The sequence below is a fragment of the Wujia sp. genome, assembly GCF_056872695.1.
In genome coordinates, this window is the sequence record NZ_DBMFCD010000001.1 from 340,547 (window position 1) to 398,217 (window position 57,671).

44 protein-coding genes (2 of these 44 running past the window's edge) are annotated in these 57,671 nt (G+C 44.4%); 37 read left to right on the forward strand and 7 right to left on the reverse strand.

Going from position 1 to position 57,671, the window contains the following annotated elements:
• The 4 genes from rny to xerD form a co-directional block, all read left to right on the forward strand.
• Nucleotides 1-226, forward strand: the end of a protein-coding gene (gene rny / locus ACZQK9_RS01555; protein ID WP_021986050.1) for a ribonuclease Y. 1,337 nt of this gene lie to the left of the window's left edge; 226 of the gene's 1,563 nt are visible here — the last part of the coding sequence; the start codon falls outside the window, past its left edge; the stop codon is at nt 224-226.
• 129 nt (nt 227-355) lie between these two features.
• A complete protein-coding gene (locus tag ACZQK9_RS01560) occupies nt 356-910 on the forward strand; it encodes an NUDIX hydrolase (RefSeq protein ID WP_178016670.1) in 555 nt (184 codons plus the stop codon).
• A 67-nt stretch (nt 911-977) separates the two neighbouring features.
• Nucleotides 978-1,526: a hypothetical protein gene (locus tag ACZQK9_RS01565; protein WP_483269397.1), complete on the forward strand. Its 549-nt coding sequence runs from the start codon at nt 978-980 to the stop codon at nt 1,524-1,526.
• A gap of 172 nt (nt 1,527-1,698) precedes the next feature.
• Nucleotides 1,699-2,586, forward strand: coding sequence for a site-specific tyrosine recombinase XerD (xerD, locus tag ACZQK9_RS01570; RefSeq protein WP_178016672.1), 888 nt, complete (start codon nt 1,699-1,701; stop codon nt 2,584-2,586).
• Nucleotides 2,587-2,665: 79 nt separating this feature from the next.
• Here xerD and ACZQK9_RS01575 read toward each other — a convergent pair whose 3' ends face one another.
• The 3 genes from ACZQK9_RS01575 to aroC form a co-directional block, all read right to left on the reverse strand.
• Complete coding sequence (locus ACZQK9_RS01575) at nt 2,666-3,526, reverse strand: GDSL-type esterase/lipase family protein (protein WP_483269398.1); 861 nt, start codon at nt 3,524-3,526, stop codon at nt 2,666-2,668.
• A 209-nt stretch (nt 3,527-3,735) separates the two neighbouring features.
• Nucleotides 3,736-5,160 carry an MBOAT family O-acyltransferase gene (locus tag ACZQK9_RS01580; protein ID WP_483269399.1) on the reverse strand — a complete coding sequence of 475 codons (1,425 nt, stop codon included), beginning with the start codon at nt 5,158-5,160 and terminating at the stop codon, nt 3,736-3,738.
• An 18-nt stretch (nt 5,161-5,178) separates the two neighbouring features.
• On the reverse strand, nt 5,179-6,276 hold the full coding sequence (gene aroC, locus ACZQK9_RS01585) for a chorismate synthase (RefSeq protein ID WP_483269400.1): 1,098 nt from the start codon (nt 6,274-6,276) through the stop codon (nt 5,179-5,181).
• A 200-nt stretch (nt 6,277-6,476) separates the two neighbouring features.
• Here aroC and rpsO point away from each other — a divergent pair, with 200 nt between their 5' ends.
• On the forward strand, nt 6,477-6,743 hold the full coding sequence (gene rpsO / locus ACZQK9_RS01590) for a 30S ribosomal protein S15 (protein ID WP_021986042.1): 267 nt from the start codon (nt 6,477-6,479) through the stop codon (nt 6,741-6,743).
• 128 nt (nt 6,744-6,871) lie between these two features.
• Here rpsO and ACZQK9_RS01595 read toward each other — a convergent pair whose 3' ends face one another.
• The 3 genes from ACZQK9_RS01595 to ACZQK9_RS01605 are packed head-to-tail and all read right to left on the reverse strand — an operon-like array spanning nt 6,872 to nt 11,309.
• Nucleotides 6,872-8,398 (reverse strand): hypothetical protein, encoded by a 1,527-nt coding sequence (locus ACZQK9_RS01595; protein ID WP_483269401.1) that lies wholly within the window; start codon nt 8,396-8,398, stop codon nt 6,872-6,874.
• Nucleotides 8,399-8,416: 18 nt separating this feature from the next.
• Nucleotides 8,417-9,841 carry a DUF6034 family protein gene (locus ACZQK9_RS01600; RefSeq protein ID WP_483269402.1) on the reverse strand — a complete coding sequence of 475 codons (1,425 nt, stop codon included), beginning with the start codon at nt 9,839-9,841 and terminating at the stop codon, nt 8,417-8,419.
• 16 nt (nt 9,842-9,857) lie between these two features.
• A complete protein-coding gene (locus ACZQK9_RS01605; protein ID WP_483269403.1) occupies nt 9,858-11,309 on the reverse strand; it encodes a hypothetical protein in 1,452 nt (483 codons plus the stop codon).
• Between the two features lie 195 nt (nt 11,310-11,504).
• On the opposite strand from ACZQK9_RS01605, the gene aroE reads away from it, so the two are divergent.
• From aroE to ACZQK9_RS01690, 17 genes are all read left to right on the forward strand, one after another.
• Nucleotides 11,505-12,899 carry a shikimate dehydrogenase gene (gene aroE, locus ACZQK9_RS01610; protein ID WP_483269404.1) on the forward strand — a complete coding sequence of 465 codons (1,395 nt, stop codon included), beginning with the start codon at nt 11,505-11,507 and terminating at the stop codon, nt 12,897-12,899.
• Entirely contained in the window at nt 12,896-13,645 is a 750-nt protein-coding gene (locus ACZQK9_RS01615) for an AzlC family ABC transporter permease (RefSeq protein ID WP_216506787.1), read from the forward strand. The genes aroE and ACZQK9_RS01615 overlap by 4 nt, the downstream gene beginning before the upstream one ends.
• Nucleotides 13,635-13,940 carry an AzlD domain-containing protein gene (locus ACZQK9_RS01620; protein WP_118670778.1) on the forward strand — a complete coding sequence of 102 codons (306 nt, stop codon included), beginning with the start codon at nt 13,635-13,637 and terminating at the stop codon, nt 13,938-13,940. The genes ACZQK9_RS01615 and ACZQK9_RS01620 overlap by 11 nt, the downstream gene beginning before the upstream one ends.
• 122 nt (nt 13,941-14,062) lie before the next feature.
• Nucleotides 14,063-20,695 (forward strand): prepilin-type N-terminal cleavage/methylation domain-containing protein, encoded by a 6,633-nt coding sequence (locus tag ACZQK9_RS01625; RefSeq protein WP_483269405.1) that lies wholly within the window; start codon nt 14,063-14,065, stop codon nt 20,693-20,695.
• A gap of 21 nt (nt 20,696-20,716) precedes the next feature.
• The gene (locus ACZQK9_RS01630) at nt 20,717-21,403 is read left to right on the forward strand and encodes a hypothetical protein (RefSeq protein ID WP_216506784.1); all 687 of its coding nucleotides are present in this window, start codon (nt 20,717-20,719) and stop codon (nt 21,401-21,403) included.
• A 1-nt stretch (nt 21,404) separates the two neighbouring features.
• Nucleotides 21,405-21,788: a hypothetical protein gene (locus ACZQK9_RS01635; RefSeq protein WP_483269406.1), complete on the forward strand. Its 384-nt coding sequence runs from the start codon at nt 21,405-21,407 to the stop codon at nt 21,786-21,788.
• A 21-nt stretch (nt 21,789-21,809) separates the two neighbouring features.
• Entirely contained in the window at nt 21,810-22,484 is a 675-nt protein-coding gene (locus tag ACZQK9_RS01640) for a prepilin-type N-terminal cleavage/methylation domain-containing protein (protein WP_216506780.1), read from the forward strand.
• Between the two features lie 19 nt (nt 22,485-22,503).
• Nucleotides 22,504-23,292, forward strand: a complete 789-nt coding sequence (locus tag ACZQK9_RS01645) for a prepilin peptidase (RefSeq protein ID WP_216506777.1) — start codon at nt 22,504-22,506, stop codon at nt 23,290-23,292.
• 142 nt (nt 23,293-23,434) lie between these two features.
• On the forward strand, nt 23,435-24,634 hold the full coding sequence (locus ACZQK9_RS01650) for a type II secretion system F family protein (protein ID WP_178016687.1): 1,200 nt from the start codon (nt 23,435-23,437) through the stop codon (nt 24,632-24,634).
• An 87-nt stretch (nt 24,635-24,721) separates the two neighbouring features.
• Nucleotides 24,722-26,242, forward strand: coding sequence for a hypothetical protein (locus ACZQK9_RS01655; protein WP_483269407.1), 1,521 nt, complete (start codon nt 24,722-24,724; stop codon nt 26,240-26,242).
• A gap of 12 nt (nt 26,243-26,254) precedes the next feature.
• Nucleotides 26,255-27,043 (forward strand): hypothetical protein, encoded by a 789-nt coding sequence (locus ACZQK9_RS01660; RefSeq protein ID WP_483269408.1) that lies wholly within the window; start codon nt 26,255-26,257, stop codon nt 27,041-27,043.
• Nucleotides 27,027-28,712 carry a GspE/PulE family protein gene (locus ACZQK9_RS01665; RefSeq protein ID WP_483269409.1) on the forward strand — a complete coding sequence of 562 codons (1,686 nt, stop codon included), beginning with the start codon at nt 27,027-27,029 and terminating at the stop codon, nt 28,710-28,712. The genes ACZQK9_RS01660 and ACZQK9_RS01665 overlap by 17 nt, the downstream gene beginning before the upstream one ends.
• Nucleotides 28,713-28,808: 96 nt before the next feature.
• Nucleotides 28,809-29,885 (forward strand): type IV pilus twitching motility protein PilT, encoded by a 1,077-nt coding sequence (locus tag ACZQK9_RS01670; protein ID WP_483269518.1) that lies wholly within the window; start codon nt 28,809-28,811, stop codon nt 29,883-29,885.
• 201 nt (nt 29,886-30,086) lie between these two features.
• Nucleotides 30,087-30,557: a type II secretion system protein gene (locus ACZQK9_RS01675; RefSeq protein WP_483269410.1), complete on the forward strand. Its 471-nt coding sequence runs from the start codon at nt 30,087-30,089 to the stop codon at nt 30,555-30,557.
• Between the two features lie 612 nt (nt 30,558-31,169).
• Complete coding sequence (locus ACZQK9_RS01680; protein WP_216506769.1) at nt 31,170-33,257, forward strand: polyribonucleotide nucleotidyltransferase; 2,088 nt, start codon at nt 31,170-31,172, stop codon at nt 33,255-33,257.
• A 279-nt stretch (nt 33,258-33,536) separates the two neighbouring features.
• A complete protein-coding gene (locus tag ACZQK9_RS01685; RefSeq protein ID WP_216506768.1) occupies nt 33,537-35,939 on the forward strand; it encodes a glycoside hydrolase family 94 protein in 2,403 nt (800 codons plus the stop codon).
• A gap of 139 nt (nt 35,940-36,078) precedes the next feature.
• Nucleotides 36,079-37,476, forward strand: a complete 1,398-nt coding sequence (locus ACZQK9_RS01690; protein ID WP_483269411.1) for an MATE family efflux transporter — start codon at nt 36,079-36,081, stop codon at nt 37,474-37,476.
• Nucleotides 37,477-37,582: 106 nt separating this feature from the next.
• On the opposite strand, the gene ACZQK9_RS01695 is transcribed toward ACZQK9_RS01690, so the two are convergent.
• Nucleotides 37,583-39,241: a putative manganese-dependent inorganic diphosphatase gene (locus ACZQK9_RS01695; RefSeq protein WP_216506766.1), complete on the reverse strand. Its 1,659-nt coding sequence runs from the start codon at nt 39,239-39,241 to the stop codon at nt 37,583-37,585.
• A gap of 190 nt (nt 39,242-39,431) precedes the next feature.
• On the opposite strand from ACZQK9_RS01695, the gene ACZQK9_RS01700 reads away from it, so the two are divergent.
• The 15 genes from ACZQK9_RS01700 to cmk all read left to right on the forward strand — a co-directional run.
• Nucleotides 39,432-40,247 (forward strand): ClpP family protease, encoded by an 816-nt coding sequence (locus tag ACZQK9_RS01700; RefSeq protein WP_483269519.1) that lies wholly within the window; start codon nt 39,432-39,434, stop codon nt 40,245-40,247.
• A gap of 117 nt (nt 40,248-40,364) precedes the next feature.
• Complete coding sequence (locus ACZQK9_RS01705; RefSeq protein ID WP_483269412.1) at nt 40,365-43,220, forward strand: DNA translocase FtsK; 2,856 nt, start codon at nt 40,365-40,367, stop codon at nt 43,218-43,220.
• A gap of 76 nt (nt 43,221-43,296) precedes the next feature.
• Nucleotides 43,297-44,967, forward strand: coding sequence for a formate--tetrahydrofolate ligase (locus tag ACZQK9_RS01710; protein WP_483269413.1), 1,671 nt, complete (start codon nt 43,297-43,299; stop codon nt 44,965-44,967).
• Between the two features lie 309 nt (nt 44,968-45,276).
• Entirely contained in the window at nt 45,277-46,122 is an 846-nt protein-coding gene (gene folD, locus ACZQK9_RS01715) for a bifunctional methylenetetrahydrofolate dehydrogenase/methenyltetrahydrofolate cyclohydrolase FolD (RefSeq protein WP_483269414.1), read from the forward strand.
• Between the two features lie 7 nt (nt 46,123-46,129).
• Nucleotides 46,130-47,485, forward strand: coding sequence for a 30S ribosomal protein S12 methylthiotransferase RimO (rimO, locus tag ACZQK9_RS01720; protein WP_483269415.1), 1,356 nt, complete (start codon nt 46,130-46,132; stop codon nt 47,483-47,485).
• A complete protein-coding gene (gene pgsA / locus ACZQK9_RS01725) occupies nt 47,469-48,008 on the forward strand; it encodes a CDP-diacylglycerol--glycerol-3-phosphate 3-phosphatidyltransferase (protein WP_483269416.1) in 540 nt (179 codons plus the stop codon). Before rimO ends, pgsA begins: the two co-directional genes overlap by 17 nt.
• A 201-nt stretch (nt 48,009-48,209) precedes the next feature.
• Nucleotides 48,210-49,634 (forward strand): acyl-CoA carboxylase subunit beta, encoded by a 1,425-nt coding sequence (locus ACZQK9_RS01730; protein ID WP_178016703.1) that lies wholly within the window; start codon nt 48,210-48,212, stop codon nt 49,632-49,634.
• 17 nt (nt 49,635-49,651) lie between these two features.
• Complete coding sequence (locus ACZQK9_RS01735; RefSeq protein WP_253292150.1) at nt 49,652-50,620, forward strand: OadG family protein; 969 nt, start codon at nt 49,652-49,654, stop codon at nt 50,618-50,620.
• A 24-nt stretch (nt 50,621-50,644) separates the two neighbouring features.
• Nucleotides 50,645-51,010 carry a biotin/lipoyl-containing protein gene (locus ACZQK9_RS01740; RefSeq protein ID WP_483269417.1) on the forward strand — a complete coding sequence of 122 codons (366 nt, stop codon included), beginning with the start codon at nt 50,645-50,647 and terminating at the stop codon, nt 51,008-51,010.
• A 49-nt stretch (nt 51,011-51,059) separates the two neighbouring features.
• The gene (locus ACZQK9_RS01745) at nt 51,060-52,187 is read left to right on the forward strand and encodes a sodium ion-translocating decarboxylase subunit beta (RefSeq protein ID WP_117780197.1); all 1,128 of its coding nucleotides are present in this window, start codon (nt 51,060-51,062) and stop codon (nt 52,185-52,187) included.
• Between the two features lie 26 nt (nt 52,188-52,213).
• On the forward strand, nt 52,214-53,632 hold the full coding sequence (locus ACZQK9_RS01750; RefSeq protein ID WP_021985618.1) for an oxaloacetate decarboxylase subunit alpha: 1,419 nt from the start codon (nt 52,214-52,216) through the stop codon (nt 53,630-53,632).
• A gap of 140 nt (nt 53,633-53,772) precedes the next feature.
• Nucleotides 53,773-55,161: a TrkH family potassium uptake protein gene (locus tag ACZQK9_RS01755; protein ID WP_216506750.1), complete on the forward strand. Its 1,389-nt coding sequence runs from the start codon at nt 53,773-53,775 to the stop codon at nt 55,159-55,161.
• 14 nt (nt 55,162-55,175) lie between these two features.
• The gene (locus tag ACZQK9_RS01760) at nt 55,176-55,823 is read left to right on the forward strand and encodes a potassium channel family protein (RefSeq protein ID WP_483269418.1); all 648 of its coding nucleotides are present in this window, start codon (nt 55,176-55,178) and stop codon (nt 55,821-55,823) included.
• Nucleotides 55,823-57,091 (forward strand): BaiN/RdsA family NAD(P)/FAD-dependent oxidoreductase, encoded by a 1,269-nt coding sequence (locus ACZQK9_RS01765; RefSeq protein WP_483269419.1) that lies wholly within the window; start codon nt 55,823-55,825, stop codon nt 57,089-57,091. Before ACZQK9_RS01760 ends, ACZQK9_RS01765 begins: the two co-directional genes overlap by 1 nt.
• A 24-nt stretch (nt 57,092-57,115) precedes the next feature.
• A protein-coding gene (cmk, locus tag ACZQK9_RS01770) for a (d)CMP kinase (RefSeq protein ID WP_483269420.1) crosses the window boundary here: on the forward strand, nt 57,116-57,671 show its 5' portion. Its footprint extends 98 nt past the window's final position; 556 of the gene's 654 nt are visible here — the first part of the coding sequence; its start codon is at nt 57,116-57,118; its stop codon lies off the right edge, out of view.

Genomic DNA, 57,671 nt, shown 5'->3' on the forward strand with positions numbered 1-57,671 from the left:
GTCCTTGGAAGACATTGCCAATGGATTTAAGGGTGTTGATAAGACTTTTGCTATTCAGGCGGGACGAGAAATTCGAGTAATGGTAGTTCCAGAGCAGGTAACAGATGCGGATATGGTATTACTCGCACGGGATATCTCAAAGAAGATTGAATCAGAACTTGAATATCCGGGCACAATCAAGGTAAACTTGATCCGAGAGTCGAGAGTAACCGATTACGCAAAGTAATTTTTGTTATCAATGAATTTATGGAAAGTATTGAGAATACAAGTTTTCAATACTTTCCTTTTTTGTTTATTTCCTGTATTATATATAGAGATAAATTATGAATGTGAATGGAAGCAGAGGTACATAAATATGGTTGAATTTAAAAGAAAAAGTCTGGAATTATTGTATGATGCGAAAATCGTAGCCTTATATAAGGATATTTTGGAGACACCGGATGGTGGAGAAGTTGTATATGATCTGATCAGACATAAGTCCGGAGGCGGTGCAGGTATCCTGCTGGTGGATGAGGAAGAGTATACTTATCTGGTGAGGCAGTACCGTAATTCTTTGGATGCAGTAGATCTGGAAATTCCGGCAGGGGGATATAGCTTCCATGGAGAATCCGGTGAGATATGTGCTCTTCGGGAAGCAGAGGAGGAGACCGGCTGGATTCCACAGGATATCTATCATGTGAACAATATGATCTCTTCGGTTGGGACCTTTGACGAGAAAACAGACGTCTATATTGGACGCAATCTGAAAAAAGGCAAGCGGCATTTGGATCCGACGGAGTTTATCGAGATTGTTCGAGTATCTATGGAAGAGGCGAGAGAGATGATTTATTCGGGTAAGATTGTAGATAGCAAGACAATTGTCGCGATTCTTGCTTATTATGATAAGAAGAGTCGAGGAATATTTAATTAGACAGGCACATATGCTTTAGGGAGTGAACAATCACTCCCTAATTTTTATGCAGTAGGAGTAGAAGAAAATGCCATATGAAAGTGAAAAAATAAAGAGCCGTGTATTTTATTATCTATGCATGGTGTTAGCAGGATGCATTCTTGCGAACGTTGTGCTGCGATGCGATCGGGATTTACAGGCGTTTATATTACCATTTACAGATAGCAGTCAGTTGGCTGGTATATCGGTGCAGAAAACAATGCTTTATGTATTTTTGCAACGTGTAAAGCAGATGGTCATTGTATATCTGCTGTATAAGGTGTTTCCGGCAAAGGCGGTATTTTCAATCGGGTTGAGTGTATTACTGTTCCTGTTTGGCTTTGTAATCAGTTGTCAGATGTTTTATCTTGGTATTTCCGGGGTTTGGTTCCTGCTGTTGTGCCTGTTTCCACATTACCTGATCTATCTTGGAATGTTGTATTATCTGGCGGTGGAAGTACGTAAGACAGGAGAGGATAAAATGAGGAAAAGAATGGCGGTGTTAGTTCTTATTATGACGTTTTTTGTCGGAATTATATCTGAGAGTATTCTTTCAAAAATTTTTTTAAAAAATTTTCTCCAATATATAGGCATGTAAATACATGCATTTCAACATATTGTATAAATGTTACAAAATGTTACAAAATTTGAAAAAATGTGAAAAAATTATGTTTGATTTTAGACGGAATAGTAATTATAATGTAATAGATAAAGGCAGAATGTAGTCGGAATAGGATGCATTTTGTCGAGGGAATGGAAGGACTTTGGGTATGGAAACACAGATTGAGAATTACATTGATTACTTGAATAGCGTGAAGCATGCAAGTGCGAATACGATTGCATCCTATCGGAGAGACTTGAAGAAGATGAGCCGCTTTTTTGCGGACAGACAGTGTATGGATGTGCGCGAGCTTCGGGGAACAGACCTGAATTCGTATGTGCTGGATATGGAGAGTCATGGTATGTCCACAGCGACGATATCCAGAAGCATCGCAAGTATGAAATCGTTTTTCCTGTATCTGTTAAAGCAGGGCGAGATCACAGAAGATTATGCGGACGCATTGAAGCCACCGAAGATTGAGAAGAAAGCACCTGAGACACTTTCTATAGAGGAGATTAATCTGCTCTTAGATCAGCCGTCGCGCCTGACACCAAAGGAAATCCGGGACAAGGCAATGTTGGAGCTTTTGTACGCGACGGGGATGCGTGTATCAGAACTTATTAATCTGAAGATTACAGATGTCAATCTGACAATGAATTATATATTGTGCCGGGATGCATCAAAGGAACGAGTGATTCCAATCGAGAATGTAGCGAAGATGGCACTGGAGAATTATATTAAGTCTGTGCGGGAAGCCATCAGTCATGGAAGTATGTTCCTTTTTACGAATATGAAAGGGCAGCCGATGACCAGACAGGGTTTCTGGAAGCTGATCAAGGCGTATGCGGCAAAAGCTGGTATCGAGAAGGATATCACACCACATATGATTCGTCATTCCTTTGCATCACATCTGGTATCAAATGGCGCAGATCTGAAGGCCGTGCAGGAGATGCTCGGACATTCAGATATCTCGACTACACAGATTTATCTGCGTAGCAGACAGAGCAAATTAAAAGAAGAATATGAAAAAGCACATCCACGTGCAAAGATGGCTTGAATGTCATATAGGAATATGAAATAAACCTCATTATCAGAAAAGTCTGGTAATGAGGTTTTTTACTGAATGTCAGACAATATTATTGCTGTTTTTGAAGATTGGTGAATATGTTGTCACTCACACCGTGTTGCAGCAGATAGTCTTCCCATAATGCATAATACTGTGCCTGCAAATGGACACCATCGTGGGAATAATCTGATTTTATTCCCAGTGGAACGGTTCCATCCATGTCACAGACGGTTGGATTCATGTCGAGATAGAAGATATGTTGACCATCCGCATATTGTGCAATCAGAGCATTTCTGCAATCGATGTTGTCATTGTTATACACATCGGATTTGTCAGCGTAGCTCTGGGTAACGTGCATCATTCCCATGATAAATATCGCAGCATCTGGCTGTAATTCCTGAATTTGATCTAAGACTCGTTTGTATTGCGCCTGATAGTCTTTGGCGTGTCCGGTACCAAGCTCATTTACTCCACACATAATATATATTTTCTTATACTGTTTTGCTGCAAGGGCGTAAGGAACCGTTTCTCCGTTAGCCATAGGCTTTTCCATCAGATCCCAGATAGAGATACCATCCTTGTAATAAAAATCTGCACTGGAGTTTATGCGAAGGGTACCATAATCATGAAGTCCCTCAATACGGGAATCTCCGATAAACACAGCATCATCAAAATAATGTGCATCTACAGAAATATAATCGTAATTCGTTGTGCATGCAATCTGATCGTTGTCTTCGTAGTAAGCAGACCGTGCATACCGCATAGGCACTGTTTCATAGGTTGTAGGAATCGGTTCACTTCCATCCGTGCGTACAGCATCTGAGGGAGTAGCCTCAGGCGTAGCATCTGATGTGGTAGCGTCCAACGCAGTAGCAGTTTTTTCAGGAATGGAATCTATAATATCTGTCGGAATGGATGTAGTTTCTTTCAAAAAAGGATCCTCTTTTATCATTGCAGACATAAAAAGGGTGTGATCCTTGGAGATTCGTAAATGAAATTCTCCGCCGATACCGCCGGCTATGGCATATAAGGTATATCCCGTAACAGATAATAAAATCAGGGATATAAGAGGACATTCACGGAGAAATTTCCACAGTTTATTAAATTGATGGGGAAAGTTATGCATATGTTTAAGCCTTCTTAAAATTTAAAATATAAAAACGGGTTGTCTGCACCGGAGGCAATCTGGTAGACAGAGAGCCAGAAGAGTACAAGCAGTATAATCTTACATCCCCACGTTTTATGAAAGCGGTTTAACAGCTTCATAGGGATGGAAGTACAGCAAATAGCACAGATGGCAAATAACCACCAATAAGTTCCAAGCAGTTCCCAAAACTTTGGAAGAGTATTGACCTGAATTGATCCTTTTACAGGCAGGAAAAATAACCGTTTCAGGTAATTTCCTAAAGTAGGCAGATCGGAAATGTTGAAGATTGTCCAGGAAACCGGGATTACAATCAACATATAAATATGAGACAGGATTTTATGCTTTTCCAGCTTGTCCAGTAAAAACAGTTTCTCAACTGTCTGCAGGACGAAGAAAAACATCCCCCATATAATAAAATTCCAATTAGCGCCATGCCAGAGTCCGGTGAGCAGCCATACAATAAATATATTGAGAATCATTCGTTTTTTCCCTTTGCGGTTTCCGCCCAGAGGGATATAGACATATTCCCGGAACCATCTGCCAAGTGTGATATGCCATCTTCGCCAAAAATCAGTGGAAGAGGTTGCGCAGTAAGGGTTTCTAAAGTTGGTAGGAAGCTTGAAACCAAGAATCCTGCCAAGACCGATTGCCATCAGGGTATATCCAAAAAAGTCAAAGAAAAGCTGCATGGAAAATCCCCAGGAACCAAGCCATGCGGTAAGTGGATGGATTCCCATAACACCGGCAACCATAATGGTGTTCCAGATGGAGGCAATTTTGTTTGCAAGCAATACTTTGTAAGCAAGTCCAAGTACAAAAACTGTAGTACCCCATTCCAGCTGGGACAAAGAAACCTTACGGCTTTTCAGGCTTTTTCTGACCTCATCAAATCCGGTAATCGGCCCCTCAATCAGTTTTGGAAACATACAAAGATAGGTAGCAAAATCTATAATCCCTTCGGCAGGCTCGTATTTGCGCCGATAGACGTCTATGACATAGGAGGCTGCCTGAAAAGTATAAAAACTGATACCGAGTGGAAGTGTGAATGGTACAAGCTTCCAAATGGTTGTACCGGCGATATCATTTATGATGCCGATAAAAAAATTCAGGTATTTAAAAAAGAATAATAAACCAAAGTTAAATACCATGGAAGCAATCAGCCATATCATCCGGAGCTTCTGAGAGGATACACCGGATGCATCCTCCTTCTTCCATGCATTTGCAATCTGCATCGCTGCAAAATGATTGGCAAGGACAGAGAGAATCATCAAAAGAATGTAGGATGGTTCTCCGATTCCATAGAAGATCAGACTTCCAATCAATAAAATACCGTTTCTATACTTAAATGGAACTGCAAAATATACAATCAAAAAAACCGGTAAGAAACGGAATAAAAACTCTATACTTGAAAAGACCATGTTATAAATCCTTCTTCACTAGTTGTAAATCTTTTTCAGTGTATCTATTTTGGCAGTTGTATTTTGCATGAGCAGATCCAGAACTGTGATCGCACACATGGATTCTACAACTACAACGGCACGTGGACCGATGATTGGATCATGACGTCCTTTGATCTCCATCGTGATTGCTTCATGTGCCCGTGTGATGGTTTCCTGCGCCTGAAAGATAGATGGCGTAGGCTTGAATGAAGCACGTACCAGAATCGGACTGCCGTCACTCATGCCGCCAAGTGTTCCACCAGAGTGGTTGGTACGTTTTCTTACAGTATCTCCATCCATGTAAAAATTATCATTGTTTTCGGAACCAATCGAAGCGGTGACAGCTGTACCATCCCCGATTTCAATTGCCTTGACGGCGCCAATCGACATGACAGCCTGTGCCAGCTTGGCATCGAGCTTGTCGAAGACAGGTTCACCAACACCGGCAGGAACACCGGTTATGATGCATTCCACCATAGAACCAACGGAATCTTTCTTTTCCATCATTTCCTGTAAATAAGCAGCAGCCTGCTTGGCACATGCCGAATCCGGCATATACAGCGGGTTCTGGCTGATAGCATCAAAATCAATATCGGAATCCGGTACTTTGATTGAACCGATAGCACGCGTATATGCGGTCAGGGTAATGCCAAGTTCTTTCAGAACTTTTGCAGCAACTGCACCGGCAGCAACACGACCGATTGTCTCGCGACCGGAGGAACGACCGCCACCACGGTAATCGCGGAAGCCGTACTTTTCATCAAAGCAGTAGTCTGCATGCCCCGGGCGGTAGCTTTCTGCAATCGAACCGTAGTCTTTGGATTTCTGATCTTCATTCATAACAACGAGAGAAATCGGGGTGCCGGTTGTCTTCCCTTCAAAAACGCCGGACAGGATAGAAACCTTGTCACCCTCGTTCCGTTTCGTTGTGAATTCGTTTTGCCCGGGTTTTCTACGATTAAGATAGATCTGGATATCTTCCTCTGAGAGAGTAATTCCCGCGGGACAGCCATCGATAACAACGCCGAGTCCTTTTCCGTGGGATTCTCCCCAGGTTGTTACTGTAAATAATTTGCCATATATAGAACCTGCCATAGGTTTGATTTCCTTTCATATTTATAATATAATATTTTGAAGAGAATTATACATCTTTTTGCGGATAATAGGAAGTAGGAAAATAATACTTTACAAGAAATAAGTCTTGTGGTAAGATATCAAATGCCGTCACTTGGTTATAGGATCACTCCGACCATAACTCAGCGACCGGACAAAATAAGAAAATGGAGGAAAAAAGCATGATTACAGCAGATCAGAAGAAAGAGATCATTGAGAAGTATGCTCGTACAGCAGGTGATACAGGTTCACCGGAAGTGCAGGTTGCACTCCTTACAGCAAGAATCAACGACCTGAATGAGCACTTCAAGGTACATCCAAAGGATCACCACTCAAGAAGAGGTCTTCTTAAGATGGTTGGTCAGAGAAGAAACCTTCTCGCATACCTTAAGAGCAAGGATATCGAGCGTTACAGAACACTTATCGAGCAGCTTGGTCTTAGAAAGTAATAACAACAAATTAGTAAATAAACTTAAAATCACACACTACAAAAGGGATTGCGTCTGCAATCCCTTTTTCATGATTATAATCAGCCATATAGCTGTGAGCCTGTTTCTGATTTTTGTATGATTGTCTGTCATTTCTCTGTCTGACTGTTGTCTGTTGGTTCCAGTGTGCCAAGCCACGGGTTATAGATGCTGCCATCGATGGCACTGATTATGACATATGCAGTTTGCGCGGTATAGCCGCTTTTGCTTGGCGTTTCGAGATAAAACCATGCAGGGGTGAGGGAGTAGGAGTTATGGTTTTCATCGGAAATCCGGATCAAACCATAGCAGATTTTTTGTACCATCATTTTATTTGTTGACGGTGAGGAATTGTTGTCCGGTACAGAATATGGATCTTTGGCGGAACAGAAATCGATATAAGCCTGTGCAACCGCATCAATCTGATCAAAGGAAAGAGTTGTGGCATGTTCCGTTTTTATGGAATCGACCTTCATTGGATTATTCCAGATCAGATAGGAAAGTCCGTCGCTATCCACATTGGCAATCAGGGATTCATATCCATATAAGTCGTGTGCTTCATCTTCGGGAAAGCTTATTGAGTAACCGGAATCGTCCCCTTGGATGTCGGCATTTGAGTAATCTGTCAGAGTTGGCTGCAATAGTTCGGTTGTATATGGAGCTGCAAGTCCGTTCAGACTGCGGACAGCATAAATCAGATAGGAATCAACAGTGGAAGAACCGTCATCCTGAGGTTCTTTTACAAGCATGGAATCATCGATACTATAATGTCCTACATTAAAATGGTAGGCATTTAACGTAGTCTGAACAGCGTAGTCGGTCAGACTGAACGTTTGCAGATAATCTTCCGCAATCTGTCTGGCTTCTGTATCAGAATAGGTACAGATATTTTCGTCATATGTATCTAAGAATGCTTCCTCGATTGGAAATGCGGACATGTTGCTTACAGAAAAGTCAACCGAACCAATGGCATAGTCCTTATATACGATCATACGGCAGAAAACACAATTCTGTAAAAATGCAAGGTAATAATGCTCATCACGAATCGTGCCTTGCAGAATACAGAATTTGTGTGGCTTAAAAGTAGTTGCTGGGTCATCCTCCGGGTTATAGGGATTGATATACCATTTAATTTCGCCGTCGGTTTCTATGACACGCTTTGCTGCATCGGTATCATGCTGTTTGCTTGAAAGCATATCGGTAGCATCGTAATATTCTGCAACCATGTATTCCGGGATCGTCGAGAAATCCTCATAGCTTTTAAACGTATCTTCCCATGCGCCACAGGCAGAGGTTAGATCCTCAATCGAACGAAAATCATATGGCATAAAAAGTGAATAACTTCCCTCATCGAAGATCATTTCTGCGTACGTCTGGATGTCTTCGTCCGTGAAGTCAGCGCGGGACAAGGACGCAACTGGTGCTGATTTCTCAGCAAGCGAAGTATCTACCTGTGCCTGTACAGTCAGAGTTCCTTTATCCCCCGGAACCGTGTAGTCGAGATTCCGGATAGGGTCATCTGTGGCATCAGACGTAGATGCGGTATCTCCCTGATAGATGACAGTTTCTTTCCTGCCGCAGGCAGAGAGACAGGATGCGAGAAGTGTAATAATTAAAATCCAAGATAGTTTCTTCATAGGTGTTCTCCTTTCGCTTTAGTTGATGTTACCGTTATAATCATGATAGATGCTTCCGTCGATGGCACTGATTATGACGTATGGGGAAAATGTACAAAATGGGGAAGAAAGAGATTCCCCATCGATCATGTAATACCACGCAGGAATATACATATAGGAATCAGATTCTTCGTCAAATAACCGGATCAATCCATATTGAATCTCCTTGATTTTGTAGGTGTTATCCGCAGAAAATGGTAAAGTCGTCCCATCGAACTTCGAGATGTAATCTTTGGCGATTGCGTCAATCTGATCGAAAGAGAGCAGTTGTGCATTTGTCTCTAAGACTTCCTCTACTTTCATCGGATTCTGGATAACCAGATAGTTGATACCATCATTTCCGACATTCGCGAAGATGGCTTCGTATCCATATCTGGCATTCGTGTAAGAATCGTTGGAGCTGCTGTTTTCACCGATTGTCACGGAGACTAGTTCGCGGGAGAAATTGAAATCCGTATGAACAGGAGCAATACCGTCCACATTTCTGCCGCCATAGAGCAGATAGGAATCATAGGAATATCCATCGTTTGAAGAATCGCTGGCTATGATTTCCCCATCTTTCGTTATCTCGTAATCGGGCTTTATGGTCTGCGCCTTCTGTACATCTGTGATCGTGTAATCGGAGATTCCCATAGTCTGAAGCGTATCAAGCACCATTGCTTTTGATTCTTCCTTAGAATACTGACACTCATCGGAGTACGATTCATTCTCATAAAGAGGGTTTGCGTAGGTGTCGTAGTATTGCGGATACTGGATATATGGTTCGTAGATCGTGTGGAGCAGCATTGTACAGTACACATCCGTCTGTATAAACGACAGATAGTAAGGCTTCTGGCTGATCGTTCCTTTGATGACGCAGAAATTTGTATAAATATCCGTATTTTCGGAGGAGGTGAAACGATACCATTTCAGGGAACCATCCGTATGAATCGGGGTAACCACGTTGTCATTCGCCATACATTGCTGGGCGATATAGTATTCCTGCAGCAAAGAGTATGGAATGTCTGCGCTGTCGTTATACTGTGCGATTTTCTCCTGCATATCGGCACACGCACTTTTGACCTCCTCATCCGGGCGCAGGACATAGGGCAGGAATAATGCGTAGCTTCCAGCATCGAAGATGGCATCTGCAATCCGCTTCATATCCGCCTCGGTGTAGTCGCTTCTGGAGACTTTTACCACAGGGGAACTTTGTGCCGATAAACTGGTATCGACATCGGCATCCACCGTAAATGTCAGGAGTCCGTCTGTGACCTCATAATTCCGGTGCAGAACCGAAGCGGTGGCAGCATCGCTTGTCGTTGCCGGTTCATCCACGTATGAGAAATCTTTATCCTTTCCACACCCAGACAAGGTAGATAGTAAAAGGATAGATATGAGAATGCCTGCAATTCGTTTCTTCATAAGATCGTCCTCCTTTTTAATCCGATTTATTTCGATGCTGATAGATGTAGCCAAGTGCATCATTGTAGATACTTCCGTCGATGGCGTTGATGACGACATAGGCAGATGGGAAATAATAGGGTTTGCTTTCTTCGTTTCCTTCTGCTACGTAATACCATGCCGGGAGCAACTGGTAGGAATCATCCGCTTCGTTGGATACCCGGATCAGTCCATACCGGATATCGGTTATGTCATACACCGTCTCATCAAAGGTGTGTTTGTTGATGTAGTCCTGTGCAATTGCATCGACCTGGGAGAAATCCAGCGTGTTTGCCATATCGACGTCGATGGTTTCGATCTTCATAGGGTTGGAGACAATCAGATAATTCAAGCCGTCATTTCCGACATTGGCGGTGATGGATTCGTAGCCATAGAAGGTATAATCCTCATAATTGGAGATTGTTCCGTTTTCGTCCTGATCCATGCTTTCATAATCCGTCAGCTCTGTCTGGAAGTTCGCAGTGGTGTAGACAGGAGTAAGTGCATCTAAGCTGCGCCCACCGTAGACCAGATAGGAATCATAGGAAATAACCGGTTCTTTGTTGTAGTTTGCTGATACCTGATAATCGTCATCAATATCGTAGACAGTCCGGATGGTCTGTGTCGGAAATACGCCGGTAACTACATAATCATCGATTCCCATTCGGGAGAGCGTATCGGTGACAAGTGTTGAGGCACCTTCTGTAGAATACGAGCAGATGTTGTCGCTGCCGGCAAGCGTTTCGAGCATGTCCGGGCGGATCGGGGATAATTGATTAAACCAGCCATAGGTAAGCTCTTCGTTATAATCTTTGTGTAACACAAGCATACAGTGCTTGCGCGTCTGGACGAAGGAAAGCTGATAGTCCTTTCCGTCTATCGCGCCACGGATATTACAGAAGTTGCAAAATTCCTCACTGTCTGCACTTGGCTTGATGGTTGGATAGTATTGAATCGTTCCATCTGTCTCGATAGGATCAAAGACTCCGCTTGCTTTCGCATTTTGTGCGTAGGAACATTCCGCCAACAGATTATATGGAATCTCGGATTTGTCTGCGTAGGTAGCGAATGTCTCTGCAAATGCATCGCAGGCAGCATTTACTTCTTCCTTTGACTGACGGCTGTACGGCAGGAATAATTTATAGCTTCCCTCATCGAAAATCGCAGCCGCAATGCGCGTGATATCTTCATTTGTATAATCACACCGGACGGCGGTCGCAACCGGAGCAGACTGTGTGGACAGACTGGTGTTCACATCGGCGTCGACATTGACGGTCGTGCGTCCGTTTGATACGGAATAGTTCAGATGTAAGTCGGATGCGGAAGTTGCATCCTGTCTGGAATCGTTATCCTGAATATAATCAACGCCCGTTTTCTTTCCACATCCCGATAAAGTAGAAAGCAGAAGTACGCCGATCACCATTTTATAGAATATGGTTTTGCGTCTCATATGAAATTCCCCCTCGTAGTTTTCGTGCAGCATCCCTGTCGATTGTCGGGCATGCGTGTAAGAACTATTTATATTATAGGATACAAATGTATCAGAAATGTATCTAAATGGTTGCAGGTTTTCACTTTTATGGTATTATATTTGAGGAAAATGTCTGATTTTAGACAATTATAGACGAAACAGGGGAAAATAGCGATGAAAATCATGAAATATGCGATACAGGGTTACGAGGATGTCAACGCAGAGCATCTGCTTGGAATCTTCGGAAATCCGATTAAACATACATTGTCACCGGTCATCCATGACACGCTCAGCGATGCACTGGGGCTGTCAGAGCGGTATGTGCCATTCTGTGTGGAGGATGAGGAGCTTTCTCATTGTGTGAAGCTGGCGTATGACGAGGGCGTGCTTGGACTGAATATTACCGTGCCGCACAAGCAGCACGTGATGGAGAGTCTCGTGGATGTGGATATCGCCGCGAAGATGATCGGCGCAGTGAATACACTTGTCCGTGTGGAGGGTGGCTATAAGGGCTACAACACGGATATGCCGGGACTGGCGAAAGCATTAGAGACAGAAGGAATTGTGTTAAAGGATGAGACGGTTATCATGCTTGGCGCAGGTGGTGCCGCACGTGCGGTCGCATATATGTGTGTCAGCTATGGTGCAAAGCAGGTGTATATCGTAAACCGGACATATGCGCGGGCACAGGCGATTGCGGATGATATGAATGCATTTGCAGGGAAGACGGTGGTGCAGGCGGTGGCTTCGGAGGATTATAAGAGTATTCCGGATGGAAAATACCTGATGATCCAGTGTACTTCGGTCGGACTGCATGAGGGCGACGGAATGCCGTTTGATTTCGGCGATGCGTTCTATGCGATGGCGAAGGCAGGTGTGGACCTGATCTACAATCCGGCACAGACGCCATTCTTAAAGGAGATGGAGAAGCTTGACGTGCCGGCTGTAAATGGCTTGAAGATGTTACTCTATCAGGGAATCCTTGCATATGAATTGTGGAATAATCTGACCGTGTCTGAGACGCTGACCGATAAAGTGTATCTGGCACTGCAGGATGCAATCTATGGAAAGAAGCGGGGCGATAACATTGTCCTGATCGGTTATATGGGTGCAGGAAAGACAACCGTTGGAAAGGCGATTGCCAAAAAACTTGGATATGAATTTATTGATACCGACCTTTATATTGAGGCGCAGGAGGGGATGACGATTCCGGACATCTTCGAGAAGAAGGAAGAGGCATATTTCCGCGCTTTGGAGACGGATGTCATCCGGAAACTTCGGGAGAAGACACATTGCGTGATCGCGACGGGCGGCGGAGTGCCGCTTCGCAAGGAGAACAGCGATCTGTTGAAAGAAGTCGGAACGGTATATTACTTGATGGCAGATGCAGATACGACCTATGCGCGGGTAAAGCATTGCACGAACCGTCCGCTGTTACAGTGTGACGATCCGTATGCGAAGATCCAGGCGATGATGAAAGAGCGGGGACCAGTTTATGCGCGTGCCTGCCATATCCGTGTGCGGACAGACCGCGGAACTTTAGAAGAAGTGATGGATGAGATAAAATGAGTGGAGCAGAAAATATAAATCGAAAAAATTACTGCGATGGGATGCGGGATGCAATTCCAATCGCACTTGGATATCTTGCGGTCGCATTTACACTTGGGATTGCGGCTAGAAATGCGGGGGTGCATGCACTTCCGGCGACAATTATGAGTCTGACGAATACGACATCGGCGGGGGAATTTGCAGCGATTACAGCGATTGCCGGTGGTGTGACTTACGCGGAGCTTGCGCTGATGCAGCTCGTCATAAACTTACGTTATATGCTGATGTCGTGTGCGCTGGCACAGAAGATTGATCCGAAATTTTCAATCATACACCGGTTTTTTATAGGGTTTGGCGTGACGGATGAGATTTTCGGTATCTCGGTTGCGAGAAAAGGCAAATTGAATCCGTGCTACATGTATGGTGCGATGTCAATTGCGATTCCGGCATGGACGATCGGCACCTGTCTCGGCGTGGTACTCGGCAACGTATTGCCGGGCGGTGTGGTTAGTGCGCTTTCCGTCGCGTTATATGGCATGTTCTTAGCAATCATTATCCCGCCAGCCAGAGACAATAAGGTGATTCGCGGACTTGTGATCATCGCGATGGCGGCGAGCTTCCTTTTCACGAAGATACCGGTGATTAAGAATATTTCTTCCGGTATGAAGGTGATTATTTTGACTGTTGTGATCTCCGGGGTGGCAGCTGTGCTGTTCCCGCTTCCGGATGAGGAAAAGGAAGAAGAGGAGGCGGACCATGAAGCATAATATTTATCTGTATATCCTTGTGATGGCAGCAGTTACGTATCTGATCCGTGTTCTGCCGCTTACATTGATCAAGAAAGAAATCAAGAACAAGACGGTGCGGTCGTTTTTATTCTATGTGCCGTATGTGACGCTTGCGGTTATGACATTTCCGGCGATTCTCACAGCGAGCAACAGTATGGTGGCAGCAGGCATCGGATTTGTCGTGGCACTGATCCTTGCATGGCGCAGGACAAGCATGTTCGTGGTGTCGCTTGTTTCGTGTGCGATGGTGTATATACTGGAGCTATTTATGTAAGATATCACACAAATTTCACCGAAATGGCAAAAATATGCAAAAAAAATCACTGGATAAAGTTTGCCTTTTTTCCGATATATTTGTATAATAAAGCGAATAGTGTTATACAGTAGGTGATAAATATGAGATCGACACAAAAGAGACGATGCAGATCCAATCGGGGTTTCACGCTTGTTGAGATGATCGTGACGATGATGTTGCTGTCGATATTGCTCACAATATCAGTCATGGGACTTATGGCATGGCAGGACTGGTCAGACTTTAACCAGGCGAATGAATATGCAGAGACCATGTTTTTGGCAGCGCAGAATCAGTTGTCGGAATATAATGCAAATGGAACCTTAGAAGATTTTGCAAAGCAGACGAAAAATTTTAGTCCAGCCGAGGTGAAGCTGGATTCGATATATTACGAAGAAGGACAGGCGTACAGTGATGATTCCGTTTGGGTAACGGTAAATAAGGGTACGCTTGTTTCTGTGCGTGCAAATAAGGGCGATTACAGTCTGTATGCGGCAGGAAAAGATACGACAAGCCCGACGGCACCAATCGTATATCAGCTTTTACAGGGGTATCTGTATGATACGTCTATCTTAAATGACGCGATCTGCGTCGAGTTTTCCTTAGAGGATGGACAGGTGTTTTCTGTTCTTTATTCTGCCAAGTCAAACAGTGCTGAGCAGGAAGTGTTTGTCTATGATAATGAGAACACGTCCCTGCGAGGCACGGTCAATATTGCCACCCGGTATGATTCTTACCGAAAAGACCGTATGATTGGGTACTATGGTGTGGACACATTGTCAACGGCATTAAAGGGTACAAAGGAAAAGCCATCCATTGACGATGTGAAATTGAATAATGAAGATACATTAAATCTGTCATTCAAGGTTAGCAAGCCGGCGAATGCCGCACAGAAGATGAATTATGACATTACTGTCTATGATGTGGATTCTGATTTCTGTGCCGGTGAGAATATGGCGGATGGCGTTCCGGTTATGAAGTTCACATTAAACGGAGCAAAGGTAAAAAATTATGACAACCGGCAGGAACAGGAATGTGTGATCACACGGTATGTGAAAGACGAGACTGGAACTTGGAGTACGCAGGAGCTTGGAGAGTTCCCAATCCTTGCATGGCGCGATACAGATGGAACAATCCGTGTTGTATTGGATGCAGCGGATTTTCAGGCAACCTCTGCCAGTTATGCGTCGAACCTGCAAACGTTGATGGATACATCCAAAGCAGATATGGTTGCGAATGCAAGCTTTAAATTCAAGTCAACCTATACGTTCCATCGGTTTGGCCTGGATGCAAATAAGATTAAATGCTCAATCAAGGGCTATGGTGCAACGTATGATACAACGACTGAACGTCAGAGTAACCAGTCGTATGTATACTTTGCAGAGGAAAATAACAACACGGATGCTACAAAGAAGGTTGTAAATTATAATTATACGATTGCAAATGCAAGACATCTTTATAATATGCGTTATGTGACAGACATTACGGCGAATACCACTAAGTCGTCTGTGGATGAACTGCGTTTGAGCAGTGCACATTATGAGCAGGATAAAAATATGGTATTAGCCTGCCATTTCCAGTTATCAGACGATATCGACTGGACGGGATTTGTAACGTCTGGTGCGTTTTATAATACGAACGGAAATGATATCAAATTAAAGGAAGAAACCGAAAGTCTGGCAGAATCCTTTATCTCAATGAAGCAGCTTCGCGCGGAGGATTCGCTGGATGGTAAGAATACAGATGGCAAATCGTATACGATCAAGGGACTTACTATGTCGCAGGCAGGAAATGCCCTGTGTATGTTGTATACGGACAAAGAAACCGGCGTTGCAGATGAGAAAAAACCGGTTGGTTTATTTGCCACGAATTATGGAACCATCGGAAATCTGAAACTGGATGACGTACAGGTAACGTCTCCGGATGATTATGTTGGTTCCTTTGCAGGAATTACGGTGTATGGTAAGAATCTAACAGGTGATACAGCGGGTGTCTTGGAGAATCTGGAAGTCGTAAATGCTGATGTGGATGCAGAGACAGCCAGCTTTGTAAAAGGAAAGTCTTATGTCGGCGGTATTACCGGAACGTTGGTTTCAGATGGCAAAACAGTCATTGATGCAATTACATGGAAGAAACTTTCTAATGCTGCAAAGGTAACCGGACTTTCCTATGTGGGCGGTGTTGTCGGTGAGCTTCGGACAGAGAAGAATCGGTCAACTGCCATCACATTGGAAGACTGTCAGAATACAGGTGCCGTATATGCGGTCGTGAAGAATGACGAAGATAAAAAGGACAGCAAATTCATCGGAGGTATAGCAGGAAGCTGTGTAAACGAGTACGCAGCAAATCATACAGGCGACACATCGACCCTTGCAAATATTACAATCAAAAACAGCAACAGTACACCGTTTTATTCGAGTAAAGATTTACAGGCATTCCTTGGAAATCAGGATGGTACTGCATTTGCAATTTATGCGGACAACGTAGTTGGAACTTATGTCGGCGGTATTACCGGTTACAGTTATTTTAGTACGCTTGAAGGTGTGCGTGCGGAATTGGATAACGGCAAGAAAAGCTATGTATTCGGACATGATTATGTCGGCGGTATTGTCGGTTATGCAACCGGTTCTAAGGAGCTTTCAGGCGCGGATGAGACGAATGCGCCTGGCAGAAATGACAACTATGTCATTGGCTGTTCCTATGTCGGTGGAGTGATCGGTGCGAATGCAGATATTGATCTGGCAAAGACACAGAATGAGACAGGAAATAGCAGTAACGATACACTGTCGTTAGTTGAAAATGGAGCAAAGCCAATCGTGGTATCGGATGCTGTGAATACGAAAAATACTGTATCAAACTGGCAGAATACAGGCGTTGTCTATGCAACCGGTATGTATGCGGGTGGTATCAGCGGTTATAATACAGGGTCTCTGCTTGAGAATCTTGATACATCGGGTGCAGCGACTGTTGCGGGGGAATATCCGGTTTCTCATGCAGCCGATTATGCCGGAGGTATCAGCGGTTACAATCATGGTGTGATCAAAGCGGAAGCAAGAAAAGATAATAATGTACGCATCGTCGGTAAGAATTATGTAGGCGGTATCGTTGGTTATAACGACAGTGATGCGGAAGTTACAAACTACGCTGTGACGGCTGGAAGTATAAACGGAGATATGGAAAACGGAAGCTATGTCGGTGGACTTGCCGGATGCAATGCGTCCATTGTGATGCTGCAGAAAGCAGACGGAAGTGCGAAGCAATTATATGTAAGTACACAGAACATCAGCGGCAAATATTTTGTCGGTGGTGTGATTGGTGCGAATATTATCAATACGAATGGGTATAATCAGAATGTTCAGGTTGAGCAGGGACAGGGCAGTTCATCGAATGTGGCGACCGATTCTTCGGCAGGTAATACGACAGAACTATGTTATGTGACTTTAGCCGTAAGATCGTATTATTATAATCAACCGGGGGCATTATATTCATTTGTGATTCATAATGACAGTACGCAGAGTATTACAGACTGGCATATTGTATTCCATTTTGGAAAGAATGCAAATGTTCAGCAACAGCCACAGAATATGGACACGAATAAAACTGTCATCACAGAAACTTCATATACCTATTATCCTAGCGAAACAAGTAATACAAAACAAATACCGGCAAATGGTACGCAATATAATGAAATCGGTGTTTTGTTTGATAATTATATAGATTATTATTCTTTTGATGTAACAGATATTGAGTTTTTCTATACAGGTGGAGATGGAAATACGTCTACGATTTTACCTGGAAATATGGGAATTACTGAAAAAAATAAACATGAAGTTTCAACTGATCAGTCACCATATACATTGACCATTACTGGATCAAAGGATGGGTGGAATGGTAATTTTACAATTGTAAATGATAGTGATGAAGATATTTTTGACTGGTCAATTGAAATACCTCTTGAAGAAGGGGATGATTTGCAATTTACTCAGTCGTGGAATCCTTTGAAGGTAAACTGGGAGGTAAGAGATGGTAAAAAATATTGCATTCTTACACCGCTGGAGGAAAAAAATACATATATTAAAAAACATACAAACAGCAATAATTATAATTATTATATGCCATATTCGATGAGTTCGGATGAGGCTGTTGAACGGATGAAGAAGAATGCAAAGTTTATTTTTTATACGAGTAAGCTTATTCAGCAAACGGAAGATATCAAATATGCCCGCATCCAAACCTCCGCGGACATGGCAGACTTCACCGGAACTATCACAGGTAGTGCATTTACCGGCGGTTACATCGGATACACGATGCTTGTAAACAGTACGGATACAACCTATGCGAGAACGACGGCAGAGAATGTAAGAAAGCTGACCTTAAATCAGGCATCGGAAGCTGACGTAATCAACGCGGTATGTGATGCAAAGATTGAAAAAAGTGAAGTGCAGATGTATGTGACAGGTACAGTTGGTGCCGGAAGCGTGACAGCAGATACTTATGTCGGCGGACTTGTTGGATACGACGATGCAAACACATTTCTGCGTATCGAGAATGCAACGAATAAGGCATCTGTAACAGCGAAGACTGGCTATGCCGGTGGTATGATCAGTGCGAGCCGCAAGTTGAACAACAAGATTCTGACAAGCAATAATTATGGAACTGTTACAGCGAAAGAAGTTGCGGGTGGTATTGTCGGTGAGAACAAAGGTACGGTCAACCAGTGTAACGTAAGTGCGACCATTGTTGGCAGCCATGGTATATCCATTGCAAGCTACGGTGGTATTGTTGGTGTGAGTGGAATCGCAACAGAGAAAGCAGAGGATATAGATGCGGCGCAGGTGATGGAATGTACATTTACAGGAAGTATATCCGGTGCCGGAGATGGTGTGACAGCAAATGTTGGCGGTATCGTTGGTGCGAATGGGTATAATTCGACGGTCAAGGCAAGTACCATTGGAAGTGCAGATACGGTTGTACATGGTGGCATGGTAGACGGAACTGCATATGAAACGGCAAGAACGAATGTCGGTGGTATTGTCGGTACAAATTATGGAACGATTTCTTCGATGGATAATTCGCAAAAGTCGGAAGGAAATACAACGATCGATAATTATCTTGGTTATACCGGCGGTATTGTTGGATGTAACCAGAAAGGTGCAGTTGTAAAGGGCACAGAGACGGAGAGGATTAAGACGGCAAATACATGGTATGTGACTGCAAAAGCAGCTGGAGAAAATACGGCTGTAGGCGGTATTATCGGATATTCGATGTCCGACGAGAACCTGGAATCCCTTGAGAATCATGCAGAGGTTACGACGATTGCCAGTGGAAATATTGCGGTTGGCGGTATTGTTGGACAGATGGATAATCAGACGAGCGATGCGATGACATTTAAAAAATGTTATAATTATGGTTCGGTTACCGGAACATGGTACACGGGAGGTATGATCGGATACCTGCGTTACAAGGGTGTAAAGTTTTATAGCTGTTCGAGCGATGGAACGGTGTCAGGCGGTATATCTGGACCGATGATAGGATATGCTGAGGAAGAACTTCTGGCAGATACACAATATGAGGATTGCACAGTCAATGGTATGATTTATACGAAACCGGCACAGCTTGCAGCGGATGCTGCAATAGATGAACAGGCTGTGGCTGATGCGTCCGAAGAGACAGTTTCCACTATCGAAACACAGCAATCACAGGATGCAGAGAATCCGGTAAATACAGATATGCCAGAGGAAGAAACAACGATAGAGACAACAACAGAGAAAATGCAGGTAGTTCAGAAGCTTGCAACACCGGATGTAGCGCTTTTGTCAGAGGATGCGCGTGTCCCGCAGTATTATGATGGAACGAAATGGACATTGACAGCACCGGCACAGGAAGAAGATCTGGTTGGAACGTATGAGTCACGGGCATATCGGTTCGAGGTACAGGATGGCGCCGATTATTATGAGGTGCAGATCAAAGATGCAAGCGGCGCATATGGTGTGATGTATGTGGAGCCAAAGACCGATAAATATTATGTGTATTATGCAGGAAGTAATGCACAGATCCGCAGAGAGAGCATCTGCGAAGCAAATTCATATACGGAATTTGCAGGTATGTTAACAGAAGAAAACCCAGTGACTGTAAGCTATGCAGTGAATGTGCGGATGGAAGATAAGACCGCAGCAATCTGTGCGAAAGCCATGACAGAGGGAAATCAGATTTCTGTCCTGCTTCCGGATACAACAACATTGGTTGCGGTGCAGGCAGTTGTCGGAGAGGAACATCTGGATACATATGAAAGCTCTGATGTTACAGTGTGGAAGCTGATGCCGGTTGATGATGCAACTACGACAGATGCCGGTAAAATTACAGAAACTGATAAAGATGACATGGTGATCTGGACAGGAACCGTGAAAAGAGAAGCGGTAAAGACACATCTTCCGAAGCTTGCGGGAACGACGGTGACAGTAGGAAGTGGCACAACTGTAAAAGAAGTTGTGAATTATACGGTGGCAGTTGAACAGCCGATGCTGATGCAGGTACTTGGGTTTGATGCAGAGGGTGCACTGGTACAGTCGGTTTATTATACCGCAGATCAGACAAGCGCAAGCTTTATGCTGGAGAAGGATACATGGTTTACCAATGAAGTGAAAAATGTACAGATCCGATTTGCCGTAATCTCAGAAAATGGACTTGCGGAGTGGACACAGCCACAGTCTCTGTCTGTTAATGGAATATCGAAATAAAAGAAAGATAGTTACAAATATATGCAGAACAAAGGAATACTCAGACAATTTCATAAAGAAAAAAATCGTGGTTCCGCGATGATCGTCGCAATTGTCGTCAGTATGGTTGTCGTTGTATTCTGCCTGTCGTTGCTGCTTGTAAGCTATGCATTGTTTTCTTCTTCGGTACGACGGGTAACACAGAACCAGTGCAGAGAGCTTTCGAAGACAATCAGTATTGAGCTAGAGAAAGAATTGACAACACCGGTGTACACGAGCTTTGATATGCAGAGGCAGGACGTGACAGATGGAAAAAATCTGTTGTGGCAGTACCTTCGATATAATATCTGTCAGGGCAACTGGCCGTATTTTGAATCTGAAAGTTCAACGGATCATGGCGAGAAGTCAGCGTATCGTTATTTTACGCTTGCAGCGACCGGTGGGGATGCGGCAAAGTATGCGGCGATGGCGGATGATATTTCAATCTGTATCTATTGGGAAAATGATGGAAGCTACGTTGAATCGAAAAATGATATTGTGCTTTGTATCAAAGTTACCTGTACCAAGGGAGACCAGGCAGCATCTATGTTATCAAAGTATAACCTGTCCTGCATGGAATATGAAAATGCGGAATCCGACGTGGATACAGGCGATGACATTGTAAATCCAGCTAAAAATGAAATTCTGAAAAGTGAGCGTTGGTGCTGGAGTTTTCTGGAGCGTGAGTAACATGAAAAAAAGAAAAATCGTGCGAAAAATAAATAATGCAGGTTCAACGATGGTGGAGGTAATTGTTGGATTCGTGATTCTTGTGATGGTTCTGGCAGAATGCATGGTGCATCTGCTCGGTGTATCCGGGGAACTTGTAAAGAAAAGTAAGGATATGCAGGAGGAACAGCGGGTTTTAAACGAGGAAATGTACCAAAAAGATGCAGGGTTTGAGAAGCTTGCTGAAACAGGCATTACACTGACGGTGGATACAACGAAAACAGACACGAGAAATACAGCAAAAGATACGAGCTTTTTGATAGAGGCGGAGCTGCATCGGTATTATAGTGATCGTGCGGACTTGACAGTGTTCCGGGTGATCCATAAAAGTGAAGATTCAGAATGATAAGAGGAGTCAGTTATTGAAATGAAAAAACTGAAGAAGCTTTTTCAAAAATTTCATACGATGAATCAGGGACTTACATTGGTGGAAATGATCGTGACCTTTATGCTGATCGGGCTTTTTATGATCGCAGCGAGTAAAGTGATTGCGAATACCGTGAGCGTCTATTATGAGGCAAAAGGAACGGCGAATGGCATGCAGGTATCTGCCATTATTGCTTCGAAAATCCGCGGGGAAATCGAGGGTGCGCGGAATGCGACGATTACAACTGAGGTAAAGAATGAAGATGGCACGACGAGTGAGGTTACGCAGCCATATGTGATGCGGTTATCAACCGATACGACGCTGGGTGGACAGAATGAAACATCCGGATATAATAAGATTGAATTTACCGATGCACAGGGCAGCCATGTCTATATTGGCGTGAATGAAAATGGATATCTTGTTGTGCACTATTATCCGGTTGTTGTGGCAAGCGGTGAAGTGAAGAGTACCAACTGGGTATTTGACCAGAAAGCGTATATGGGATATTCCATCAAGGAACTGAAATTTACACAGCCGGGGGGAAATTACGCAGACAATATCATATATATGAGCCTGACATTACATAGCTCGCGGTATGGCGATTTTACATATACGGAATATATCCAATGCTATAATCTGGATGCACAGTCCAATACACAGATTAGTTGTGAATAAAAACAGGAAGAGGTAGAAGATGAATTATTTTTTATATGCAATTATATACATAGTAGTATTTTTGATGGGGATGACCATGTTTTCTTATCTGAATCTGGTTATTGAACGACTTCCGAAGAAAGAGAAGCTTACGATCCGGCATTCACATTGTAAGCAGTGTGACCATGAGCAGACATGGAAGGATGTCATTCCGGTTTTTTCCCGGATCCGTTATCAGAACCGATGCAGATATTGTGGTTCGGTACTTCCGAAACGACCGCTTATCATCGAATTGGTGGGTGGTGCATTTGCGGTGTTCGCCCTTGCTATGTATGGGATTCATCTGTCTGCATTGTTGTTCTTCCTTGTAATCTGTGATCTAATGGTGATCACAATGATCGATGCGGACACGCAGGAGATTCCGCCACAGTTGAATGTGATTTTGCTGTTGCTTGGTATCCCTGCTATCTGGGTATTGCCGGGACCAACAATCATAGAGCGGGTGATTGGACTGTTTGCAATCAGCGTGCCAATGTTTATTCTGATGTTGTTCAATGGTTTTGGCGGCGGTGACGTGAAGATGATGTTTGCGGCCGGGTTCCTGCTTGGCTGGAAGGGCGTTATCGGTGCGTTTTTTGTCGGCATTATTGTCGGCGGTGCATATGCCATTTATCTGCTTGTAAAAAAGAAGAAGGGCAGAAAAGAACAGTTTGCATTTGGTCCATTTCTGGCGTTTGGCGTGCTTGTGTCGCTGACACAGAATCTGGGAGATACCATGATTTCGATGTATATTGATTATGTGAAGAGTATGATGACTTCAACATATTAAAAGAAAAAACATGAAAGTGATAGACACAAGAAAAGAAAATCCGTATTGTGAGATGGACTTTCTAATTACAAACCGGAAATACGTTTTTGCCTGCGGATTTACAGGCGGTGTCTGAACTTGAGATAAAAAGGAGGAAACGTCCTTGGTCACTTACAAATACAGAGCGCAGGATGAGAATGGAAAGATGATTTCCGGTACGATGCAGGCAACGGATGAGCTTGATCTGCATGAGCGCTTAAAACAGGAAAATAAATATCTGATTCAGGCGAAGGCACAGGCGGATAAGAATAATACGAAACGGCTGAAGTCCAATGTTGTTTCTGATTTCGCTAAGAATATTGGCGAATTACTTGGCGCCGGTGTCACGCTTGTCAAAGCACTTCGAATCATATCCGAGGATGAATCGATCAAACCGAAGGAACGGGAAGTATATGCAGGACTTTTAAAGCAGGTGCGTTCCGGTGTACCGCTCTCGGATGCGATGCTTGCGAGTGGCGATGCATTTCCGCCATTATTCATCAATATGATAAAGAGCGCGGAAAGCAGCGGAAGCATGGATAAGATCGCACTGCAGATGTCGGTGCATTATGAGAAGGAATACCGGTTGAATCAGAAGGTCAAAAGCTCGATGACGTATCCGAAGATTCTGTGCGTACTGATCGTGGTTGTAGTGGCAATCATTATGGGTTATGTCATTCCGCAGTTTAAGGATCTTTTTTCCCAGATGGATACACTTCCGACATCGACGACGATCCTGCTAGGCATCAGTAATTTTGTGAAAAATAAGTGGTATGTCTTAATTATTGCGGCAGTTGTGTTGTATATTTTCTTTCATGTGCTTTTTGCGATACCGGGTGTGCGGTATGCAAAGGATAAGTTAGAACTGAAACTGCCGGTGATTGGGAAACTGCGTCGTGTCATTTATACCGCACGGTTTGCACGTACCTTGTCGAGCTTGTATTCGGCAGGTATTTCGATTATTAACTGTTTGCAGATTGCCCGTAACACGATCGGCAATTCATACATTGAAAAGCAGTTTGATCAGGTGATTGCGGATGTCCGGGGTGGTATGAATTTAAGTGAGAGTATTGACCGGGTAGATGGATTTACGAAGAAGCTTTCTTCGTCCATCTCTGTCGGAGAAGAGACGGGTGCGCTTGATACGATGCTCGTATCGATTGCAAACCAGATGGAATATGATTCTGAAGTAGCAATGAACAAGCTGGTTTCTTACTTAGAGCCTGCGATGATCGTCGTGATGGCGGCAGTCGTTGGATTTGTTATTATTTCCGTAATCCAGCCGATTTACGGCTCGTATGCGACGATTGCGAATTCGTACTAATTATGCCTCGGGACAACGCGGAAGCGATGTATTGAATCCGGGTATTACAGTGTAGGATCTAATCTACTATGGAAGGAGAACATATATATGAGTACAGTCATTTATCTGGCAAACCAACAGATACAAGTGATTACCGGTACTCCCGGAAATCGAAAGATTTCTGTCGCGGATTGTTATACAGAAGATGCGCCGGACGGCTGCATCATCAATGGTATGATTATGGATGCGGATGCATTTGTGAGCTTCATGCAGAATTTTTGGACGACGCATAATCTGCCGACGAAGGATGTGATCTTGGTCATTAATTCGACGAAGTTTATCGGTAAGAATATTGAGATGCCTCTGCTTAATCCAAAGAAGACGGAAGAATTTATCAACCGCGAGTTTACGGACATTAAACAGGAAGAGGATTATATTTGCGGATATTTTCCAATCGGACAGAACAAAACGACGAAGAAAATCTATGCCGAAATTATCACGACTGATTTCATTAAAGATTATGTGGACATTTTTACAGAGATTGGCGTGAAAATAAAGGCGGTTTATTCCGGAGAGAGCAGCCTGATCCGCTTGACAGCATTGACAGCAGCGCAGCAGTACAAGACATTTGTTTTGCAGATTGCAGACCGTATGACGATTACGACGATTCTCTGGGTAAATGGAGAGTTTTATTATTTTAATAGTACCCGTTGCTTCCATGATCAAGGAACCGAGGACTATGCGCAGGATATCGCACGCTCGGTCAGCCAGATCCGTCAGTTCATGCAGGCAAACCAGTTGGATTATCCGATTGAGGCAGTTTTACTTGCAGGCGTGAATCCGCAGGATCTGTCATTGTATCAGGATGCAATTTCACAGCTTGACATTTATGCACGTGTGGAAGTGTTTTCCGATACGCATGTTACGACAAACGGACTTGATATGCAGGCGCATTTCCATCCAATCAGTGGTCTTGTAACTGGAAATGCCGGTAAGCAGAATTTCCTGGAAGGGTATCATGCAGGAAAGAAAAAAGAGCAGGGACAAGGCGGTGTTGGCAAAGGGTTCCTGGCGATTTTGATCAGCCTTGCTGTGATGCTTGCCGGACTTGCAGTGTGTATTACGGTACGTACACTTAAAAAACAGGAATTGGAGAAGCTCGAAGAATATAATGAGTCTCCAACTACGATTATGGAAGTTGCACGGTATGATGTGCTTTTAGCGCAGACATCTTATCTGAATAACCAATACAATGCAATTGAGGGTGTAAATCAGAATTTATATACATATCCGGTTTGTAACAGCGAAGTCATGAACGTGGTCGATGATTGCGCGAGAGGACTTGCAACTGTTACCTTTGATTCGTTTGATGCAGATCTCGGTGTGATGACCATCACAGCGCGGGCGGATACGGTGGACAATATCAATAAATTCATCCGCAATCTGTGTGGTGTGGATATATTCAGCAATGTAGATTACACCGGGTATTCGTATGTGGAAGCCGATGAACTGTGGGATATTCATGTGACGTGTACTCTCGCAGAGTCCGCGGGCAGACATACAGATACCGATGCACAACCTGTGACAACGGATGAAATAAATTTACCGGATGCCGGCAATGCAGAATAAGGAGGGAAAAATATGAAGTTAGAAATGACACAAAAAGATAAAAACCTCCTGATCATGCTTTCGATTTTTGTAATCGTTGTCTGCATTGGATATTGGGGCATCTTCCCGGTTGTAAAGGGTATCGTGAAAACGAATAAGGAGATTGAAACGCAGAAGGAAACACAGGAAAAAAATGAGCTGAAGCTCACGCAGGTGCCGATGATGGAGGCAGATAACGAGCGGTTTTCGAACGAGATACAGGGAGTACGTGAATCATTCTTCCCAATGATGGAAAGTGCAGAAATTGATAAGTATTTCACCGAGCTTGTGTTAGGATATAACCTGTCAGCCTATGATCTGGCTATCCAGATGCCAAAGGAAGAAACTGCTTTGAATCCATATGTATATTCAAAACGTGCAGCAGAGCTTGCAGCACAGGAGGAAACAGAGACAACAGAGGTACCACAGGGTGCCAAGGCGGAACGTGCGGAAATTGAGGCAGCCGAGGAGAGTGGCGGTATGTCGACGGACAATATGTCAGATTTGATTCCAATGCCGGATGAGAAAGTGACAACAGGAATTTACAATGCAACGATAACTCTGCGCCTTGGCGGAAAAGAAAGTGATCTGCTCCGGTTGATCGAGGATCTTTCGAACAGTGATAAGAAAATCCGTGTATGCAATTATTCCTGGTCTGAGGAACGCAGTATCACGAATCTGACGGAAGAAGGGGAGTATGATCTCAAGACCGAGCGCGTTTTGACATTGACTCTGGAGGTCTATATGTACGAGGAGGTGCCAGACGATGGAAATGCGCAGTAATAAAAATATCCGAATCGGTGATGTATTGCAGGAACTTGGCTACATCAACGAAGATCAGATTAATCAGGCAGTTGCCTATCAGAAGGAAAACAAAGGTGTCCGTCTTGGTGCGGCGCTGATTGCACTTGGATTTATCACCGAGAAACAGATGCTGGAAGCGCTTGGTAAGCGACTGAATTATGACGTTGTCAATATCTCGGATCTGTCGGTGGATGTGAAGGCGGTGGAGATGATTCCGCGTGTTCTTGCCGAGAAATACAATATGATGGGATACAAGGTAGAGGATACCATGTATTATCTCCTTGTAGACGATCCGCTGAATTTCTATGGTATTGAGGATATTCGTCAGATTGTTGGACGGGAAGTACATATTTCCCTGTGTGAGAAGGCACCTCTGGAAAATTCGATACAGTATTATTATTCAGAGGTATCTGCAAGACAGGCAGCGCAGAAAGCGTCTGCAAATACAACGCAGACGAGTGAGGTTATGGAGATCAGTGTGGAGGATGGCGATGATGATACGCCAATCATCAACCTGTTTAACAGCCTGCTTGTCCGTGCCTATAACTCCAATGCATCCGATATCCATATCGAACCATTTGAGAACCATACAAGTGTGCGTATGCGTATGGATGGTGTTATCTGTGACTTCATGACATTGCAGAAGAATATTCACAATTCCCTGCTGGCGCGTATCAAGATTCTTGGTGATCTGGATATTGCAGAGCGAAGAATCCCGCAGGATGGACATTTTCGTATCAATATTGAAGGTGTGAACCTGAATGTCCGTGTATCTGTGATTCCAACTGTATTCGGTGAAAAAGCAGTTTTGCGACTTCTTGCGTCGGCAGGTTCGATCGATCATATGGGAACCTTCGGTATGACGGAACGTAATTACAAGCTTGTAATGCGGATGCTGCAGTCACCAAACGGAATCATTTACCTGACCGGACCAACTGGTTCCGGTAAATCAACGACGTTGTATATGATTCTGGAGGAGCTTGCAAAACGTAGTGTAAATATCTCGACGATAGAAGATCCGGTTGAGAAGAATGTGGCGAAGCTCAATCAGATGCAGGTAAATAACACTGCAGGACTGACCTTTGAGGTCGGACTTTGTGCCCTGCTTCGACAGGACCCGGATATTATCATGGTTGGTGAGACACGTGATGCAGAGACGGCATCAATCTCTGTCCGTGCCGCAATCACCGGACATTTGGTACTTTCTACGTTACATACGAATGATGCGGCTTCTTCGGTTGTCCGACTGGCAGATATGGGAGTGGAACCGTATATGATTGCCAGCTCTCTTGTTGGAATTGTTGCACAGCGACTTGTGCGTAAGGTGTGTCCGTTCTGTGGTGAATGGGGACCGATGACCGAGCAGGAGGAAGCGATCGCAGGTGTTCATTTTCCGCAGATCAAACATGCCAAGGGCTGCAGACAGTGTAACAACACAGGTTATAAAGGACGTATTTCGATTCATGAGATTCTGATGATCGACAAGAGAGTGCGCGAGATGATTACGAATGGGGCTTCTGTTGAGGATATCAAGGATTATGCCGTACAGGAACAGGGGATGAGTACCTTAAAGAAGAGCGCACTCGAGCTTGTGGAAAATGGTACGACGACCGTGGATGAACTGCTTCGCGTATCTTATTATGAGTAGGATGAGAAAAGCAAGCGAGGAAACCCATCCTGGAAGCTGACAGCAAGTAGAAGAAAAAATAAGTAAGAATTATGATAAAAAAATCATAATAAAAAGATAAAAAAATACGAGAGGAGGTCGATATATATGATGATAGATCAGATGATTATGGAAGCGCGTTCGATGGGATGCTCGGATATTCATATCACAGTTGGCATGCCGCTTATGTATCGAATCAACGGTCGCTTGCAGAATGCACCGACCAATCCAAGCGACGGAGAAATCATTGCGATGCTTGCAGAGCTTCTGACCGATGAACAGCGGGAGAATCTCGAGCGGGGCATAGATGCGGATTTTGCGATTCGTACCCCGGATGGCAATCGGCAACGTGTGAATGTATTTAAGCAGGATGGCAAGATGGCGGCGACAATCCGTCTCCTGAATTCTTCGATTCCGTCGATGGAGATGCTTGGACTTCCAAGCGTGCTTCGGGAACTGGCAGATAAGCCGCGTGGTATGATTCTTGTGACAGGACCAACCGGTTCCGGTAAATCAACCACACTTGCTTCCATGATTGATTATATCAATGCAAATCGCCCGGAACATATCATTACGATTGAAGATCCGGTTGAGTATGTATACGACAGAAAGATGGCACTCATCCACCAGAGAGAGGTTGGCAGAGATGTCACAAACTTCGCATCTGCACTTCGAAGTGCACTCCGTGAAGATCCGGATATTATTCTGGTAGGAGAGATGCGTGATTACGAGACAATCTCAGCAGCACTGACCGCTGCAGAGACTGGACATCTGGTTATGTCCACCCTGCATACGACAGGCGCGGCGCAGACGATTGACCGTATCATTGATGCCTGTCCGGCAGGTATGCAGAATCAGGTACGGACACAGCTTGCAAGTGTTTTAAATGGAGTTATAACCCAGTGTCTGATTCCAAATGCACGTGGGAATGGACGAGTTGTAGCAACAGAAATCTTAGTTGGTACGGATGCGGTATGTAACCAGATCCGCGAGAACAAATGCCACCAGCTCGGTTCTCTGATGCAGTCCGGTTCATCCGTTGGCATGCATACATTAAATGGTGATTTGTCTCGTCTGGTTCAAAGCGGTATGATCAATCGCCAGATGGCTTACAAATATTCAAATGATGTCGCAGAACTCGACCAGTATCTGTAGTAAGGGTTGAGAAACCTACTATATGCTGAATATTGTAGGTGTAGAGAAGAAGCACTAATACAATATAATTTGGATGGTAAAAAATACCATGAAAAAATCCCTTGAAAAAGGGAGAAAAAAGTTGATAGCAATAGCAAATTTTGCTATGCTTTATAAAGATTTTTCATATCAAAAAACAAAAGGACTAAGGAGGAAATGATTATGAAAAAGATGAAAGAAAACAAAGGTTTTACTTTGGTAGAGCTGATTGTTGTTATCGTAATTCTCGCAATTTTGGCAGCAATCCTCGTACCAGCATTGCTTGGTTATATTGACAAGGCAAAGGGACAGCAGATTGTATTGAATGGCAAGAGCGTTATGACAGCAGCTCAGACAGAACTTTCCAGTGCATATGCAAAGGGAAAGGCTCCAACATCTATTGATGCAGCAGAAATTCTTAAAGTTGCTGATGTAGAAGGTACTTGTACGAATTTTGAAATCAGAGTTGGTGGAACAATTGCTGACGGAGCAGTAAATACAAACCATGCAGCATATACAGTATATGGTGTGAAGTATACAGAAAATGGTAAGACAATTTACTATGCATCAGATGGTTCTTCTGCAAGCTGGGATGCAACAGCGGATGAGTATGCAGCAGCGGGTACAGATGTAGCTAAATCATACACAAAGTAATAAGCAGTTTTATAAAACGCTCCGGAAATATCCGGGGCGTTTTTTGTATTATGTGAAAATCCATCCATTTTCATTTTAAAGTAAAAGTAAATAGATGGAAGATATGGAGCGTATTCAGAAAAAATATGGATGTTTTTGGAGTTTGTTTTACGAAAACAATATGAAGAAATATGAATTTTTCATATTCTGGTTGCTGGAGAGGTAAAGAAAGTGGAAAAAACAATCCAAAAGCTTATCATGCAGTTTCAGAACGAAAACTGGGCGTGTGAACAGAAAAGTAAGCGGGAAAACCCATAGCGTGGGCGTGGAAGCAGAAAAGCAAGCAAAGAATCACAAAAAACACAAGCAAAAAATCCTACATTTCATCCATTCCCATCTTGAAGCAAAAGGAAATAGATGGTATAATCTTAAAGATTGCATGAAGACAAAACCGAGACAACTGAAAAAATCATTTTCTGCTATAAAATAAAATGCAAAACACATATGGCAATACGAGAATAACCGGAATCATGAATATGGATTATCTGTACATGTTTGCCAGATACAGAAAGTGGCGTTTTCAGTCGTTTCGGAGTCTGATTGCAGGAAAAAATATTTCAAGGAGAATTTATTATGTACAAGAAGTTTGAGATGGAACTTGCCGGAAGAACCTTGCGTGTCGATGTAGGCAGAGTTGCAAAGCAGGCAAACGGTGCAGCTTTGATGCACTACGGAGATACAGTTGTACTTTCTACAGCAACTGCATCAGAAAAACCAAGAGATGGTATCGATTTCTTCCCACTTTCAGTTGAGTATGAGGAGAAGATGTACTCTGTCGGAAAGATCCCTGGAGGATTCAACAAGCGTGAGGGTAAGGCAAGCGAGAACGCAATCCTTACATCCCGTGTTATCGACCGTCCGATGAGACCATTGTTCCCAAAGGATTATAGAAATGATGTTACACTGAACAACATGGTTATGTCTGTAGATCCAGAGTGTTCTCCAGAGCTGACTGCTATGCTTGGTTCCGCCATTGCAACAGCAATTTCTGATATCCCGTTTGATGGTCCATGTGCAACAACACAGGTTGGTATGATCAACGGCGAGCTGATTTTTAATCCAAATTCTACACAGAATCTGGAGTCAGATCTGAAGCTTACGGTTGCATCTACAAGAGATAAGGTTATCATGATCGAGGCTGGTGCAAATGAAGTGCCGGAGGCAAAGATGATCGAAGCAATTTATGCAGCCCATGAGTTAAACCAGAAGGTAATCGCATTTATCGATAAGATCGTAGCTGAGTGTGGTAAGCCAAAGCATTCTTATACAAGCTGTGCAGTTCCGGAAGAACTGTTTGAGGCAATCAAGGAGCTTGTTCCACCTGCAGCAATGGAAGAGGCAGTCTTCACAGACGAGAAGCAGGTACGTGAGGAGAACATCCGTCAGATCAAGGAGAAGCTTGAAGAGGCATTTGCAGATAAGGAAGACTGGCTGGCAGTTCTTGATGAGGCTGTTTACCAGTACCAGAAGAAGACAGTTCGTAAGATGATTCTGAAGGATCACAAGCGTCCGGATGGCAGACAGATCACACAGATCCGTCCACTTTCAGCTGAGGTTGATATCATTCCTAGAGTCCATGGTTCTGCTATGTTCACAAGAGGACAGACACAGATCTGTAACGTAGTAACACTGGCTCCGCTTTCTGAGGCTCAGAAGTTAGATGGCCTTGACACAAATGTTACAACGAAGAGATATATGCATCACTACAACTTCCCATCATACTCTGTTGGTGAGACAAAGCCATCCAGAGGACCAGGACGTCGTGAGATCGGACATGGTGCACTTGCTGAGCGTGCGCTCATTCCTGTACTTCCAAGTGAGGACGAATTCCCATATGCAATTCGTTCCGTATCTGAGACATTTGAGTCAAACGGTTCAACATCCATGGCTTCCACATGTGCATCTTGTATGTCACTCATGGCTGCCGGTGTTCCAATCAAGAAGATGGTAGCAGGTATTTCCTGTGGTCTTGTAACCGGTGAGACAGATGATGATTATGTATTGCTTACAGATATTCAGGGACTCGAAGATTTCTTCGGCGATATGGACTTCAAGGTAACAGGTACAACCGAAGGTATCACAGCAATCCAGATGGATATCAAGATTCATGGTCTGACACGTCCAATCGTAGAGGGCGCAATCGCAAGATGTCGTGAGGCAAGACTCTTCATCATGGATACATGTATGAAGCCGGCTATCGCTGCTCCAAGAGATCACGTTGGCGAGCTTGCTCCGAAGATCATCCAGACAAAGGTTGATCCAGAGAAGATCGGTGAGATCATCGGACAGAGAGGAAAGACAATCAACGCAATTATCGAGGAGACAGGCGTTAAGATCGATATCGATGATGATGGAAATGTATTTATCTGCGGCGTTGAGCAGGCAGGCATGGACAAGGCGTTGAAGATCATCCGTTCTATCGTAGATCCAATCGAGGTTGGTAAGACTTACGAAGGTAAGGTTGTTCGTATCATGAACTTCGGTGCATTCGTAGAGCTGTCACCAAACAAGGATGGACTGATCCACATCTCGAAGCTGGCAGATCACCGTGTAGAGAAGGTAGAGGATGTCGTAAATATCGGCGATGTAGTTAAGGTTAAGGTTCTTGAAGTTGACCGCATGGGGAAGATCAGCCTGAGCCTGAAGGACGCTGAGCAGTAAATCAATATAATAAACGCACGAAATGTGTGTATGTCTTCACGTGAAAGTGAAGTAACATAGAAATTACGTTGTGCATAATTGCCATCTCTGACATAAGCAAGTTTCATGGATGGTATATTATGCATAACTTATATACGCCGGAATCTATGTGAGGATATAGAAACAGCGTGAAACAACCATGTAAGCGATGTAATATAGCATATAAACCGGAATATATGTAAGTATGATAGGCATAGCATAAAACAATTTTGACTGAAAAATATTTAGGGAGGGTACCTCATGAGATACGGATACTTTGATGAGGCAAATAAGGAATATGTGATTGACAGACCGGATACACCGGCACCTTGGGCGAACTACCTTGGTTCTCCGGAATACGGCGCAATCATTTCCAACAATGCCGGTGGATACAGCTTTGTAAAGTCTGGTGCAAACGGAAGAATTCTTCGATATATCTTCAATAGCTTTGACCAGCCGGGCAGATATATCTATCTGCGTGACAATGACAGCAAGGATTATTGGTCAGCTTCCTGGCAGCCGGTAGGAAAAGATTTGGACAGTTACAAGAGTGAGTGTCACCATGGCACAGGCTATACGTATATGAATGCAGAATATGCGGGTATCAAGAGCTCTGTGCTTTACTATGTACCACTTGATAAGACACATGAGGTATGGAAGCTGAAGGTTACGAATGATTCGGACAAGCCACGTAACCTGTCCGTCTTTGGTTACTGTGAATTTACGAATGACAACAACTATGAGCAGGATCAGGTCAATCTGCAGTATACACTCTTTATCACAAGAACGTATTTTATGGGAAACCGCATTAAGCAGGTAATCAATGAGAACGTGAATAAGGGTGCAGCCATCAACGGAAGTGTTGCATTTACAAGATTCTTTGGCTTAGCTGGCGCAGAGGTTGCAAGCTATGCCGGAGATAAGGAAGCGTTTCTTGGCAGATATCATGGCTATGGCAATCCAGTCGGTGTAGAAAACGGCGATTGCGGAAATAGTCTCAATTATAACAGTAACGCCTGTGGCGCTTTGGAGACTAAGATCACACTCGCACCGGGCGAGAGTAAGGAGATTGCTTTTGTGCTCGGCATGAAGAATGATGCAGAGACAGAAGCAGTGATGAACAGCTATGCAGATGTGCATGCACAGAGTGAAGCAGAGCTTGCAGAGTTGAAGGAATACTGGCATAGTAAGCTGTCTCATTTCCAGGTAAAGACACCAAGTGAGTCATTCAATGCGATGATCAATACATGGAATGCATATCAGTGTTTCATGACATTTATCTGGTCAAGAGCCGCATCGTTCTCTTACTGTGGTCTTCGAAATGGATACGGATACCGTGATACCGTACAGGATATCCAGGGTGTGATCCACTTAGCACCGGAGATGGCGTTAGATAAGATCCGTTTTATGTTGTCTGCACAGGTAGACAATGGCGGCGGACTTCCACTTGTAAAGTTTGATCACAATGCAGGGCATGAGGATACACCGGATGATGAGTCTTATGTACGCGCAACCGGACATCCGGCATATCGTGCAGATGATGCATTGTGGCTGTTTCCAACGGTTTATAAGTATATTGCAGAGTCTGGAAATACAGACTTTATTGATGAAGTAATCCTGTTCGCAAATGGCGGAGAGGGTACGGTATATGAGCATTTGAAGCGTGCAATTGATTTCTCTATGAATCACCTTGGAAATAATCGTATGCCGGCAGGTCTGCATGCAGACTGGAACGACTGCTTACGTCTTGGCAAGCAGGGTGAGTCCACATTTGTAGCAATGCAGCTTTACTATGCGATGAGTGTACTCCGCATCTTTGCAGAACAGAAAAAAGATACAGATTATATCGCATATCTGGACAAGATCCAGAAGGAACTTGGCGATATTATCCAGACAAAGTGCTGGGAAGATGACCGTTACATCCGTGGATACAAGGAAGACGGCATGATCATCGGTTCCAAGCATGATCCGGAGGCAAATATGTGGCTGAATCCACAGTCATGGGCAGTCATCAGTGGTCTTGCCACAAAGGATCAGGCGGAGAAAGCACTCGAGTCTGTACACAGAGAATTGAATACACCATATGGCGTACGTCTGATGGCACCATCCTATGTCGATCATGCGTTTGAGGGAGCATTGATGCTTCTGTTCAATCCATCGACTAAGGAAAATGGTGGTATCTTCTCACAGCCACAGGGTTGGATTATCCTGGCAGAATCCCTGATGGGACACGGAAACCGTGCATTTGAATATTTCACAGAGAGCTCACCTGCATCCATGAATGACAAGGCAGAGATCAGAAAGCTGGAGCCATATTGCCACGGACAGTTCACAGAGAGTTCGGAAAGCCCATTCGAGGGCAGAGCGCATGTACACTGGCTGACAGGTACCGCTTCAACGGTTATGGTTGGATGTGTCGAGGGTATCCTTGGTATGCGTCCGGACTTTGATGGACTTCGTATCGCACCATCGGTTCCATCTGACTGGAAGGAATTCGAGATCAACAAGGACTTCCGTGGAAAGAAGCTTCATATCGTTGTGAAGAATCCAAATGGCGCAGAGAGCGGTTATACAAGTCTTGTTGTAAATGGCAAGGAAATGACGGATAACTACATTGCGGCAAGTGAACTTGCAGATGTCAATGAGATTATCCTTACAATGTAAGTGCTTAGACAAACATACGCAAATATAGAAGAAACTATGTGATATGGTGGGTAGATTCTGTACCCACCATATTTTTCTATAGGCATAACAGAATTTATGAAACATGCAGGGCGTGTGTAAAAAGTGAGGTGAATGACACATGAATACGAAACGGTCTTTTCAAATCAAAAAGTTTATTGGCAATCGTGCCTTTTATAAGCGATATCTGATGCTTGCTTTGCCGATGATTTTACAGAATGCGATTACGAATCTGGTCAGCTTTTTGGATAATATTATGGTTGGGCAGCTTGGAACCGAGCAAATGTCCGGTGTAGCGATTGTGAATCAGTTGATTTTTGTATATAATCTGGCAATTTTTGGTGCGGCATCGGCGGCAAGTATTTTTGGCGCACAGTATTTTGGAAAAGGAAACCATAAAGGACATATGTATTCATTCCGATTCAAGCTGTATGCAACGATGTTTGTGACAATACTTGCAATTATGTTATTTGTCACGAATGGTGAGAATCTGATATCCTTATATCTTACGGATACAGCTGGAACCGGTGCGACAGATGTTGCGTTACGATATGGAAAACAGTATCTGTCCATCATGCTGATCGGTCTGGTTCCTTTTGCGGTTACACAGTCGTATGCGACAAATATCAAGGAAACCGGACAGACATTTGTACCGATGGCTGCAAGCTTCGTGGCAGTTGGAAGCAATGCAGTGCTGGATTATCTTTTGATATTTGGAATTGGACCATTTCCGAAGCTTGGCGTTATGGGTGCAGCACTTGCAACGATACTGGCGCGTTATATAGAAGCTGCGATTATTGTAATCTGGGCACATACCCATAAAGAAAAGAACAAGTATCTGGCTGGTGCATACCGGGGAATTGGCATGCCAATGAACGAATTCAAAGCAATTTTGATCAAGGGATTTCCACTTATGTTGAATGAACTTCTCTGGGCGGCGGGGATGACAGCAGTGACGCAGTGCTATTCGGTGCGTGGACTCGAGGTGGTTGCCGGACTAAACATCGCAACGACGATTACGAATTTGTTTAATATTGTGTATATTCAGCTTGGTGCATGTATCAGTATCATTGTAGGACAGTATCTGGGAGCCGGTGAGCTGGAACAGGCGAAGGATGCGGATAATAAGATGATCGTGTTCAGTGTATTTTGCTGTATACTTGTAGCAGCGGTAATGTTTGTAGTTGGCAGGTTTTTCCCGCATATCTATAATACAACCGATGAAATCAAGAAGCTTGCTACAGCGTTCATGAGTATATCTGCGCTTTTGATGCCGATTTGTTCCATGAGCCATACCTTCTACTTTACCTTACGGTCGGGCGGTAAGACATTGGTTACATTCCTGTTTGATTCCGTGTTCACATGGGTCATTGTTGTTCCGTGTGCGTATGTGCTTGCACATTTTACGGGACTTGGAATTGTGAGTGTGTATTTTTTCGTGCAGGCGACGGAATTAATCAAAGCGACGATTGGTTATTTTATGGTGAAGAGCAATGTCTGGCTGGTGCAGATGGTATAATTACAGTCCATGTATAATAAAATATATATAAAAAAAGAGGCATTCCCTATCTGCGTTGTTTGGGAACGTCTCTTTTTGTGTTATAGCCATTTGCGGATTTCATATCCTACATGTTATTCGAAGCACTTACGATCATCGGTAAGATCTGCTTTTTTCTGGAGACAACGCCCGGCAGGTTGATGCTGCCGCCGGATACTTCATCAAGCTTGAACGCTTTTTCAAGCAGCTCTTCGGAGTTTTTTCCATAGTATAAAAGTTCGGTGCTTTCTTTGAAGATGTTTGTCAGCATGAAGAAGAGCATATCAGCTTCATTTTGGTTATAGATACTTTCCATATATTTCAGGATTCGTGGTTTGACTGCATCTAACATTGTAGAGTTGAATGCAGTAATCTGTCCGATGCCGAACTTTAGGTTTTCCGAAGAGAATACCTTGTAATCCTGATAGAAGATTTCCTCGTCTGTCTCGTTCATCAGCTTGCTTCCGGCGTTAAACATGGCAATGGCATACGCTTCAATGTCAATGTTCGCGATTTTTGCAAGCGTCCGGCATGTGTGCTCATCCATCTGCGTGCAGGTCGGAGAACGGAACATCAAAGTATCGGAGATGATCGCAGAACATAACAATCCGGCAATCTGCTTCGGAATCTCGATATGGTTTTCTTCAAACATCTGGTAGATGATCGTTGCGGTACAGCCAAGTGGCTGATTGCGGAAATAAACCGGATTCATTGTCTGCAGTCCACCAAGTCTGTGGTGATCGATGATTTCAAGAAGCTGGACCTCTTCGATACCGTCAACTGCCTGCGCGTGTTCATTGTGGTCAACTAAGATAACCTTCTTCGGGTTCGCATTCAAATAATTTCGCTGGGAAATTAGTCCCACGTATTTTCCGTATTCATTTAGGACAGGATAGTACTGGTGGCGTTTGCCCGCCATCACGGTACGGATATCCCGGATATAATCCTCGGTCGAGAACGTGATCAGGTTATCCTTCTTCATGAAGTAACGGATTGGGATACTCTGGTTGATCAGACGTGCTGCTGTGTACGTATCATATGGGGTGCGGATGATCGAACATCTGTGATCCTCGGCAAGCTTCGTGATCGTCTTCGATACGACTGCGCCATCGCAGATGATGATGCACTGTGCATCCATTTCAATCGCGCAAAGCTGTGATTCGTAACGGTTACCAAGGATAACGATATCTCCCTGTTCGATATAATTTTCCATCATGTCCGGATTGGCAGCCGATATCAGAACCTTTCCGGTATGTACATAATCCTTCTCATCTCCGACAATCAGATCGGCAGAGAGCGTGTTGATAATATTTTTATATGGGGTGTGTGCAGATGCGATGACACGGTTGTCGTAGACTTCCATGTAAGTCATGGCGATGTCACGCACGGTGATCAATCCGGTCAGGTTGCCGTTTTCATCCACCGAGGGAAGGGTGGTTGCACCGGATTCACTTAAGATTTCCCATGCATTTTTGATGGAAATCTCCCCATCGACGCCGTCGATATGACGATATTCCACATCCTTTACCTGTGTGGAAACATTCTCCATATATTCCGGTACAGCGGCGGAAAATGCATTCAATACGTATTTTGTCTCAGAGTTTATCTCGCCGGCACGCATCGGTACATAATCGTCTCCGGTAATCTGCCGTTTCAGATAAGCATAGCAAATGGAAGAACAGATGGAGTCAGTATCCGGATTTTTGTGTCCGATGACATATACTTTATCTTTGCTTTGTGTTTCCATTCATCAAACCTCCGTAATTCTTGTAAAGTCAATAAAATCTGTTTTGCGTTGCTATTATAGTTTCCGTAATTATAAAAGTCAAACAAAATGTACATAATATCTGTGAGAAATGTATGAAAAATGCGAACAGGATATGTGAAATGATTTGCATTCCAGACAATAATATCAGAAGACGGAGGCGGAAATTATGATGCAGGAAAACGAAAAAATGCCAATACACGCGAAAAACAGGGGCACAAACAAAGACGAAACACCGATTGATACACAGATGCAGGGTATCACGGAGAAACGGTCCGGAAAGGATATAGATCCGAATGAAAAACAAGGGAGCTTGATTACGGATTATGGACAGATTACCTTGTCCAAAAACCGGTATCATCACCGGATTCATCTGTTGAATATTATTGGGGAAATCGAGGGACATGAGAACCTCGGTGCTTCTTCGAAGACAAGCAAATATGAGCATATCCTGCCACAGCTTGCAGCAGTGGAGGATGACGAGGATATCGACGGACTGATGGTGCTTTTGAATACGGTAGGCGGGGATGTCGAGGCGGGACTTGCCATTGCAGAGATGATCGCATCTTTGAGTAAGCCGAAGGTATGTCTCGTGCTTGGCGGCGGACATTCCATCGGTGTGCCGCTGGCGGTGTCGGGTGATGTAACATTTATTGTTCCCTCAGCAACCATGGTCGTACATCCGATCCGGATGAATGGAACCGTGCTTGGCGTGACGCAGAATTACGAGTATATCGAGCGGATGCAGGACCGGATCATTGAATTTACGTCGAATCATTGCTCTATCAAGGAAGAAGAGCTGCGTGAAATCATGTTCAATACGAAGGAACTGACGAAGGACATCGGTTCGGTGTTAGTTGGCAGGCAGGCGGTTGAGGCTGGGATTATCGACCGGATGGGCGGCATTCATACTGCAATGAATTGTTTATATGACTTGATAAATGCAAAGAAAAATAGTAAAATGGTACAGTATGAGCATTTAAACTGACATAAATATGCCCGTGTGGCAGTTTGTAAATGGATACGGACTGCCATATGGGAGATTATATTGGGAAAAATGTCTATCATGATTGGAGAATGAGGGAAAAGAGAAGGAGTGCATACCGTGGCAACGGGAAACAACAGTACATATAATAAAGGTTCACAATCGAATACGAGGGGTAAAACGACTGCCAGCCGTTCGACATCAACGGCAAGGTCACCGCAGAAAGCAAGATCTTCGCAAACGTCTGGATCGGCGTCCGCTTCCCGTACAGGGGGAAGAAAGACGAAAGCACAGCTTGCACAGGAGCAGGCACGGAAGAATGAAATTCATCTGTTCATCTATCTGGCAGTATGCACGTTTTTCTTCATCAGCAATTTTGGCTGGTGTGGAGTTGTTGGTAATTTCTTTGCCAGATTTATGTTCGGGTTATTTGGCATTACGGAATATATCCTTCCGTTGTATGTATTCCTTACATCTGCTTTTTTACTGTCAAATGGCGCGAAAAAGACAGTTGTAAACCGTGTGCTTTGTGTAGGACTGTTCATTGTGGCGGCTGCATTTATTGCACAGCTTACGGCAGGGGCAGACCATATGACAGCGAAGCTTCTGTATGATCAGGGCGCTCAGGAGAAGAAGGGCGGCGGATTTATCTTAGGCGGGCTGCTTGTTGTACTGCATAATCTGATTGGAAAGCCTGGAGCCATTATTGTGATTGCGCTTTTGATTATCATCGGAATTATTGTAGTGCTGAATGTATCGTTAATTGATTTTGCGAAGCAGCGGTCTGCACAGTTTAAGAATCGTTACAATGCGTTGTATGAGGATGATGAGGATGAAATTGATCCGGAGGCTGCGCTTGAGGCAAAACGCAGAACGAAGTTAGATAATATCAAGGTAGAGCAGGAGAAGCCAGTCGTATCGGTAAAGAAGAAAAAGAAAAAAGTAAAAAACAAGAAGGTCGAGGGGGAAGAGGTTCACGAATTAAAGCCGCTTCCACATGAAGATCTGTTCAATCCGAATCTGACCCTGCAGGATGCGAAGGATGTCTCAGAGGGATATGTGGATCTGTCGCTGCTGAAAAAGAAGAAGGGTAGTGTGACAGAGCTTCGCAGTGCGAAAGCGGATATCCCACCGGTGCCGGATACACCGAAGGAAGAAACGGTTGATTTCTTTGAGCGTCCGGAATATACGCAGAGTACGGCTGAAGATCAGGCAGGGGAGAAAAATCTTTCAGATGAACTTTTGGCAAAGACAGATGATTATGATGCCGCTGCAACTGAGGTATATCATCCTTTTGATGGTGTTGAAACATCCAAAACAGCGCCAGTCATATCAGAGCCAGCCACAGATGCAATGCTGCCAGAAGCAGATGGGGAGCCGGTGACAGAGGCAGCGACGAGAAAACGCAAGAAGACGAAGGAATCCGAACAGGAAATGCTTTCGGAACGAGACCAGATCGCTGAGACGATTCAGGAAAACAGTGAACAAAAACCAATCAGGGAATATAAATTCCCTCCGCTTAAGCTATTGAAGAGTGGCAGGGGAAAGGGCACAAAGTCAAACGAAGCCTCCGTCCGGGAGACTGCGATGAAGTTAAAGAGCACACTCGAAAACTTCGGCGTCAATGTCACAGTGACGGATTATAGCTGCGGCCCATCTGTTACCCGGTATGAGTTACAGCCGGAGCAGGGCGTGAAGGTATCGAAGATTACGAACTTAGCGGATGATATCAAGCTGAATTTAGCGGCGGCTGATATTCGTATCGAAGCACCGATTCCGGGCAAACCGGCAGTTGGTATTGAGGTGCCAAACAAGGAGAGCCAGCCGGTGTTCTTCCGGGATTTGCTCGAATCGGACAACTTCCAGAAGTTCCCTTCCAACATTGCATTTGCGGTTGGTAAGGATATCAGTGGACAGGTCGTTGTGGCAGATATCGCGAAGATGCCGCATTTGCTGATCGCAGGTGCGACCGGTTCCGGTAAATCGGTCTGTATCAATACACTCATTATGAGTATCTTATATAAGGCAAAGCCAGATGATGTGAAGCTGATCATGGTCGATCCAAAGCAGGTCGAGCTGAGCATCTACAACGGAATCCCGCATATGCTGATTCCGGTTGTGACAGATCCGAAGAAGGCGGCAGGTGCTTTGAACTGGGCGGTGCTTGAGATGACAAATCGTTACCAGTTGTTTGCACAGTACAATGTGCGTAATCTGCAGGGCTATAACGAAAAGGTAAAGGCGGTGACAGGTACCGAAGAGGGTAACGAGGATTTGAAGAAGCTGCCACAGATTGTGATCATCGTCGACGAGCTTGCGGATCTGATGATGGTAGCACATGGTGAAGTGGAGGATGCCATCGTGCGTCTGTCCCAGCTTGCACGTGCGGCGGGGATCCATCTGGTAATCGCGACACAGCGCCCATCGGTGGATGTCATTACTGGTCTGATCAAGGCAAATGTACCATCCAGAATCGCGATGACCGTATCCTCGGGTGTGGATTCGAGAACGATTCTCGATATGAATGGAGCAGAAAAATTGCTTGGTAAAGGTGATATGTTATTCTATCCGACCGGTTATCCAAAGCCGGTACGAGTACAGGGCGCGTTCCTGTCGGATGATGAGATAGCAGATGTCGTGGACTTCCTGAAGGAGGAAAGCGGAGAAGTGACCTACGATGAGTCAATCTCGAATGAGATTGCAAACACGAAGGTCGGTGGCTCTGGCGGTGGCACATCGTCTGCAGAACCGGAATATGATGACTACTTTGTAGATGCCGGAAAGTTTATTATTGGAAAAGATAAAGCTTCCATCGGTATGCTGCAAAGAGTATATAAAATCGGATTTAACCGTGCAGCACGTATTATGGATCAGCTTTCCGAAGCTGGGGTGGTAGGACCGGAAGAGGGGACAAAACCAAGGAAGGTGCTGATGAGCATGGAAGAATTCGAGAATTATGTAGAAGAATATTTATAAGGAATCCGAAAAGATGATTCGGATCAATCTGTTGAAATATCAACAACAGAGGGAAGAGACAGGAGGACAAAAACGTATGTTAACAGACATTGAAATCGCACAGCAGGCAGAGATGGAACCAATTAAAAACGTGGCAGCAAAGCTTGGTATGTCAGAGGATGATATCGAGATGTACGGGAAGTACAAGGCGAAGCTCTCTGATGAGTATATGCAGTCTGTAAAAGATAATGAGAATGGTAAACTGGTTCTGGTAACAGCCATCAATCCGACTCCGGCAGGAGAGGGAAAGACAACAGTAACCGTAGGACTTGGTCAGGCAATGTGTAAGCTTGGTAAGAAGGCAGTCATTGCACTGCGTGAGCCTTCCCTTGGACCATGCTTCGGTGTAAAGGGCGGAGCAGCCGGTGGCGGATATGCACAGGTTGTTCCAATGGAAGACTTAAACCTGCATTTTACAGGTGATTTCCATGCGATTACATCTGCGAATAATCTGCTTGCAGCCGTCATGGATAATCATATGCATCAGGGAAATGCACTTCGCATCGATCCAAAGCGTATCGTGTTTAAGCGCTGCCTTGATATGAACGATCGTGTACTTCGTAACATCATCGTAGGTATGGGCAAGAAGGGTGACGGTGTGATGCGTCAGGATGGATTTGTCATCACAGTTGCTTCAGAGATCATGGCAATCCTCTGTCTTGCAACGGACATCAAGGACCTGCAGGATCGCCTTGCAAGAATCATCGTTGCATATAACGTGGATAATGAGCCTGTTACGGCCGGAGAATTAAAATGTGTCGGTTCGATGACAGCACTTTTGAAGGATGCGATCAAGCCAAACCTGATCCAGACCTTAGAGCATACACCGGCACTTGTACACGGTGGGCCATTTGCGAATATCGCACATGGATGTAACTCTGTCCGTGCAACACAGACCGCACTTAAGATTGCAGATTATGTAATCACAGAGGCGGGCTTCGGTGCCGATCTCGGTGCTGAGAAATTCTTCGATATCAAGTGTCGTATGACCGGCTTAAAGCCGGATGCAGTTGTGCTTGTAGCAACCGTACGTGCACTCAAATATAACGGCGGCGTGGCAAAGGCAGACCTTGGCGCTGAGAACTTAGAAGCATTAGAGAAGGGCATTGTAAACTTAGAGAAGCACATCGAGAACTTACAGCTCTACGGCGTGCCGGTAGTTGTAACGCTGAACCGTTTCGTATCCGATACAGATGCAGAGCTTGCATATGTACGGGAATTCTGTGAGAAGCGAGGCTGTGATTTCGCCCTTGCAAATGTATGGGAGAAAGGCGGCGAAGGTGGTGTTGAGCTGGCAAAGGCTGTGCTTAACACACTTGAGACGAAGGAAAGCCACTTTAAGGTATTGTATGAAGACAATCTGCCAATCAAGGAGAAGATTGAGACAATTGCGAAGAAAATCTATGGCGCAGATGGTGTAACATATTCCGCAGAAGCAGATCGCGCGATTGCAAAGATCGAAGAGATGGGATTTACAGATATGCCGGTCTGCATGGCGAAAAACCAGTATTCCCTGTCTGATGATGCGAAGAAGCTTGGCAGACCGACCGGATTTACAGTGAATATCCGTGAGGTATATGTAAGTGCCGGCGCCGGATTCATTGTAGCAATCACAGGAGCCATCATGACGATGCCGGGACTTCCTAAAGTCCCAGCTGCAGAGCGTATCTTCGTGGATGATGAAGGTGTAACACACGGTTTATTCTAAGAAGTACCAATTTGTATACGATTCCATATGTATATGTACCATGCATCTGAATTCTAAATATACATATGTTTGAAACTTAGAAGTTTTTGATGCTCCATCTGTGTACAGCAATGTTTGAACAGGAAGTTCAAACAAGCCACCACTGAGCCATGGATGGCGAATTGGTGGCGGTTGCGTATGAGTTTGGTATGTATATTGGAGCATCTAGAACTACTTAGTTTCAATACATCGTATATTTATGAATTCAGATGCATGGTACACGGCATATGGAATCGTGTACAATGTTGTAAAGAAAGGCGGATTATAACAATGGCAAAATTGATTAACGGAAAAGAAATCTCCCAGCAGATTAAGGATGAATTAAAAGAAAAGGTTTCCGCATTGAAAGCACAAGGTAGGAATATCTGTCTGGCAGTCATTCAGGTTGGAAATGATCCTGCATCTTCTGTTTATGTTGGAAACAAGAAGAAAGCCTGCGCCTATATCGGTATCGAGTCACGTGCGTTTGAGCTTCCGGAGGAGACAACAGAGGAGGAGCTTCTCTCTATTATCAAGAATCTGAATGAGGATGACAGTGTACATGGAATCTTAGTGCAGCTTCCGGTTCCGAAGCACATTAACGAGGAGAAGATCATCGGTGCAATCTCTCCGAAGAAGGATGTGGACGGATTTCATCCAGAGAGTGTCGGCAGTCTGTGTATTGGCAGACCGGGATTTGTATCGTGTACACCGGCGGGAATCATCCAGCTTCTGAAGCGTTCAGATATCGATATCGAAGAAAAACACTGCGTTGTGATCGGCAGAAGCAATATTGTAGGCAAGCCGATGGCGCTTTTAATGCTACGGGAGAATGCGACCGTAACAATCTGTCATTCGAGAACAAAGAATCTGAAGGAAATCTGTAAAGAGGCAGATATCCTGATTGTAGCGATCGGAAAGCCAAAGATGATCGATGCATCGTATGTGAAGGATGGCGCGACAGTGATCGATGTAGGTATCCACAGAGATGCCAATAACAAGTTATGCGGTGATGTTGATTTTGCATCGGTGGAACCGGTAGCAGGAGCTATCACACCGGTTCCGGGCGGTGTTGGACCGATGACAATTGCAATGCTGATGAATAACTGTGTGGAAGCTGCAGAGCGTGAGGAATAAGAAACATATGAATATATTGATGGTGTCACTTGGCTGTGACAAGAACCTTTGCGACAGTGAGGCAATGCTTGGACTGCTCGCAAAGCACAATTATAATATTACGAACGATGAGCAGGAAGCTGATGCGGTTATCGTGAATACATGCAGTTTCATCAAAGATGCGATGGAGGAAAGTGTGAACACGGTATTGGAGATGGCGAAGCTCAAACAGCAGAACTTAAAATACCTGATCGTGACCGGATGTATGGCACAGCGGTTTAAAGATGAGATATTTGCAGAGATTCCTGAGATTGATGCGTGTCTTGGAACAAGCAGCTTTGATAAGATATTAGATGTGATCGAGGAGCTGAAAGCACGGGATGGAATCGAAGATGCAGAGGGAATCAGCGTCTATGATGATATTGACCGCCTGGCAACGATTACAGAATCCAACAAGGTTATTACATCGGGTACCTTTATGGGATACTTAAAGATTGCGGAGGGTTGTGACAAATTCTGTACCTACTGTGTCATCCCACATATCCGTGGACATTACCGGAGCGTGCCAATGGAGCAGCTTATAAAGGAAGCAGAATATATGGCATCACAGGGAATCGAGGAACTGGTGCTTGTTGCACAGGAGACGACCTGCTATGGAAAAGACCTGTACGGTGAGAAACGGCTGCATGTGTTAGTCCGTGAACTGGCGAAGATTGATGGAATCAAATGGATCCGCCTGATGTACTGTTATCCGGAGGAAATCTATGATGAACTGATTGATTGCTTCCGGGATGAACCGAAACTTCTGCATTATATTGATATGCCGATGCAACACAGCGAGGATGCAATCTTAAAGCGCATGGGCAGACGCACAGACCGTGCCAGCATCGAAATGGTAATCGGGAAGCTGCGGGAAGCGGCACCGGATATTGCAATTCGTACATCCCTGATCGCCGGATTTCCTGGTGAGACAAAAGAGGAGCATGAGGCACTGATGACGTTCTTAGATGAACAGGAACTTGACCGCGTAGGTGTATTCACCTATTCCAGAGAAGATGGAACGCCGGCGGCGACATTTGAGAACCAGATTGATGAGGAGACAGCCACACAGTGGCGCAATGAAATCATGGAGCTGCAACAGGAAATCTCCTTAGATAAAAACGAGACATTTGTCGGGAAGATTATGCAGGTCATCGTTGAGGGATATTCCTCGGACGACGATGTCTATGTCGGACGGACATACCGGGATGCACCGGGTGTGGACGGACTGGTGTTTGTGAACTGTGATTATGAACTGATGTCCGGACAGATCGTCGATGTCCGGATCAATGAGGTAGGACCATATGATATGATAGGAGGGATATTGGATGAATCTACCGAATAAACTAACAATACTCAGAATGATCATGATACCATTTTTCTTAGTTGCCCTAATGGTGCCGGGTATTCCGGGAGGAAAATGGATCGCACTTGCACTGTTCTGTCTGGCAAGCCTCACGGATATGCTCGACGGAAAGATTGCAAGAAAATATAACCTGATCACGGACTTTGGGAAGTTCATGGATCCGCTTGCGGACAAGCTGCTTGTCTGCTCTGCGATGATTGCGTTGATTGATCTTGACCGGATTCCGGCGTGGGTTGTAATCGTCATTATCGCAAGAGAGTTCATCATCAGCGGATTCCGGCTTGTTGCATCGGATAACGGCGTCGTGATCGCTGCCGGATGGTGGGGTAAAATCAAGACCGTATGCCAGATGTTTATGGTTATTTTATTGATTTGTGACTTCGGCGGAAGCACAGTTCATGTTATTGAAAATGCGTTGATCTATCTGGCTCTGGCATTGACGATTATTTCTTTGATCGACTATCTGGTAAAGAATAAAAACGTGCTTTCTGAAACAAAATAAGAGTGGCTTTAAAAATCTGTAAAAAGCGGATGAAACGTAAATGTTTAAGGCTTTTTACAGATTTTTCTTTTTTATTGCAAATCTGTGACAAAGAATGTGATTTTGACTTGATTTCAGTCGTAAAAAGATTTACAATTACAATCGGAAGAAATTGGGTTTCTTATCAGAAAACCCATAATAAATAAAAGTGGAGGGCTTAAAATGAGTAACAAACTTACATTGTCAGCAAGTGACAGAATTTCTTCTTTGCTAGACGAAGCGAGCTTTGTTGAAGTTGGTGCTTATGTAACAGCTAGAAATACAGACTTCAACATGCAGGAAAATGATACTCCAAAAGACGGTGTTATTACTGGATATGGTGTCATCAATGGAAAACTGGTGTATGTATACAGCCAGGATGCAACGGTTCTTGGTGGTGCAATCGGTGAGATGCACGCAAAGAAGATTGCGAAGATTTATGACATGGCGATGAAGGTAGGCGCACCGGTAGTCGGTTTGATCGATTGTGCGGGACTTCGTTTGCAGGAGGCAACCGATGCGTTAAATGCGTTCGGTGAAGTTTATCTGAAGCAGACACTTGCGTCAGGAGTAATCCCACAGATTACTGCAATTTTTGGAACATGCGGTGGTGGAGCAGCGCTTATTCCAACACTTACAGACTTTACATTTATGACAGCAGAGGGCGGCAAGTTATTCGTAAACAGTCCAAATGCACTCGATGGAAACTATCAGGCAAAGCTTGATACAGCATCTGCGGCTTACCTTAGCGAGAATTCTTCTCTGGTAGATGGTGTATTCGAGGATGATGCAACAACACTTGCAGGTATCAGAAGCCTTGTAGATATGCTTCCTGACAACAACATGGAAGATGCAGAGTCCGATTGTACAGACGATCTGAACCGTATCATTCCAAATCTCGATGGATTTGCAAAGGATGCAAGAGCTGTATTGCAGAACATCGCAGATAACAACGTATTCGTAGAAGTAAAGAAAGATTATGCAAAGGACATGGTTCTTGGCCTGATCAAGTTGAATGGTGCGACAGTTGGTTGTGTAGCGAACCAGGCAGCCGATGGCGGAGAGCTTCTCTCTACAAGCGGTGCTTATATCGCAGCAGACTTCGTGAAGTTCTGTGACGCATTTAACATTCCTGTATTGACACTCGTAAATGCAAAGGGATTTGTAGCAACTGTATCAAACGAGAGAACAATCGCAGATGCAGCAGCAAAACTCACATATGCATTTGCAGATGCAACAGTACCGAAGGTAACAGTTGTGATGGGAGATGCATTCGGAACAGCGTATACGATCATGAACTCCAAGGCTATCGGCGCAGATATGGTATATGCATGGCCGTGTGCAAAGATTGGTACGATGGAGCCGGAGATGGCTGTCAAGATCATGTACGAGAAGGAAATTGCAGAGGCAGCTGATAAGGTTGCATTTATTGCAGAGAAGAAGAAGGCTTATACAGAGCTTCAGTCAAGCGCACTTGCAGCAGCAAAGCGTGGTTATGTTGATGATATCATCGAGCCGGATGCAACAAGAAAGCGTGTGATCGCAGCGTTTGATATGCTTAGCACAAAGAACGAGGAAAGACCATATAAGAAGCACGGAGCAGTATAAGGAAAGGTGACAATGAAATGAAGAAAAAATTATTAATTCTGATTTCCATGTTAGCTATGATGTTTTCCTTGACTGCCTGCAGCAATGAGGTTGAAAAGCCGTTTGACTATGATGACAGCCAGATTGTGATTGACACGATGTATCTGTTCAACCAGTATCAGAATGTTGATGATGAATATGCTGATTATTATATTCAGGATGGAACCGAATTCGAGCAGTCCGCAGTAAAGGGTATCAAGCAGGCACAGGAGACCGATAAGGTTGGAGACTTCCAGGATTTCTCTCCTTATATCAACGGTGTTGGCATGGATTTAAATGATGTCGATTACAAGATTGAGAATGCCGCAGACTCTGTATCGGTAACTGTTACAAACAAGGCAGCAAACAGAGATGTGGAGGTAACTGTAAAGTTTGTTGAGAATCCAGATTATTATATCAAGCTGGATCAGGCAAAGCAGACATACAATGCAGATGCAGTCCGTCAGGAAATTGCAATGTACTATGGTTCAGAAGATGAATTCTTCTCCCAGTATGGCAGTTACTATTCAAGTGTAGACGATGTTGTACAGCAGGGCATCGACAATGAGATGCAGGGCGTATATCAGTATCTCCCGGAGGAGATGGTTGTTTCAGCCGTATACTCTAAGACAGAGCTGATGAAGCAGGCAGGTATGAATACATTGCTCGGTATGGGTACTGTATTTGTAGTTTTGATTTTCATCTCATTTATTATTTCACTGTTCAAGTTCCTTCCGGCACTTTTCGCAAAGAAGCCGAAGATTGAAGATCTCAAGAAGGAAGAGAGCAAGCCGGCAGCACCAGTCAAGGCTGCTACACCGGCACCAGCCGCAGGCAATCTGATGAACGATGCAGAGCTTGTAGCCGTTATCACAGCCGCTATTTATGCAGCCGAAGGACAGGCAGGCAATGGTGCAGTAAGTAAGGATAAACTCGTTGTACGTTCGATTCGTCGTGCAAGAAAATAATTGATATATTAGGAGGAAATTAACATGAAGAATTATAGAATTACTGTAAATGGTACAGCTTATGATGTAGCAGTAGAAGAATTGGGTGCAGGTGCAGCTCCGGTTGCAGCAGCAACTCCGGCACCGGTTGCAGCAGCTCCGGCTCCAGCAGCTCCGGCACCAGCAGCAGCCGCAGGCTCTATCGAGGTTGCAGCTCCGATGCCTGGTAAGATCTTGAATGTAAAGGCAAGTGTTGGTACAGCTGTAAAGAAGGGTGATGTTATCCTGATCCTTGAGGCTATGAAGATGGAAAATGATGTGGTAGCTCCGGAAGACGGAACAGTTGCAAGCATCAACGTTTCAGCAGGTGATGCAGTTGAAGCAGGCGATGTATTGGCTACTTTGAACTAATCAGAGTTTTTAAGTAACTGGTTCCTACAATAACAGGAGGTAAACATAAGTGAGTAGTTTTGCAGATGTATTTAAAAATCTGGCTCTCCAGACAGGATTTGCAACCCTGACATGGAAGCATTATGTAATGATTCTCATTGCATGTGTATTCATGTATCTTGCAATCGTGAAAGGCTTCGAGCCGTTGCTTTTGGTTCCAATCTCCTTCGGTATGTTCCTGGTTAACATGTTCCCGGATATCATTGCTGATGGTGGATTGTTACATTATTTCTATTTGTTGGATGAGTGGAGTATTTTGCCTTCCCTCATCTTCATGGGTGTCGGCGCCATGACAGACTTCGGCCCGCTGATTGCGAACCCGAAGAGCTTCTTGCTTGGTGCAGCCGCACAGTTTGGTATTTATGCTGCATACTTCCTTGCATTCCTGATGGGATTCAATGGAAAGGAAGCAGCCGCAATCTCTATCATCGGTGGTGCCGATGGTCCTACATCAATCTTCCTTGCAGGTAAGCTCGGAATGGGTGGAACTTTAATGGGACCGATCGCCGTTGCCGCATATTCTTATATGTCACTGGTACCGGTTATCCAGCCGCCGATCATGAAGCTTCTCACAACAGAGAAGGAGAGAAAGATCAAGATGGCTCAGCTCCGTCCGGTATCCAAGATGGAGAAGATCCTGTTCCCAATCATCGTTACACTGGTTGTTGTATTGATTCTTCCGACAACAGCTCCGCTGGTTGGTATGCTGATGCTTGGTAACCTGTTCCGTGAGAGTGGTGTTGTTAAGCAGTTAACAGAGACGGCAAGTAATGCAATGATGTACATCGTTGTTATCCTGCTTGGTACATCCGTAGGTGCATCGACAAGTGCAGAAGCATTCCTGAAGACAAGTACATTGAAAATTGTATTGCTTGGTCTGATCGCATTTGCGTTTGGTACAGCGGCAGGTGTATTGTTCGGTAAGATTATGTGCAAGGTAACGCACGGTAAGGTAAATCCGCTGATCGGTTCTGCGGGTGTATCCGCCGTTCCTATGGCAGCACGTGTATCACAGAAGGTTGGTGCAGAGGCAGATCCTACAAACTTCCTTTTGATGAACGCCATGGGACCAAACGTTGCAGGTGTTATCGGTACTGCGGTTGCAGCCGGAACATTCCTCGCAATCTTTGGTGTATAGTATAGAGAATTTAGGAGGTCAGACTAATGGCAGAAGAAAAGAAACCGGTAAAGATTACCGAAACTGTGCTGAGAGATGCACACCAGTCTTTGATTGCAACTCGTATGACAACAGAGCAGATGTTGCCAATTATTGATAAAATGGATAAAGTTGGTTACCATTCCGTAGAGTGCTGGGGTGGTGCTACATTCGACGCTTGTCTCCGTTTCCTGAAAGAGGATCCATGGGACAGACTTCGTAAGCTCCGTGACGGATTCAAGAATACAAAGCTTCAGATGCTGTTCCGTGGACAGAATATCCTTGGATACAGCCCATATTCGGATGATGTTGTAGAGTACTTCGTACAGAAGAGTATCGCAAACGGTATTGATATCATTCGTATCTTTGACTGTCTGAATGATATCCGTAACCTTGAGACAGCTGTAAAGGCAGCAAACAAGGAAAATGGACATGCACAGGTTGCACTTTCATACACACTTGGTGATGCTTATACAATGGATTACTGGAAGAACATGGCAAGACAGATCGAGGAGATGGGTGCAGATTCTATCTGTATCAAGGATATGGCCGGACTTCTTGTACCAAACGAGGCTACGAAGCTTGTAAAGGCTTTGAAGGAAGGTACAAAGCTTCCGATTCAGCTTCATACACATTACACATCCGGTGTTGCTTCCATGACATACATGAAGGCAGTCGAAGCTGGATGTGACATCATTGATACAGCAATGTCACCACTTGCTATGGGTACATCACAGCCTGCAACAGAGGTTATGGCAAAGGCATTCGAGGGTACAGAGTTCGATCCTGGATTCGATCAGAACCTTCTTGCTGAGATCGCTGATTACTTCCGTCCACTTCGTGAGCAGTGGCTGGAGTCCGGACTGCTTAGTCCAAAGGTAATGGGCGTTAACATCAAGACTCTGCTTTACCAGGTACCGGGTGGCATGCTTTCCAACATGGTATCCCAGTTGAAGGAGATGCATGCAGAGGATAAGTACGATGAAGTACTCGAAGAGATTCCACGTGTGCGTAAAGACTTTGGTGAGATTCCACTTGTTACACCATCTTCACAGATCGTTGGTACACAGGCTGTATTGAACGTCGTTATGGGTGAGCGTTACAAGACGCTTACAAAAGAGGCAAAGGATATGCTCGTAGGTAAGTACGGTAGAACAACAGTACCTGTAAATGCAGAGATCCAGAAGAAGGCACTTGACAGCCTTGGAATGAAGGAGCCAATCACATATCGTCCGGCAGACGACTTGGAGCCATCCCTCGCTAAGTTCGAGAAGGAAATGGCACAGTACAAGCAGCAGGATGAGGATGTTCTTTCTTATGCATTGTTCCCACAGGTTGCAACAGAATTCTTCAAGTACAGAGAAGCACAGCAGACAGGTGTGGATGTAACAGCAGCAAATACTGAGAATAAGACATATCCGGTATAATAAACAAGGATAGAAAGATATCAAAAGGCGGAGAGCTTTTTCTCCGCCTTATTCTTTCATAATATAGAGCAGGTAATTGCGATATACAATTACGTGTTTCGCAATTACCTGCAATAAAAGATATAAGTGTGGAGAAAATTATGGATGTAGCGAAAAAAAATGAAAAGAAATTAAGGCGGCAGATGCGGACGACATCAAAGATATTGCTTGGATTTCTGATTGCGATTTTGATCGGAGCGATCCTGCTTACACTGCCGGCTGCAACGATAACCGGAGAATCGGATTTTCTGACCGCGTTATTTACTGCAACGACTTCCGTCTGCGTGACGGGGCTTGTAGTTGTTCCGACCTTTTCGTATTGGACATTATTTGGTAAGATTGTAATTCTCGCGCTGATACAGCTCGGGGGACTTGGAATTGTGGCATTGACGTCATTTGTTATGCTGCTTATGAATCGAAAATTCTCCTTGCGCAATCGTATGATGATTCAGGATGCTTTTGGATTAAGTACGATGCAGGGCATGGTTGTATTTATAAAACGAGTGATCAAAGGAACTGTGATTGTGGAGATGTTAGGCGCGGTCTTATATATGTTTGCGTTTATCCCACAGTTTGGTGTGGCACATGGAATCTGGTATTCTGTATTCAATGCGATTTCAGCGTTTTGCAATGCAGGAATCGATATCATTGGACCGGACAGTCTGATGACGTATGCGGATTCACCGCTTGTACTGCTCACGTCGTCGTTTCTGATCATCTGTGGTGGACTTGGATTCGTTGTCTGGTGGGATGTGGTAGATGTGCTTTCAAACGTGCGTGCAAAAAAGATACCGGCCCGTGATATCTGGCGTCGATTCAATACACATACAAAAATCATATTGATGATGACATTTGCATTGATTTTATCCGGCATGGTTGTCACATTTCTATTTGAATGTAACAATCCGCTCACGCTTGGAAATATGTCACTTGGAAAGAAAATACTCAATGCATTTTTTCAGTCTGTGACACTCCGAACAGCTGGATTTGCATCAATCAGCCAGAAGGGATTGACAGAGCCGACGGTACTTGTGAGTTGTGTAATCATGTTTGTTGGTGGTTCGCCGGTCGGAACTGCCGGTGGTATCAAGACGATGACGGCTGCGACACTTGTGTTTGCAGTTTTGGCTGTAGTACAGGGACGCAAAGAGACGGTCGCATTTAAAAAAACAATCCCGACATCTATCGTCCGTCGGTCGCTGGCTGTGACGGTTATCGGTTTTGGCACATTGATTTTGTTTTCTGTTCTGCTTCTGGCGACAAATCCACTTTCCCTGTCGGATGGTGTCTTCGAAGTGACAAGTGCAATCGCAACAGTCGGGTTGTCACGGGACGTGACTCCGGGGCTGAATGTGATTGGAAAAGTGATTATCATATTATGTATGTATCTTGGCAGAGTGGGACCAATCACGATGTTCATGTTCTTCGGACAGCGTGCGACAAACCACAACTCTGTAAAATATGCGGATGCGGAAATTATTGTAGGGTAGGAGGAATGAAATATATGAATAAATCGATCGCGGTTATCGGTCTTGGACGGTATGGAAAAAGCATTGCAACAGAATTGTATAAAAACGGCGCGGATGTGCTTGCAATCGATGGAAATCCAGAGATTATAAATGAGATTGCGGACAGTGTGACTTGTGCCATGAGTCTGGATGTCTGTGATATGGATGCACTAAGAGAGGCAGGTATCTCGAACATGGATGCGGTAGTTGTGGCGATGGCTGACAGCTTAGATTCCAGCATCATGTGCGTGATGTCTGCAAAGGAACTTGGCGTGCCAAAGGTAATTGCAAAGGCAAAGGATGAGATGATGGAGAAAATCCTGAAGCGGGTTGGCGCAGACCAGGTTGTTTTTCCGGAGAAAGAATCCGGAATCCGTCTGTCACACAAACTGATCTCAGAACATCTTGTCGATTATTTTGACCTGTCGGACAGCACGAGCCTTGTGGAGATTCTTCCACGTGCGGAGTGGGTTGATAAGAATCTGCGGGAGCTGAATCTTAGAAAAGAATATAAAATCAATGTTGTCGCTGTGATCCAGAATGATGAATTCAATATCGCTATGGATCCGGATACGCCATTAAAGGCGGACGAGCCGTTGCTGATTATCATGAAAAAGTCGGATTTGAAGAGGTTTGAGAGATAATGCGAGCAGCTATCATAGGTGGAGGAGCTGCCGGTATGTATGCAGCAGTTATGCTTGCACAGGCAGGGCACTCCGTGACAATATATGAAAAAAATGAAAAACTTGGCAAAAAACTTTTCATCACAGGAAAAGGCAGATGCAATCTGACAAACAATTGTGAAGTGGAAGAGCTGATGAAACATGTGGTGACAAATCCAAAGTTTTTGTATAGTGCATTTTATAATTGTAATGCACAGGATGTGATGCAGTTTTTTGAGCAAAACGGATTGGAACTGAAGACCGAACGTGGAAACCGGGTATTTCCGGCATCGGATCATTCATCCGATGTGATAAAGACACTCGAGCAGGCGCTAAAGAAGCGGAAGGTAACAATCTGTCTGTATCACACAGTAACAAAGATTTTGACGGAGCAGGTACAGAATCAGATGCGTGCAGCCGGCGTTAGCGTGAAGGATGCGGATGGACATCAAAAACTGGAATATTTTGATGCGGTGGTTGTGGCAACCGGAGGGCTTTCCTATGAGCGTACCGGTTCAACCGGAGATGGTTTGCAGTTTGCCAGAGATCTTGGACTGCAGGTGACAGAATGTCTACCGTCACTTGTACCATTTGAAATCAAAGAGGATTTCTGCCGGGAACTGATGGGACTTTCGCTTCGGAATGTTACATTGTCCTGCTATACAAAGAAGAAAAATAAGGAAAAGCTTCTGTATCACGACCAGGGAGAAATGCTGTTTACGCATTTTGGTATCAGCGGTCCGCTTGTGCTTTCTGCATCTGCCTATGCAGGGAAGGCAAAGGGAGAACCTGTCTGGGTAGAAATCGATTTAAAACCGGCACTGACCATGGAACAGCTTGATGACCGGATCCTGCGGGATTTTGATGCGGCAAAGAACAAACAGGTGCGTAATGCACTCGATGATCTGCTGCCAAAGAAACTGATTCCGGTTATGATAGAGCTTGCGGAGATTGATCCTTTCAAGCAGGTCAATGCTGTGACGAGGGAAGAGCGGGAAAGACTGGCTTCCTGTATGAAGAAGCTTACGCTGCATGTGGCAGGTACGCGTGGTTATGAGGAGGCAATCATCACAAAAGGTGGTGTGAGTGTGAAAGAAATCAACCCCAAGACGATGGAGGCAAAGCGGATCCCGGGACTTTACTTTATCGGAGAAGTGCTCGATGTGGATGCCCTGACTGGAGGTTTCAACCTGCAGATTGCATGGTCTACAGCAGCCACAGTACTGCTTACGCAGCAATATAAAATATAAATACTATCTGGAGGAACAAGAAGTATGAATATCGCAATTGATGGACCGGCAGGAGCCGGAAAAAGCACGATTGCACGTCGTGTAGCAAAGGAAAAGGGATATATCTATGTCGATACAGGTGCAATGTACCGTGCCATAGGTCTGTATTTTATGAATGAAGGCGTCGATGCGGAGAATGCAGCCGCAGTATTGGAAGCACTTGCAGCAATTCAGGTTGAAATCAGATACGAGGCTGGTGAACAGCAGGTATATTTAAATGGCAAGAATGTCTCTAAGGAGATACGACAGGAAGTTGTTGGAAATATGGCGTCCAAGGTTGCAACCAAACAGGCGGTACGAGACAAACTGTTAGATCTGCAGAGAAATCTTGCAGCTACACAGGATGTTGTCATGGATGGCAGAGATATTGGAACATTTGTGTTACCAAATGCTGAACTGAAGATTTATCTGACTGCATCGGTTGATACAAGAGCCGACAGACGTTACAAGGAGCTGGTTGAAAAGCATATACCGGCCGATCTGGAAGAGATTAAGCATGATATTGAGGCAAGAGATTATCAGGATATGCACCGGGAAATCG

What these genes read in the sequence shown, in the direction of transcription:
- ACZQK9_RS01700 (WP_483269519.1), top strand. Translation starts at nt 39,432, where the DNA reads ATGCAGGAAAACGAAAAAATGCCAATACACGCGAAAAACAGGGGCACA.
- ACZQK9_RS01765 (WP_483269419.1), top strand. Translation starts at nt 55,823, where the DNA reads ATGCGAGCAGCTATCATAGGTGGAGGAGCTGCCGGTATGTATGCAGCA.
- ACZQK9_RS01735 (WP_253292150.1), top strand. Translation starts at nt 49,652, where the DNA reads ATGAAGAAAAAATTATTAATTCTGATTTCCATGTTAGCTATGATGTTT.
- ACZQK9_RS01580 (WP_483269399.1), bottom strand. Translation starts at nt 5,160, where the DNA reads ATGGTCTTTTCAAGTATAGAGTTTTTATTCCGTTTCTTACCGGTTTTT.
- ACZQK9_RS01685 (WP_216506768.1), top strand. Translation starts at nt 33,537, where the DNA reads ATGAGATACGGATACTTTGATGAGGCAAATAAGGAATATGTGATTGAC.
- ACZQK9_RS01630 (WP_216506784.1), top strand. Translation starts at nt 20,717, where the DNA reads ATGCAGAACAAAGGAATACTCAGACAATTTCATAAAGAAAAAAATCGT.
- ACZQK9_RS01615 (WP_216506787.1), top strand. Translation starts at nt 12,896, where the DNA reads ATGAGTGGAGCAGAAAATATAAATCGAAAAAATTACTGCGATGGGATG.
- ACZQK9_RS01565 (WP_483269397.1), top strand. Translation starts at nt 978, where the DNA reads ATGCCATATGAAAGTGAAAAAATAAAGAGCCGTGTATTTTATTATCTA.
- ACZQK9_RS01740 (WP_483269417.1), top strand. Translation starts at nt 50,645, where the DNA reads ATGAAGAATTATAGAATTACTGTAAATGGTACAGCTTATGATGTAGCA.
- ACZQK9_RS01605 (WP_483269403.1), bottom strand. Translation starts at nt 11,309, where the DNA reads ATGAGACGCAAAACCATATTCTATAAAATGGTGATCGGCGTACTTCTG.
- ACZQK9_RS01750 (WP_021985618.1), top strand. Translation starts at nt 52,214, where the DNA reads ATGGCAGAAGAAAAGAAACCGGTAAAGATTACCGAAACTGTGCTGAGA.
- ACZQK9_RS01640 (WP_216506780.1), top strand. Translation starts at nt 21,810, where the DNA reads ATGAAAAAACTGAAGAAGCTTTTTCAAAAATTTCATACGATGAATCAG.
- ACZQK9_RS01595 (WP_483269401.1), bottom strand. Translation starts at nt 8,398, where the DNA reads ATGAAGAAACTATCTTGGATTTTAATTATTACACTTCTCGCATCCTGT.
- ACZQK9_RS01645 (WP_216506777.1), top strand. Translation starts at nt 22,504, where the DNA reads ATGAATTATTTTTTATATGCAATTATATACATAGTAGTATTTTTGATG.
- ACZQK9_RS01760 (WP_483269418.1), top strand. Translation starts at nt 55,176, where the DNA reads ATGAATAAATCGATCGCGGTTATCGGTCTTGGACGGTATGGAAAAAGC.
- ACZQK9_RS01755 (WP_216506750.1), top strand. Translation starts at nt 53,773, where the DNA reads ATGGATGTAGCGAAAAAAAATGAAAAGAAATTAAGGCGGCAGATGCGG.
- ACZQK9_RS01675 (WP_483269410.1), top strand. Translation starts at nt 30,087, where the DNA reads ATGAAAAAGATGAAAGAAAACAAAGGTTTTACTTTGGTAGAGCTGATT.
- ACZQK9_RS01680 (WP_216506769.1), top strand. Translation starts at nt 31,170, where the DNA reads ATGTACAAGAAGTTTGAGATGGAACTTGCCGGAAGAACCTTGCGTGTC.
- rimO (WP_483269415.1), top strand. Translation starts at nt 46,130, where the DNA reads ATGAATATATTGATGGTGTCACTTGGCTGTGACAAGAACCTTTGCGAC.
- ACZQK9_RS01620 (WP_118670778.1), top strand. Translation starts at nt 13,635, where the DNA reads ATGAAGCATAATATTTATCTGTATATCCTTGTGATGGCAGCAGTTACG.
- ACZQK9_RS01730 (WP_178016703.1), top strand. Translation starts at nt 48,210, where the DNA reads ATGAGTAACAAACTTACATTGTCAGCAAGTGACAGAATTTCTTCTTTG.
- ACZQK9_RS01600 (WP_483269402.1), bottom strand. Translation starts at nt 9,841, where the DNA reads ATGAAGAAACGAATTGCAGGCATTCTCATATCTATCCTTTTACTATCT.
- ACZQK9_RS01665 (WP_483269409.1), top strand. Translation starts at nt 27,027, where the DNA reads ATGGAAATGCGCAGTAATAAAAATATCCGAATCGGTGATGTATTGCAG.
- ACZQK9_RS01695 (WP_216506766.1), bottom strand. Translation starts at nt 39,241, where the DNA reads ATGGAAACACAAAGCAAAGATAAAGTATATGTCATCGGACACAAAAAT.
- rpsO (WP_021986042.1), top strand. Translation starts at nt 6,477, where the DNA reads ATGATTACAGCAGATCAGAAGAAAGAGATCATTGAGAAGTATGCTCGT.
- ACZQK9_RS01655 (WP_483269407.1), top strand. Translation starts at nt 24,722, where the DNA reads ATGAGTACAGTCATTTATCTGGCAAACCAACAGATACAAGTGATTACC.
- aroE (WP_483269404.1), top strand. Translation starts at nt 11,505, where the DNA reads ATGAAAATCATGAAATATGCGATACAGGGTTACGAGGATGTCAACGCA.
- ACZQK9_RS01690 (WP_483269411.1), top strand. Translation starts at nt 36,079, where the DNA reads ATGAATACGAAACGGTCTTTTCAAATCAAAAAGTTTATTGGCAATCGT.
- xerD (WP_178016672.1), top strand. Translation starts at nt 1,699, where the DNA reads ATGGAAACACAGATTGAGAATTACATTGATTACTTGAATAGCGTGAAG.
- ACZQK9_RS01560 (WP_178016670.1), top strand. Translation starts at nt 356, where the DNA reads ATGGTTGAATTTAAAAGAAAAAGTCTGGAATTATTGTATGATGCGAAA.
- ACZQK9_RS01710 (WP_483269413.1), top strand. Translation starts at nt 43,297, where the DNA reads ATGTTAACAGACATTGAAATCGCACAGCAGGCAGAGATGGAACCAATT.
- pgsA (WP_483269416.1), top strand. Translation starts at nt 47,469, where the DNA reads ATGAATCTACCGAATAAACTAACAATACTCAGAATGATCATGATACCA.
- folD (WP_483269414.1), top strand. Translation starts at nt 45,277, where the DNA reads ATGGCAAAATTGATTAACGGAAAAGAAATCTCCCAGCAGATTAAGGAT.
- aroC (WP_483269400.1), bottom strand. Translation starts at nt 6,276, where the DNA reads ATGGCAGGTTCTATATATGGCAAATTATTTACAGTAACAACCTGGGGA.
- ACZQK9_RS01660 (WP_483269408.1), top strand. Translation starts at nt 26,255, where the DNA reads ATGAAGTTAGAAATGACACAAAAAGATAAAAACCTCCTGATCATGCTT.
- ACZQK9_RS01625 (WP_483269405.1), top strand. Translation starts at nt 14,063, where the DNA reads ATGAGATCGACACAAAAGAGACGATGCAGATCCAATCGGGGTTTCACG.
- ACZQK9_RS01635 (WP_483269406.1), top strand. Translation starts at nt 21,405, where the DNA reads ATGAAAAAAAGAAAAATCGTGCGAAAAATAAATAATGCAGGTTCAACG.